The organism is Phytopseudomonas dryadis (assembly GCF_004327355.1).
Lineage (GTDB): Bacteria > Pseudomonadota > Gammaproteobacteria > Pseudomonadales > Pseudomonadaceae > Aquipseudomonas > Aquipseudomonas dryadis.
On the sequence record NZ_QJUM01000032.1, the window covers coordinates 1 to 55,495 of the forward strand.

Here is a 55,495-nt window from a genome sequence, read left to right on the forward strand (position 1 = left end):
CGCTGTTGCCCGCCGGGTCGGTGATGGTCGCGCTCACCTCCACGTTGCTCTGGCCCGGGGCGACCGGCACCTGCACGGTGACGCCATTGTCCAGGTCGGCCTGGGTCACCGGCCGGTTGAGCAGTTCCTGGCCATCGCCGTCCCGCACCACCAGGGTGTCGCCTACCCGTACCTGGTCATCCAGGCTGATCAGCGCCGGTACGCTGCCGTCCGCGCCGATCTCCGCGGCGTTATACACCCCATCCTCGCCTGCGCCCTGCAGCTCGACGGCGACCCCGGGGACCTGGTCATCCACCGGCTTGTCGTCATGGGCGGAGCCGCTGTTGCCCGCCGGGTCGGTGATGGTCGCGCTCACCTCCACGTTGCTCTGGCCCGGGGCGACCGGCACCTGCACGGTGACGCCATTGTCCAGGTCGGCCTGGGTCACCGGCCGGTTGAGCAGTTCGTTGCCATTGCCGTCGCGCACCACCAGGGTGTCGCCTACCCGTACCTGGTCATCCAGGCTGATCAGCGCCGGTACGCTGCCGTCCGCGCCGATCTCCGCGGCGTTGTACACGCCATCCTCGCCCGCGCCCTGCAGCTCGACGGCGACCCCGGGGACCTGGTCATCCACCGGCTTGCTGTCGTGATCCGAGCCGCCGACGCCGGCTGGCGTCGTCACGCTGGCGGCGATGTCGACCTGGGGCTGGCCGGCAACGACCGGCACTTCGATGCGTACGCCGTTATCCAGATCGTCCTGGGTCACCGGCCGGTTGAGCAGTTCATTGCCATTGCCGTCCGTCACCAGCAGGACGTCGCCCACCCGCACCTGGTCATCCAGGGTGATCAGCGCCGGTACGCTGCCGTCCGCGCCGATTTCCGCCTGGTTGTAGACACCATCGTCGCCCGCGTCCAGCAACTGCACGCGTACGCCGGGCGTGCGGATGGCCGGAGCGGGCTCATGGCGCTCGCCGCCACGGTGTTCGACGCGCCAGTCGCGCTCGAACGTCCGCTCGGGCAGGGTCATGCCGAGTGGGCGCAGCAGTTCCTGAATACGTGCCACGGTCACCGGGGTGATGCCGTCGGCCTCGATGATTTCGCCGATGCGCACCAGATGGACGAATTTGTGGCCTTCGAAGCTGGTCTCCGGGCGCTCGTTGTCTGCCTGCCGCGGTTCGGCCGGCGCCCCTGGCTCCAGCGGCTGCGGGCCTGGCGTCTCCTCGCGTTCGGGCCCGCGGGTCAGCGATGCGGCGTCATCGATGACGGCCTGCTGCTGGCCGATGAAACTCAACTGGCGGTTGTCGGCGAAATCCACGTCGACCTGCGCCCCGGGTGCGGTGATCAGCATTTCATCGCTGTTCAGACGGTCGCCGACCTTGAGTTCGCGACGCTCGCCGGTGGCGGTCAGGGCCCAGGCTTGACCCACGAGAGATACAACGGTTGCCGGAGTAGTCATAGGAACCTCGTTACAGGACTTTCATGCCAATCGGTTACGGGCATGGACAAAATTCGTTCTCAGCGCTCGCTCAAGGCATTGGCCTTGGCGCGCAGCACCGGTTTGAGCAGGTAGGCCAGAATGCTTTTCTTGCCGGTCATGATGTCGAGCTGGGCGGTCATGCCCGGGATCACCGAGAGGCGTTCGGCGAACTCGCTGTCGCGGGTGACCACCCGCACCAGGTAGAAGGTGTTGTCGCGCTCATCGGTGATGGTGTCGGCGCTGATGTGCTGCAGCGTCGCCTCGAGCCCGCCGTAGATGGAGAAGTCGTAGGCATGCAGCTTGATGGTGGCCGGCAGCCCGGGACGCAGGAAGGCGATGTCCTTGGGCGAGACCTTGGCCTCGACCAGCAGGCGGTCGTCGCTCGGCACGATTTCGATGACCGCATGCCCCGGCTGCACCACCCCGCCGATGGTGTTGAACAGCACCCGTTGCACGGTGCCGTTGACCGGTGAGCGGATCTCCGAGAACTTCACCCGGTCGGCCAGGCCGTTGATGTTCTTGTCCAGGCTGTTGAGTTGCGCCGTGGCCTCGCTGAGCTCGGCACGCCACTGGTTGCGCGCGGTGAGCTCCACCTCGCGGAGGCGGGCCTCGGCCTCCTGGATGCTGGCCTCGATCTGGCGACTGCGGGCCGCGGCCTGGCGCCGCTCGCCATCGGCGGCGGCCTGATCGCGCTGCAGCCGCAGGATGTCCATTTCCGAGACGGCACCCGAGGCCAGCAGGGGGGTGGTCACGCTCAACTCGCGGCTCGACATCCGGTAGGACTGCTCGGCGGCGTGCAGCCGCGCCCGCACCTCGCTGAGCTCCTGCTGGCGCTGGGTGCGCTGCTCGCGGGCGATGGACAGGCGCTGATCCAGTTCCTTCAGGCTTTCGTGGTAGTAACTCCGCTCCTGGTCCAGCACCTGCGCCTGTTCCGTACTGAGCTCATCACGGGGGGCCGGCTGATAGGGTTTGTCATCGATCAGCGCCAGCAGGCGCTCGACCTTGGCGCGCAGGGCGAAGATGCGCACGCTGCCCTCCTGGAAGCTGGCGACGAAGCGGGTCGGATCGATGCGCACCAACAGGTCGTCCTTGCGCACCGTCGCCCCTTCCTCGACGAACAGCGCCTCGACCACCCCGCCATCCACTGCCTGCACCACCTGCAGTTGCCGCGACGGAATCACCTTGCCTTCGCCGCGGGTCACCTCGTCCACCGTGGCGAAGGCCGACCACAGCAGCAGCAGGGCGACGCTCAGGGCGATGCCGTAGAGCAGCCCGCGCGCGCGCAATACCCGCTGGCCGTCGAGGGCCTGTTCGGCATCGCCCTGCCAGTTGCGCGAGCCGTTGCCGAAGGCGGCGAAGAAGGGCCGGAACAGACGATCGACGCCACGCCGGCCGTGCGCGCCAATGGCGCTCAAGGCGTGCAGCCGTTCGAACGCCTGCTGCTCCAGTTGCTTTTGTTCGGCGGCCTGCGCCAGGTTGCCGTCATTCATTGCGCCACCCGCTGCAGGCTGCCTTTTTCCAATGCCTGCAACACGCTGTGCTTGGCGCCATCGGCAATGATCCGACCGCCGTCGATGACGACCAGCCGATCGACCAGGTGCAGCAGACTGGTGCGGTGCGTCACCAGCAGCAGGGTCTTGCCCTGGCTGAACTGGCCCAGGGCCTTGCTGACGTGGTTTTCCAGGGCGCTGTCCATGGCGCTGGTGGGCTCGTCGAACAGCAACATGCTGCTGTCGGCCATCACTGCGCGGGCCACGGCGATGGTCTGCCGCTGCCCACCGGACAGGCGGCTGCCGGCCTCGCCCACGGGCATGGCCAGGCCGTCGGCATGGCTGCCGATCAGGTTCTTCAGGCCGGAGACGTGAATCGCCTGCAACAGGCGATCGTTGCCCGGCCGCTCGCAGCCCAGGGTGATGTTGTCGTACACCGTGCCGCTGAGCAGCTGGATGTCCTGGGGGATGTAGCCGATGTTGCGGCGCAGCTCGGCCGGGTCGAGCTGCTCGATGTGCACGCCGTCGATCAGCAGACTGCCGGCGCTGGGCCGGTACAGGCCCAGGATGAGCTTTTCCAGGCTGCTCTTGCCCGAGCCGACGCAGCCGAGAATGCCCACCCGCTCACCGGCGCGGATGTGCAGCGACAGATTGCTCAGGGCATCGCGCTGCTCGCCGGGATAGCGGAAGCTGACATTGCGCAGCTCGATTTCGCCGCGCAGCTTGCCACGGCTGATCAGTTGCTTGCCGACCTGCCGCTCCTGCTCGTTACCCATGATCTGCTCGACCGCCGCCAGCGCCGTGGCCGCCTGGTAGTACTGGGTGAGCAGCGAGGCGGTCTGCGATACCGGGGCCATGGCCCGGGACGACAGCATGTAGGCGGCGATCAGCGCGCCCTGGCTCATCTGCGCGTCGATCACCAGGTAAACGCCGACCACCAGCAGGCTCACCGACACCACTTGCTGGATCCACGAGGCCCCGGCGCCGACCGATACGCCGAGCATGCGCAGCTTGCCGGAGCAGCCGCTGAGGAACCGGGTGGACTGCTCCCAGCCGCTCTGCATGCGGCTGCTGGCGTTGAAACTCTTCAGCGTCTGTGCCGTGCTCAGGCTTTCGATCAGGCCCGAGCTGCGCTGCGCGCTGGCCTTGCTCATCACCTCGGAGAGCTGCTGCATCTTCGCCTGCACGGACAGCGCATAGAGGATGATCAGGGCGGCGCCGAGCAGCACCGGAATGGCCATCACCCAGGAGATCAGCACGATGATCACCACGAACAGCAGGAAGAACGGCAGGTCGATCAGGGCGGTGACCGTCATCGAGCCGATGAACGAACGCACCGACTCGAACGACTGCACGCTGGAGGCGAACGAGCCGATCGACGCCGGGCCGTGCTCCAGGCGCATGCCGAGGATGCGCTCCATGATGCGTCCGGACAGCTGGATGTCGGCGCGGCTCGCCGCCAGTTCGACGAACCAGCTGCGCAACAGGCGCAGGGCCAGGTCGGCGCAGACCACGATCAGCGCGCCCAGCGCCAGCACCCAGAGGGTCTCCGTGGCGTGGTTGGGCACCACCCGGTCGTAGACGTTCATCACGAACAGCGGCATGGCCAGGGCGAACAGGTTGATGAAGAAGGCCGCGACGAGAATGTCCCGGTACAGCGGCCGGTTGGCCCTGATCACGCTCCAGAACCAGTGCCCGTGGCCCTGCTCGACATCCACCACGGTGGCCTGTTCCTGCAGGCGGAAAGCGGGACGGCAATACAGGGCGATGCCGGCATAGCGCTGGCGAAAGTCATCCAGCGGCAGTTCCTGGGGCTGCATGTCCAGTTCGGGCAACAACACCCGCACCGTCTTGCCGGCCAGGTCGATGCGCGCCAGCAGGCAGGCGCGATTGCCCTCCAGCAGCACCACGCAGGGCAACAGCAGGCCATTGAGGCGCTCCAGCGGCTGCTGGCTCAGGCGCGTGGTCATCCATACCCGTTCCGCGGCCCGGGCGAACACCGATGGCGTCAGGCGCCCGTCGACCAGCGGCAGGCCATCGACCAGGGCATCGCGGCTGGTGGTGGTGCCATTGGCGCTGGCCAGCCAGAGCAGGCAGGCACTCAGGGGATCGTCGGGCAAAGCGTCCATGGGACTTCCTGCTGGTGGAGTGTGGGAAGGCTAGCGGGCGCGGTTGACGTGCAGTTCGACGCGGCGGTTTTCCGCACGGCCCTGCACGGTGTTGTTGCTGGCCACCGGGCGCTCGGCACCGGCGCCCGAGACACTGATCAGCGCGGCGTCCACGCCGTTGGCGACGAGGAAATCACGCACCGCCACGGCGCGCGCCAGGGACAGCTCGCGGTTGAGCCCGGCGGAACCGCTGTTGTCGGTGTGGCCCACGATGCTCAGGGCGCGCAGCTGGCCCTGCTGCAGCAGGCGCTCGACGAAGCGCCGCAGGCTGGCCTGCGAATCCGTCTTGATCAGCGCACTGCCGCTGTCGAACAGCGCGTCGCCGCTGAGGTCGAGGATCTCCTCGGCCCTGGTCGGCTGCAGGTACTGCTGGATGTCCAGGGCGCCACCGGGAACGCTGGAGCAATACTGGCTGGAAGCCGTGGCAACCGGCGACGCGTTGATGTCGTCCAGGGTCGGGATCGCCTCGCGGGCGACCGCCAGCGTCTGCAACAGGCGGCCCATGCTGTGCAGGGTGCGCAGACGCGCGATCTGCAGGTCATACTCACCATCGACGTAGGCGCGCTCGGCCTGGAAGGCCTCGTTCTCCGAGTCGAGCACGTCGAGCAGCGAGCGGCGGCCAATGTCGAACTGCTCGCGGTAGGCCACCACCACGTTGGCCGCGCCCTCGCGGTGGGCGGCCAGGGAGGTGCGTTTCTGCTCCAGGTTGAGCACGTCGCCATGGGCGATGGTGGCGGTCTGGCGCAGATCCACGCAGGCCTTGTCGCGCAGGCTCTCGGCCTGGCCGATGCGGCGCTGGGCGGCGCGCTCGGCGGCCCGGTCGCTGCCGCCACGGAACAGGTTGTAGCGGGCGCGCAACTCGATGAGGCTCTCATTGCCGTACGGGTCCGGATCGGTACGGTTGTCGAAGCTGTTGTTGTTCTTGTACAGGCCCTGGCGAGCGCCGAACTCGAAGGTCGGATAACGGTTGGCCTTGGCTTCGCCGAAAGCGGCCTCGGCGGCCTGGGTGTTCTCGAAGGCGGCGTAGAGCGCCGGGTTGTTGGCGTAACCGGCCTTGAGTACCTCCTCGAGGCCGCCGGGCACGCGCGCGCTTGGCAGGTCGACAACGGCCAGGCTGGCGGCCGGGGTCCGCCCGACCAGGCGCTGGAAGCGCGCGGTGACGCTCTGCAGGTTGGCGATCTCGGTCATCAGGTTGGAACGCGCCAGGGACAGGCGGCCATTGATCTGTTGCAGGTCGGCGCGGTTGCTGACGCCGCTCTGCGCGCGCTCGCCGACACGCTCCTGCACCCGCTGGTGGTTGGCCACGTTGTTCTGCGCCAGGGTCACCAGTTCGCGGTGGCGCAATACCCCCAGGTAGGCCTCGCTGGCCTCCAGCGCCTTGCTCTCGGCCTCGTCCAGCAATTCGTAATAACGCACCCGGCTGGTGTGCTCGGCGCGCGACAGGGCGTGGCGTACGCGGAAGCCGTCGAAGAGCATCTGGGTCAGGGAAATCTCCGCGTAATTGCGCGAATAATCGCTGCGGTTGTCGAACTGCCGGTTGGCCTGGCCGGCCGAGGCGCTCAGGTCGACCGAGGGCAGATAGCCGCCGAACACTTCGCGACGGTCTTCGGTCGCCGCCTGGAAGGCGTCCAGGCGCGATTGCAGCTCGGGGTTGAACTCGAGGGTCTCCTGCACCACGGCGAGCAGGTTGTCCTGTCGCTCGTCAGCGGTTACCGCCACGGGCGCAAGCCCGATGCAGATGGCGAGGGCAAGTTTGGCGAACGGGGATTCTATGTGCATGACGTCCTCTAAGCAGTCTGAGTGCTCGATGATGTGTTCCCGGCACTGGGCTGGGGCGTTGGGTATGGGCGATGTCGCCGTACCATGACGAGAGCAGGCCGGCCCGGGGCGCCGTACGGCCACCGGAGGTGGGCATCGGGCGCCCGCGAAAAAACGGCTAGAAGGGTGAGTGGCGGCAGGCCAGGACAACTGGCAGCGGCAAGTGACCGAGCGGAGCGCGGCAGCCTTTCCCTGGCCCATGGGCCCTCTCCCTCACGATGCCTGCCACACCGCAGGAACCCTCCTGAACGGCAGGCAATGTAGGGAGCGCCGCGCGGCAGAAGAAGAGCTTCGGCCGGGAATCTGTGTCTCGCTCAGGCAACGAAATGGCGCCCCGGCAAAGGTCGGCCATCGCCGGACCGGGCTGAAACGCAGAAGGAAGCAGGTTCCGGCGCAACGAGCACCTTTGCCGCAGCGGACGGCAAAAGCCTGTCGCGCACGTGCTGGACGCCGCGCGATCGGGTGGAGGACGGGAACTTTTCCCAAGCGATTGATGCCGCCGGGGCGAACAACCTCAGCGTGGCTACGGCCGCGAACGCGACGCCCAGCGGCCGGGGCGGAAGCGGCGTGGCCCGATCAGTAACGCCCGCGCCAGGTCACGCCGAGGGTGCGCGCGTCGCCCGGCAGCACGGCGTAGTCGCCAGAGCCCAGGGTGGCGTAGACGGCACTGGCATAACGCTGATCGAACAGGTTGCGGGCCCACAGCTCGACGACCCAGCGCTGATCCGCACGGCCCATGCCGAGGCGCAGATCGCTCACCCCGTAAGCCGACTGGTAACTGCCGGCGCCCCTTTCCAGCGCGCCGTAGTAGCCGCTGCGCCAGCTGTGATCCAGCGCCGCGAACAGCTCCAGGCCGTGCTCCAGCGGGCGCCGGTAATCCAGCCCCGCCGTGGTGCTCCAGCGTGGCGCGTTGAACAAGCGCTTGCCCGCCAGGTCGCACGACCACTGCCCGCTTTCCGGGGCACAGGGGGCGTTGTCGAACGAGCGATAGCGGGCATCGCTCCAGGCGATGCCCAGGCGCAGCTGCACCCGCTCACTGGCCCGCAGGCGCCCGTCGAGCTCCACGCCACGCAAGCGCACCCGACCGACGTTGATCAGGTTATCGCGCAGGGGTGGGGAGAGGTCGTTGGCCGGCGCGCTGTTGCTCAGCGCCTGGTAGTCCTCGACGTCGGTCTGATAGAGCGCCACGTCGAGCGCCAGCCGCTCCTGCCACCAGAGACCCTTGAGGCCGACCTCGAGCGAAGTCGCCCGCTCGCTGCCGAACACCGGGGCGACATGCGCGCGGGTCACGTCGAGGTTGATGCCGCCGGCCTTGTAGCCCCACGACCAGCTGGCATAGCCGACCACGCCCTCGCTCAACGCATAGCTGAACGCCAGCTGGCCGGACAGATTGTGCTCTTCGAGCCGGTTGCGGCGGGCATAGTCCCCGCCAAGGGTGATATCGCGCAGCAGCGCGCCCCCGAGCTGCGACACCGGATCCGGCCCCAGCGGCGCCAGGCCTGACACCGCACGGGTAATGCTGGCGCGCTTGCGCTCGCGGGTGTAGCGCAGGCCCGGGGTGATGGCCAGGCGCTCGCTGGGGCGCCAGGTGAACTGGCCGAACAACGCCTGACTGTCGCTATGCTGCTCGCCCTCGAAGCGCTGGCGCGCGCCCTGCAACAACGATGGCGGAATCATCGCCGGGGTGATGCCGAGCTGGGCGGTCTCCGGGCGATCGCCAAGAAAGTACGCCGCCGCATCATCGCCAAAAGCCACGTTGACCTGGCGCTGCAGGCGCTGGCGCAGGTAGTACAGGCCCAGCACGTAATCGAACCGCTCGCCGAACGCCTGCGCCAGGCGCAGCTCCTGGCTGAACTGGTGATGATCGAGCCGGGCCGCGGAACGGGCCACGGACAATGCCGTGCCGTCGGCGTCCTGCTCGCCATCGTAGACCCAGTCGCGATAACCGCTGATGCTGGTCAGGGTCATGCCATTGTCCAGTTCGCCATCGAGTTGCAGGGTCAGCGCGCGCTGCAGCGTTTCCAGGTCGTTGGGCTCGTTGTGCTGCACACGCCGGGCATAGGGGGCGACCGGCAACAGCGAGTAACCGAGGTAAGCCGCGCGCTGACGGGTCGCCGTGCTGAACTGGCTGGCGGTGAGCACGGCGCTTTCGTCCTGCCCGGCGTACTCAGCGATCAGCCGGGCGCTGAAACGCTCGCCGGGCGTCCACAGCAACTGGCCACGCACCCCCTGGCGATCCTCCTCGCCGAGGCTTTCGCCGTTGTAGCGATTGTCGATGGCGCCGTCACGCACCAGGTCATAAGCACTCAGGCGTGCCGCCAGCACGCCCTCGACCAGCGGCCCGGAGACGCTGGCGCGATACTGGCGCAGACCGTCCTGGCCCAGGCTTACCTCAGCGCGCCCTTCGCTGACGAAGCTCGGTGCCCGGCTCAGCAGATTGATGGCGCCGGCGGTGGAGTTCTTGCCATACAGCGTCCCCTGCGGCCCACGCAGCACCTCGACCCGCTCGATATCGCCGAAATCGAGCAGCGACATGCCCTGGCGTCCCAGGTACACGCCATCGGCGAACAGCGCCACGCTACCGTCGAGCCCGTCATTCGCCGAACTCGATCCCAGGCCCCGGATACCGTAAGCGGCATAGCGCGGATTGGGCGCCGTCAACATCAGGCCGGGGATGCGCTGCGCCAGCGTCTCGGCCCGATACAGGCCGGCGCTGCCGAGTTGCTCGTCATCCAGCACATCGATGGCGATCGGCACCTGCTGCGCCGGCTCTTCACGATGGCGGGCGCTGACGTTGATCGCGTCGAGCAGCCAGACGGAATCGTCGGGCAATGGCGTCGCCAACGCCGGCCCGGCCAGGGACAACAGCCAGATCGAACCTGCGCGGCAGACGCTCCGGCGTACGATGATGAACAGCACGGCTGACCTCGTTGTTCTTATACGCATCGAACGCTCCCGGGTAGATCGGAGGCTCGCTGTCGTCGACTTTTCCCGCCTTTCATCCGTGCCGGCCAAAACGCCGTCCGCCCCAGCAAAGGCCGAGGACGCACAGGCTCCGTAAGATAACGCAATCACCCTGTCGGAACATGGGCACCATGAGCTCGGGTCTGTTGAGGTTTCAGCGCAAGCCGCAGGGCTCCGGCGCGGTCGTGCGGAAACCTCAACAGACCCTGGAAGCCGGTTTGGCGCCCGCCGCTTCATCGCCGCCGCCCGGCGCATTCGCGTGCAGCAAGGCGCCGATACGATCCAGCAGTTGGCCGGTATCGGCCGGCTTGAGTATCTCGCCATCGAATGCCAGATCGGCCGGCAGGTGTGCCGGATGCAGCGCCGGCGTTGCCGAATAGAGCAGCACGGGCAGCCCCGGCCGCTCGCTGCGCAGGCGCTGCAACAGGGTCCAGCCATCCATGACCGGCATCATCTGATCGGTCATCACCAGATCGACCGCCTGCTGTTCGAGCAACTCGAGCGCCTGTTGACCGTCCGCGGCCAGCAGCACCTCGAAACCATAGCCACTCAACAGGTCGTACAGCCACTCACGGTTCAAGGCGACGTCGTCGACCAGCAGGATGCAGTGGCTCTCCTGCGGCGCGACCCCGGCATGACTGTCGCGCAGCCCAATGTCCAGCTCGTGCTCGCTGGCCGGTGTGAGGCGCAGGCGGAAACCGATACGGCTGCCGCCCTGCTCCAGGCTGTCGATCTCCAGCTCGCTGCCCATGCGCCCCAGCAGTTGCGTCACGATCGACAGGCCCAGGCCGCTACCCTGGACCTGGCCGACGTTGCTGCCGCGGCGGAAGGGTTGCAACAGGTTGTCCCGCTCGCTCGGGGCGAAGCCGATACCGTTGTCGCTGACCCGGAAACACAGCTCCACGCATTCGCCGACCGCCCCGGGCACGCTGCTGACCTCCAGGGTGATGCGCCCATGGCGGGTGAACTTGGCGGCATTGCCCAGCAGATTGAGCAATACCTGGCGCAGGCGGCGGAAATCCGCCTGCACGATAGCCGGTAGATCCGCGGCGAACAGGCATTCGAAATGGTTGTCCTGGCGCGTGGCGAGAAAACGTCCCTCCTCCTCCACCTCGCGCAGGAAGCCATAGAGGTAGCCCGGCGCCAGGGTGAGCTCCAGTTGTTGCAACTCACCCCGGGAAAACTCCAACAGTTCGTCGATCAATTCCAGTTGCTGGCGCGCGCTGCGCTCGATCTTGTGCGGGTAGTCGGGTTGCGGCTGGCTGCGCAGCAGGCGCGCATAGTCGATGATGCTGACCAGCGGCGAACGCAGATCGTGACTGATCCGCGCCATCAGCGAACTGCGCGCGCGCAGCGATTCGCGCAGCTGCGCGGTGCGCGTCGCCACCGTGCTTTCCAGGCGCTCGTGCTCGGCCCGACGCTGCTCGTCGAGCTCGCTCAGGGCGCGCTGCTCCCGGCGCCGGACGAGCACGACCTCGGTGACCAGGGTGCAGACCAGCAGCAGCACGCCGGGCAGGGTCGACGCCAGGCTGAGGAAACTGTCCCGCGACTGCCAGGGCACGAGCCGATCCAGCGACAGCAGATGGCGCACGGCGAACTGCACCAGGAACAGCGCCGGCACCACCCAGGCCATCCAGCGCAACTTCACGCCATGCAACCAGGCCGCCAGCAGCGTGGCCGGCAGCACCAGGTAGAGGGTCAGGCGCAAGGTCCACTCGACATACAAGCGTCCGCCGGGGGCGTGACCCAGCCAGTCCCAGACTTGCCCGCCGATGTAACTGAGCAGGATCAGACCGAACAGAAACCCCCAGCCCCTGGGCAGATGACGAACGCCGAGCAGCAGCCTGACATAACCGAGGAAACAGGCGAACGAGAGGATGCTGAGCCACGTGCTGATCGTCTGCGTCCAGGGCACCGCCGCGGGCCAGAGGATCAGGTAACCGTTGACCACGCAGGTGAACAGGATATAGGTCAGTACCGCCGCGGCATGGGCGATGAGCAATGGCGTCGCCATGATCCGACCGAGAATCAGGCTGAAGGGCACCACCAGCAGCACGATGCCGAGGGTGATGCCGTCGGCCAGGTAGAGGGACTGGCACCGTTCCAGCAGCAGCTCGTCCGACCACAGCCGCGGTTCGAGGATGATCAGCGAGTCGCTGGCCACCCGTACCAGCACCTCGACCCGCTCGCCCTCGGCCAGCGTCATGGGAAAACGTGGCTGGCGGTCCACCACCGTCCATTGCTCCAGCGGGTAGGCACTGCCGCCGCGCAGCGTCTGCCAGGCGTCGCCACGGCGGATATGCACCTGGATGTCCTGCAGGCGCGGCTCGCCCACCGTGAGCCAGCGCAGGCATTCGTGCTCGCCGGGATTGTCCAGTTCGAAGCGCAACCAGTAGGCGGAGCGGCTGTATTCGAGGGTCAGGCGCTGTGCGCTCGCGGCGTCGAAGGCCGACGCCGGCAACGCCAGCACCTGGTCGGCGGTCAAGCTCGCCGTAGGGTCCTCGAAGAGGCGCACGGGAGGGTCCAGCTCGACATCGCAGGTCGCGGCCGAGGCGAGATTGACGAGCGACAGCCCCAGCAACAGCACGGCGAGCAGCACCGAGCGACTCATGGCCTCGGCCCCGCGCCCGCGACGCCCCTTCATCGATCCCCAGGCGCAAACGGCATCACGTCTGCGCCCGTTCTTGCTGGCGGAACTGGCTGGGCGTCATGCCCATGCGCTCGCGAAAAGCCGTGGTGAAATTGCAGGCGCTGCGAAAGCCGACCAGTTCGGCGATGTCCTGAATGCTCATGCCGCTATCGGCCAGCAATTCCAGCCCCCGCTTCAGACGTACTTCGCGGATATAGGCGAATACCGTCATCCCCAGGTGCTCGCGGAAGATGCCCGACAGACGCTTGTCGTGGGTGCCGACCTTACGGGCGATCTCGGCCAGCGAGGGCATATCGTCGAGGCGCTGGGCGATCAGACGCATGGCGGCGCGCAGCAGCACCTCAGCGTCGGTGGCGGGCTCCACCTCGGCAGAGGGAACGGCGCCGAGCGACGTGTCGCGCCAGGCCAGCTGCAGGTGAATGCGGATACGCGCCAGCACTTCCTGGGGCTCGCAACTCTTGAGTACGTAATCGACACAGCCCAGCGTCAGGCCTTCGAGCCGCTCGTCGACCGCACCGGCGGACGTCAGGAAGATCACCGGCACCCGGCACGTAGCCGGCGCCTCACGCAACAGCCGACACAGGGTGAAGCCATCCATGCCGGGCATGCGCACATCGAGCAGGATCAGGTCGGGTTTCAGGGCCAGGGCACGCTGATAGCCCTGATGGGCATCACTGGCCAGGGACAGGCGCCAGGACTGTTGACGCAGTAATCCGATCAGGCCTCGAAGCTCTTCCGGAGAGTCGTCGATGACCAGAATATGCGGTGCAGTAATAAAGTCGCTCTGCATGACTACGCCCCCGCCCCGATGTTGCTCGGCATCCGTTCGATCATTTATCCGCCCATCCTCCCTGCTGGCAAAAGCCGTATCCGCTGCAGCAAAAGCCACACTGTCAGGCGGGCAATAAGATAGCGCAAAGCCATGCAGGTAAATACGATGCAACGTTCCACCCACGACAACACTGCGTCCCACAAACCCCAACTCAAGGCCGCCACCCAGGCCAGCATCCTCGGCGAGCTCTACTGGCTGATCTGCGTGGTCGAAGCCGGCAGTTTCTCGGCCGCGGCCGAACGCACCGGCATCGCCAAATCCAGCCTCAGCCGACGCATCATCCAGCTGGAGAAACGCCTGCAGGTCCAACTGCTCAACCGCAGCACCCGCTCGTTCAGCATGACCACCCTGGGCGAGCGCATCTATCGTCACGCCCTGGATATGCTCAGCGCCGCCGAAGCGGCCGAAGCCACGGCCCAGGAAGCCAGCGGCACGCCGAGCGGGCTGCTCCAGCTGTGTGCGCCCGCCATCTTCAGCGGCTGGCTGCTCGAGCGGCTCGGTCACTTTCAGGCCAGCCATCCGAAAGTCAGCTTCGCCCTGATCAACAGGGACGGGCAGACCGAGTTGAGCGCCCAGCGCCTGGACCTGTCGCTGAGCCTGGACGACGCGCCGAGCAACAGCAGCGATATCGTCGCCCGTCCCCTCGCTCGCCTGCAAAGCGTGATCGTCGGTAACCCCGCGCTGCTCAAGCGCCTCGGCCATCCGCAACACCTGGGCAGTGTCGACGACCAGCACCTGCTGGCCTTCGGTGCGCCCCAGGCGCTACGCCCCTGGCTGCTGGCCGACGGCCAACGACCGCTGCACAACTCGGCGTTCAGCTCGCCGAGCCTGCAAACGCTGCTCAACGCCGCCCGTGCCGGCATCGGCCTGGCCTGCCTGCCCTTGCACGCCTGTCACGCCGACCTGCAGCGTGGCAGCCTGCTGGCGTCCTGCCCGCAGGAACGCCCGGCCTCAAGCACACTGTATGCCCTGACCCCCGCCCACCGCGGCATCACCCCCGCCGTACGCGGTCTGATCCAGCACATCCGCCACGACCTGAGCCATGCACGGCATCCGGGAATGCAACCAGTAGCCGACTGAGGGAGTCCAAGGGCTTATCGCCACGACACTGCCAGCCCATGGGCTTGCCCAGCGGCTTGTGTCATGATGCCCAAAACCGCAGGTTAGTCGCATTCCCCCTTATGAATAGACCCATCGCCTTGCTGACCGCCCTTGCCTTCGTGGGTGGTTGCCAGTCATTTGCCCCATCCACTCCGGATGGCGGCGTGCCCGTAGAAGAGCCCGGCAGCGAAACCCGGGCGGCCACACCGCAGGAATACGGCTCGTTCAGCCAGGAAACCCTGCTGGCCCTGCTCACCGCGGAACTGGCGGGACAGCGCAACCGCTTCGACCTGGCCCTGAGCAACTATGTGCAGCAGGCCAATTCGACCCAGGATGCCGGCGTCGCCGAGCGCGGCTTCCGCATCGCCGAATACCTGGGCGCCGAGCAGGAAGCATTGGCGACCGCGCTGGTATGGGCCAGGAACGCGCCGACCAACGTCGACGCCCAGCGCGCCGCGGCGGTGCAACTGGCGCGGGCCGGCCGCTACGACGAATCCATGGTGTACATGGAGCGCGTGCTGCAACGCCAGGGCAACACCCACTTCGACTTCCTCGCCCTGTCGGCGGCGGAAACCGATCCGGACACCCGCGCCGGGCTGCTGCAGAGCTTCGACCGTTTGCTGAAGAAATACCCCGCGGACGGCCAGTTGTTGTTCGGCAAGGCCCTGTTGCTGCAACAGGACGGCCGCGCCGAGGAAGCCCTGCAACTGCTCGAGTCCAGCACGGCCAAGCAGGACGAGGAGGCGCCGCTGCTGCTGCGCGCCCGCCTGCTGCAGAGCATGAACCGGGGCGAGGAAGCCCTGCCCCTGCTCAAGAAAGGCATCGAACGCAGCCCCGGCGACAAACGCCTGCGCCTGACCTACGCCCGCCAGTTGGTGGAACTGGGGCGGATGGACGACGCCAGGGGCGAGTTCTCCTCCCTGCTGCAACAATTCCCCGAGGACGATGACCTGCGCTTCTCCCTCGCCCTGGTGTGCATGGAGGCCGAGGCCTGGCGCGAGGCCGCCGTCTACCTGCAGGAACTGATCGAGCGTGGCGCCCACGTCGACCCGGCGCACTACAACCTGGGCCGCGCCTACGAGGCCATGGGCGATACCGACGGCGCCCTGGACGAGTACGCCATGGTCGGCCCCGGCAACGACTACCTGCCCGCCCAGGTTCGCCAGACCGAACTGCTGGTCGCCAACAAGCGCGCCGCCGAAGCCTCCGAACGTCTGGCACAGGCCCGTGACGCACAGCCGGATTACGCCATCCAGCTGTACCTGATCGAATCGGAATCGCTGGCCAACCAGCGGCAGGGGGAACGCGCCTGGCAATTGATCCAGCAGGCGCTGGAACAGTACCCGGACGACCTCAACCTGCTCTACACCCGTGCCATGCTGGCCGAACCGCGCGGCGACCTGAAACAACTGGAGCGCGACCTGCGCTTCATCCTCGTGCGCGACCCGGAAAACGCCATGGCGCTCAACGCCCTCGGCTACACCCTGGCCGACCGCACCGAGCGTCATCAGGAAGGCCTGGAGCTGATCCAGCGCGCCAACGAACTCAACCCCAACGACCCGGCGATACTCGACAGCCTGGGCTGGGCGAACTTCCGCCTGGGCAAGCTGGACGAAGCCGAACGCCTGCTGCGCCAGGCCTTCGAGCGCTTCCCCGACCACGAAGTCGCCGCCCACCTGGGTGAAGTGCTGTGGGCTCAGGGCAAGCAACGCGAAGCCAGAAAGATCTGGCGCGATGCCCTCAAGGAGCAGCCCGACAGTGAAATCCTGCGCAGCACCCTGCTGCGCCTGACTGGATCAGAGACCCCGTGATGCGCCTGCATACCCTATTCGTATTCGCCTTGCTCGCCCTGCTCGCCGGTTGCGCCGGCATGACCTCCCGTGAAGCGCTCGACGGCCAGGGCGACCCGGCCCGCTGGCAGGCGCACAAGCAACACATCAGCGCCCTCGACGCCTGGCAGATCAACGGCAAGGTCGGCATCCGCGCCCCGCGCGATTCCGGCAGCGGCACCCTGTTCTGGCTGCAACGCCAGGACTACTCCGACATCCGCCTGTCCGGCCCGCTGGGTCGCGGCGCGGCGCGCCTGACCGGGCGCCCGGGCGAGGTGCTGCTGGAAGTGGCCAACCAGGGCCGTTACCAGGCCGAGTCGCCGGAAGAACTGCTGCAACAACAGCTGGGCCTCAACCTGCCGGTGTCCCACCTGCTCTGGTGGATACGCGGCCTGCCCGCACCGGACAGCAGGAGCCGCCTGACCCTCGACGGCGACAGCCGCCTGGCCCAGTTGGCCCAGGATGGCTGGCAGGTGGAATACCTGAGCTACGCCGAACAGAACGGTTACTGGCTGCCCGAACGCCTGAAACTGCAGGGCCACGACCTGCAGGTGACCCTGGTGATCAAGGACTGGCAACCGCGCCAGCTCGGCCAGTAGCCCGTTCGTGGCCTGCGGTCGAGCGTAGCGATACCCAGGGCACCTTCCCGAGTGCCGCTACGCTTGATCCAGACGGCAAACAGGGCTCGCACCAACGCTCTCCCATAAAGGGGTGGATGGATGAAACGTCATCCATCCGTGGCCCAGCAACCTGCTTCCAGCCCGTAGCCTGCGGTTGAGCGCAGCGATACCCAGGGCACCTTCCCGGGTGCCGCTACGCTCGACCCAGGCTACGGGCTACGTTAGCCTGCAGTAACCTCTCATCCCCTCTCGCCAGCCATTGCTCCCATGACCACCCACGCCATCCCTGCCCATGCCGAGCTGATCCTCCCGGCCCCGGCCAAGCTCAACCTGATGCTGCATATCCTCGGCCGCCGCGCCGACGGCTATCACGAGCTGCAGACCCTGTTCCAGTTCCTCGACCATGGCGACCAGCTCGGCTTCGCCCTGCGGGCAGACGGCGTCATCCGCCTGCATAGCGAGATCGACGGCGTGCCCCACGACAGCAACCTGATCGTGCGCGCCGCGCGCCAGCTGCAGCAGCGCAGCGGCACACGCCTGGGCGCCGATATCTGGCTGGACAAACGCCTGCCCCTGGGCGGCGGCATCGGTGGTGGCAGCTCGGACGCCGCCACCACCCTGCTCGGCCTGGCCCACCTCTGGCGGCTGGACTGGGACGCAGACCGCCTGGCCGCCCTGGGGCTGGGCCTGGGTGCCGATGTGCCGGTATTCGTACGCGGCCACGCGGCCTTCGCCGAGGGCGTCGGGGAAAAACTCACGCCCCTCGAGCTGCCCGAACCCTGGTTTCTCGTCGCCGTGCCGCAAGTCCTTGTCAGCACTGCGGAAGTTTTCTCCGACCCCGAGTTGACACGGGATACGCCGCCCATTAAAGTTCGCAGCCTTCTTGCAGGGGGTGGTCGTAATGACTGCCAGCCGGTCGTCGAGAAGCGTTACCCGGATGTTCGTAACGCCCTGATCTTGCTGAACAAATTTATTCCCGCAAGATTGACCGGCACTGGAGCTTGCGTGTTTGGGAGCTTCCCAAACAGGGACGATGCTGATAAAGTCGCCCGCCAACTTCCAGCCACACTGCCGAGTTTTGTTGCGCGAGGTGCCAACGTTTCGATGTTGCATCGCACGCTCCAAGCACTGGCCAAGAAGTGAATGCGTAGCATCGGTTATACGTTACAGGGGCGTCGCCAAGCGGTAAGGCACCAGGTTTTGATCCTGGCATGCGTTGGTTCGAATCCAGCCGCCCCTGCCATAACCACCCAAGGGTGGCCGTAGCACCGACAAGCAGCATTGGGTCACACAGGATACAGGGGCGTCGCCAAGCGGTAAGGCACCAGGTTTTGATCCTGGCATGCGTTGGTTCGAATCCAGCCGCCCCTGCCATTTTTATACTCATCCAGGTATACCCTCAGCCGGCAGGTACTGCGCGTGTCCAAGATGATGGTCTTTACGGGGAACGCTAACCCCGATCTGGCGCGACGTATCGTTCGTCAGTTGCACATCCCCCTCGGCGATGCTTCTGTCGGAAAGTTCTCCGACGGTGAAATCAGCATCGAAATCAACGAAAACGTCCGCGGTAAGGACGTCTTCCTGATCCAGCCGACGTGCGCGCCAACCAATGACAACCTGATGGAACTGGTGGTGATGGCCGACGCCTTCCGCCGCTCCTCGGCGACTCGCATCACCGCTGTCATCCCCTACTTCGGCTATGCCCGCCAGGATCGCCGTCCGCGTTCCGCCCGCGTGGCGATCAGTGCCAAGGTCGTGGCCGACATGCTCACCGTGGTAGGCATCGACCGTGTGCTCACCGTCGACCTGCACGCGGATCAGATCCAGGGTTTCTTCGATATCCCCGTGGATAACATCTACGGCTCGCCGGTTCTGGTCGACGACATCGAAGACCAGCGCTTCGATAACCTGATGATCGTCTCCCCGGACATCGGCGGTGTGGTGCGTGCCCGCGCCGTGGCCAAGTCCCTGGGCGTGGATCTGGCGATCATCGACAAGCGCCGCGAGAAAGCCAACCACTCCGAGGTGATGCACATCATCGGTGACGTGGAAGGCCGTACCTGCATCCTGGTCGACGACATGGTCGACACCGCCGGCACCCTGTGCCACGCGGCGAAGGCATTGAAGGAACACGGCGCGGCCAAGGTATTCGCCTATGCCACGCACCCGGTGCTGTCGGGTCGCGCCATCGAGAACATCGAGAACTCGGTACTGGACGAACTGGTGGTTACCAACACCATCCCGCTGTCCGCTGCCGCGCAATCCTGTTCACGCATTCGCCAACTGGACATCGCGCCGGTTGTCGCTGAAGCGGTACGCCGCATCAGCAATGAAGAATCGATCAGCGCGATGTTCCGCTAACCCGGAACAGCGTTGACGAAACATGCCTGGCCATTTGGCCAGGCCTTTCACTGAACCGCCCCGTCGCTGGTCGCAAGCGTAACGGGCGGTTTGGTTATTTTGGAGAAGTGAAATGACTGTTGAATTTGCTCTGAATGCCGAAGTGCGTTCCGACCTGGGGAAAGGTGCGAGCCGCCGCCTGCGTCGTAACGCCAGCCTGGTTCCCGCCGTGATCTACGGCGGCGAGAAAGCCCCGCAATCCATCAGCCTGGTCGCCAAAGACCTGGCCAAGCTGCTGGACAACGAAGCCGCGTTCAGCCACGTGCTGACCCTGACCGTCGACGGCCAGAAAGAAAGCGTCCTGATCAAGGCCCTGCAGCGCCATCCGGCCAAAGGCTTCGTTCTGCACGCCGACTTCCAGCGCGTCATCGCCGGCCAGAAGCTGAGCGCTCACGTACCGCTGCACTTCGTCAACGAAGCCAGCGCCGCAGGCGTCAAGCAAGGCGGCGGCGAAGTGCTGCACAGCCTGAACGAAGTCGAAGTCTCCTGCCTGCCAAAAGACCTGCCGGAGTTCATCGAAGTCGACATGGCCAAGGTCGAGGTCGACCAGACCGTTCACCTGTCCGACATCAAACTGCCGAAAGGCGTCGAGCTGGTTTCCCTGGCCCACGGCAGCGATCTGCCGGTTGCCAGCATCCACCTGCCGCGCGTTCGTGTAGAAGAAGACAGCGAAGGCGAAAGCACCGCCGAGTAATATTGGCGGGCTGTGCCGGTTTCACGAAAGGGCTCCTGTATGACTGCCGTACAACTGATCGTTGGCCTGGGTAATCCCGGCCCCGAATACGACCAGACCCGGCACAATGCAGGGGCCCTTTTCGTTGAGCGCCTGGCGGACAGCCAGCGTGTGAATCTCAGCGTTGATCGCAAGTATTTCGGCCTGGTGGGCAAATTCGCCCACCAGGGTCGCGAGGTTCGTCTGCTGATCCCCACCACCTTCATGAACCGCAGCGGCCAGTCCGTGGCGGCATTGGCGAATTTCTTCAAGATCAAACCCGAAGAAATCCTGGTGGCACACGACGAACTCGACATGCCGCCGGGCGTCGCCAAACTCAAACAGGGTGGCGGGCACGGCGGACACAACGGGCTGCGCGACATCATCGCCCAGCTCGGCAACCAGAATAACTTCCACCGCCTGCGGCTCGGCATCGGCCACCCGGGACACAGCAGCATGGTCTCCAACTTCGTGCTCAGTCGCGCCCCGCGCAGCGAGCAGGAACTGCTGGACACCAGCATCGGCTTCGCCCTCGAGGTACTGCCGGAGATACTCGCCGGCGACTGGACCGTGGCGATGCGCAAGCTGCACAGCCAGAAAGCCACCTCCTAATTCTTTTCACCGCCTTCGGCGCGAGGGACACACCATGGGATTCAACTGCGGCATCGTCGGCCTGCCCAACGTCGGCAAGTCCACCCTGTTCAACGCCCTCACCAAATCCGGTATCGCGGCGGAAAACTTCCCCTTCTGCACCATCGAGCCGAACAGCGGCATCGTGCCCATGCCCGACCCGCGCCTCGATGCCCTGGCGGCCATCGTCAAACCCGAGCGGGTGCTGCCCACCACCATGGAGTTCGTCGACATCGCCGGCCTGGTGGCAGGCGCCTCCAAGGGCGAGGGCCTGGGCAACAAGTTCCTCGCCAACATCCGCGAGACCGACGCCATCGCCCACGTGGTGCGCTGCTTCGAAGACGACAACGTCATCCACGTGGCCAACAGCGTCGACCCCAAGCGTGACATCGAGATCATCGACCTCGAGCTGATCATGGCCGACCTCGACAGCTGCGAGAAACAACTGCAGCGCGTTGCCCGCACCGCCAAGGGTGGCGACAAGGAAGCCGTGGCGCAGAAAGCGCTGCTGGAAAAACTCATCCCCCACTTCACCGAAGGCAAGCCGGCGCGCAGCCTGCTGAAGAGCCTCGGCGATGACGAGAAGCGCCTGGCCAAGACCTTCCACCTGCTGACCACCAAGCCGGTGATGTACATCGCCAACGTCGCCGAAGACGGCTTCGACAACAACCCGCTGCTCGACGTGGTCAAGGCCATCGCCGAGGAAGAAGGCGCCATCGTCGTGCCGGTGTGCAACAAGATCGAGGCCGAAATCGCCGAGCTGGACGATCTGGAAGAAATGCAGATGTTCCTCGAGACCATGGGCATGGACGAGCCGGGCCTCAACCGCGTGATCCGCGCCGGCTACTCGCTGCTCAACCTGCAGACCTACTTCACCGCCGGCGTCAAGGAAGTGCGCGCCTGGACCATCAAGGTCGGCGCCACCGCCCCGCAGTCCGCCGCGGCCATCCACACCGACTTCGAGAAAGGCTTCATCCGCGCCGAAGTCATCGCCTACGACGACTTCATCCAGTACAAGGGCGAAGCCGGCGCCAAGGAAGCCGGCAAATGGCGCCTGGAAGGCAAGGACTACATCGTCAAGGACGGCGACGTGATGCACTTCCGCTTCAACGTCTGACCTGCCCCAGCCCCACCCACGAGGCCCCTCGAGCGCAACCGCTCGAGGGGCTTCGCATTTCCCGGCCACGCCAGCCCCAGCGATAACCGAAACACCTGCGCAGCATTGCCCTCTATACAGGTGAAGCCATTGCCTCGAGAGGGCCCGTCATGGACACATTCTCGCGCCGCCTGATCCTGCACTACCTCGCCAGCCTCGGTGAAGCCTCGAGCGCCATCGGAGCAGCGTCCGCGCCAATGGCCGTCACGAAGGTGGAAAAATTGCTGCTTCTGCGCAACGACTGGGTGCCGAACAACGACAACCATCCGGTGCTCGTCTATCGCCAGGCCTTGAAGGACAAGGGGCTGCCAACGCCATCCGGCACGCAGCGCCTGTTCGGTGCCAATGCCTGGCCCGCGCAATGGGTTGACGGCATCTACGACTATCACCACTACCACAGCAATGCCCACGAAGTGCTCGGCGTCATCCAGGGCCAAGCCCGGGTCATGCTGGGCGGCCCGGGCGGCCGGGAACTCAGCCTGCACAGCGGCGATGTGCTGGTGCTGCCGGCCGGCACCGGTCATTGCAACCTGGCCAGCAGCGACGACTTCCTCGTCGTGGGCGGATACCCGCAGGGCCAGCAGCCGGATCTCTGCCGGGCGGCACCGACAGCGGAACAGCAGCGCGCCATCGAACAGACGCCCTACCCACCCCGCGATCCCGTCTTCGGCTAGGCTGGCCGCGTCGGCAAGGCTCCGCCTCGATACGGCGGGCTCAAGATGGCGCACCCGCCAAAAACCGCTAAACGGTTGAAAGTGCGTAAATTATTATGCCCTCGGGGGTTGACACAACAGAGGCGGATGCGGAAAATGCGCGCCACTCGGCTACGTAGCTCAGCTGGTTAGAGCATAGCATTCATAATGCTGGGGTCCGGGGTTCAAGTCCCTGCGTAGCCACCAAATAGCTGTTTATAGCTGTCTCGAACAGTCTATCAAACACCCTGAAAAGCCCGCCCTGTGCGGGCTTTCTTGTCTCCAGCGATCCATTCCAATCCATACCCATACTTCCCCGCCGTGTATGCCTGTGTGTATGCTTCAATAAAAATTGAACCAAGGGCATACAAGCCAATGAAGCGTTCCGAGATCAAGCGTCGTCCCCTGGCGGACACGACCCTTGCCAGCCTGGAATCCGAACCTGCGACCTACCGCGAACTGGATGGCGCCGGCCTGTATTTCCGGGTCAAGCCCAACGGTAACAAATCGTGGGAGTTACGCTACAAGAAACCGGATGGCAAGTGGTCGTGGCTCGGCCTCGGCGGTTATCCCGAAGTAAGCGGAGCGCTGGCCAGGCAAAAGGCTGCCGAATTGCGCCTCGATGCCGCCGAGGGCAAGAACCCGATCACCAGCAAACGGATCCGCAAGGCCGCCGAGATCAGGGCGGCCAATGACACCTTCGAAGCGCTCGCACGGGAGTGGCACACCTCGCGCTTCGGCGGCTGGGATGCCGGGACAGCCAGGCGGATCATGGGCGCACTCGAGCGCCATGTGTTTCCGACCTTCGGCCAGCGCCAGTACACCGACATCCTCTCGATGGAGTGGATGGAACTGCTGCGTGGCATGGAGAATCAAGGCATCCTCGAACAGATGAGCCGGGTACGCGCCTACTGCAAGGACGTGTACGACCTGGCCAGGGTGACCGGCCGCGCGGTGAATAATCCGCTCGAGGGTGTGCATAAGTTCCTGTCAGCCAGCAAGGCCGAGAACTATGCCCATGTGTCCGCCGATGAGTTGCCCAGACTGCTCCGGGCTATCCGCTCCTACCCTCACGCCAGGGATGTGCGAATTGGCCTGAGTCTGCTCACCCTGCTGGCCATACGTCCCAGCGAGTTGCGCGAGGCACGATGGTCGGAGTTTGATTTCCACAAGAAGCTCTGGACGGTCCCGACCGAACGCAAGGGCCGTAAGAAGGGTCGCGAACACCTGGTGCCACTCAGTCGCCAGGCTATCGCTCTGCTGGAAGAGCTGCACCCCCTCACCGGCGCCTATCCGCTGTTGTTCCCAGGGCGAAACGACCGCACCAAGCCACGCAGCGACACGGTATTTCTCATGGCCCTGCGCCGCCTCGGCTATGAGGGCCGACAGACTGGTCACGGCTTTCGCCATATCGCCAGCACCATCTTGAACGAGCAGGGTTTCCCGGCCGACCATATCGAGGCGCAGTTGAGCCACAAGGCGCCCGGGGTGCGGGGCATATACAACAAGGCCCAATACCTCGAGCAACGCGCAACGATGATGCAGTGGTATGCCGATCACCTAGACTCGCTGATATGCAATGACTACGGCAGCCCGAGCCCAACGATGAGCAAGGCGGTGGGAATAAGTACAAACGAGCTCTGATCATATAGCGATCATTTACCCGCTGACACCTTCCGCACATACGCCTGGCACGCCCCTAGTGCGATGATGGCGCGGTCGCCTCGGTCGATGATGCCGAGAATTCGTTGAGCAGATCCTGGGTCAATGTCGGCTCGAACTGCTCCATCCACCAGACATCCGGCGCCGGGGGCGGCAGGCATTCCGCCGTGGCCACCTGTACCGGTGGCGACAGGGGTGGCGAGTAGGACTGACAGCCGCAGATCAGCAGTAGCCAGGCGATCAGGCGATCCAGGCGCCCATCGTTGGCCATCTCGTCCAGCGTGTCGGCCAAGCCCTGAAGCCGGCCACGGATAAACTCGAATGCCCCACTATCAGCCACCCGACCGGCGAAGTCGCCAAACTGGTCACCAATGGTTTTCAACAGACCGGAGAAGGTATTCAGCCGCGCCGCAGCGGCAGCACCGCCATAGGCCTCGGTCATCATGTCGATGATGACCGCCTGCGCCTCGGCGGTTTTCCCCGTGGCCACCAACTGGCGGAGCAGGCGTTTCTGGCCATCCTCGAGCTTGAAGCCCTGCCGGCCCAATGCCGCCATGGCCTCGGCCGGGGACTGCAGCGCTCGGCCAACGATCTCGGCCGACTGCTCGACGCTGATACCCAGACGCTGCGCCTGGTCGATGGTGATCTGCAGCGCCTGCGGGAACTGCTCGCCCACAATGTCGGTGTATGACAGCAGGCGAGTCTGCGCAGCCAGGATCTGCTCATTGGTGAGCATGGAGCTTGCGCGAAACTTGCGCGCCATATCCTGCAACTGCTCAGCCGTATAACCGGCGGCATTGCCCGTAGATGCCAATGCCGCCTCAAGCTGGCCCAGCGCCTGCTCGCTGTCGGTGCCGTCGGCGATCACGGCACGAATCCCGTCACGCACCAGGTTCAAGCCACGGCGAACCAAGCCGAAGATCGCGTTCAGCGAAACGAACGCCGCGGCATACCCCAGTACCTGCCGGCCACCACTGGCCATGGCCTCGCGCACCGACGCCACGCGGGTAGCATGTTCCGCCGCCGTTCGACTGGCCCGGGCCTGCTCGCGCTCGACTTCCCGCAACTGCTGCCTGTTGTTGGCCAACGCTGTCTTGGCGCGATCCACCTCGGCCGCCAGGCGCTTCTCTTCGTCGGCAAGCCGGGTCGTATCGATGCCTGCCGCCTTGGCAGCCTTCTCCTGCTCGCCCAGGTCGCTGGCCAGGCTGGTGACCTGGCGGCGCAGCCGGGACGCTTCGCGCTCGGCATCCTTGAGCGATTGCTGCAGCCCCTTGGCATCCGGGTTGGCGTTCAGCGCCTCGCGCAGTTCCTTGATGCGTGCGTCGGTCTGGCCGAGCACGCGCTGGGATTGTTCGAGGGCGCGCTGGGTGGCCTGCAGGTCGCGTACCAGCCCGCGCTCGCCCTTGGCGGTGTCCAGTTGCTGGTTGAGCGCCGCGGCCTCGTTGCGCAGCGCCTCCAGTGCCTCAGCAGACTTCTGTGCCTCAGGCGATAGTTCGTCCTTGCCGCGCAGGATGAACTGGATCAGGCGATCCTTGATACCGGCCATGCTTTTCTCCAAGTGTAAAAAAACCCGCCGGGGCGGGTTTCATTAATTGGGTGATCCTAGTTCCAAGCTGTCACACAGCCGTTCTGATCCACGTACATCAGAACGCCAGCACCGAAACCCAGCGCACGGCTGGGTTTCGGCTTGCACCGCACCTGGCGCTAAACCATCCCTGGTCCAGCAGCATCAAGCCGCCTTACTGACGATGTTCATCTCGCAGAACTTGGAGATGTCGTTGCTCAGCACCGTCGGGTCAGCCAGCAGCTCGGCCGGGCCCTCCAGTTTCAGGTACTCCTGGCCGAACACGGGCAGCTCGGAGAGCATGCCGAACTTCACGCGGCGCAGGTGCAGGCTGTACGGCTCGCCACTCTGTGCGTCGTTCAGGCCGGCGATGAAAATCTCCAACTCCACCGGGCTGCCGTTGAGCAATTGCAGGGCGCTGGCCGCCAGTTTGGTGTAGGTGAGCAGCACCCCGGCAGAGGTGATGCCGGAGGTCTCGGTACGCAGGATGCCGTGGGGCGTCAGCAGGTAGTCGGTGCCGGCTAGGCGGATCAGCGTGGCATGCAACAGCGGCACCCCCCGGTTCTGACCAATGCGCTTGCGGTTGGCGACGTGAATGATTCGCTCAGCCTCGACGCGCTTCGTCTGCTGGAAGATCCCGTGGCCAAGGTCGCCGGGGTGCGCCTTCAGCAGGTGGAAGGCCCGGATGCGTCGCCAGGCGTCGCGCTCAATGCCCTGGATGATTCCCTTGCTGGTGTCGTTCAGCTCGAAGGGCAGATAGTCCGGCTCCAGCAGTTCCAGGGCGAACGGCACAGCTGTCAGGTGCCTGTAGTTCACCACCGGCCCCATGATCTTCTGGGCCAGCGACTCGCCATCGCGCAGCCAGGTGCGGCACACCAGGCGCTCCATCTGCGGCCGGGTCAGCTCGCCGGCAGTCTCCGGGCGCAGCGACCACTCAGCCCACGCGCCCTTGATCTGGGCGCAGAAATCCAAATGCACCGCACCGGACAGATCCAGCACCAGCGGTTCAACGCCGATGCCAGTACCGCCCACCACGCGCTCCTCCAGGCGGTCGAACAGGCCGGTACCCGGCGCCACCAGTGCCTGGCGCGCTTCGCAATCGGTTCGCCGTTCATGGTCTCGCCTCGAGGGCAGATCTCAAGCGCGCTACTTCCTCGGTCAGGCGGACGATCTGCTTATCCTGTAGCTCGAGTTGCACGTTCATGGCCTTCATCGCTCCGGTCAGTTCGCCGACCTGGCGGTACATGTCGTTGCGTTCCTTGCTGACTACCTCATGCGCCAGCCGCAGCTTGTCGTTCTCGGCCAGCATGCGCTCGAGCATGTCTTTCTCGGCGCGGTCATTAGCGATCGATGCGCCGCTACTGGAGAACGCCTTGCGCAGCCATGTGAACGCCCACGCCAGGCCTATCCCGCCGGCGGTGAACCAGCCGAATGGGTTGCCATCTGGTGTCGGATCCATTGGTGTGCTCGGAAGTGGAACGGGCCGCTATCGGGCAACCCTGTGAATAGGTGCAGGCGCGGCTTAACCCGGTAGGCCTGCAGTGTTGGTGGCGTCTCTCGACGCTACCGGCTGCGCTCGGCGCAGAATCATTTTTCCGTCACATCACCACAAATCTGTTGTATTGATACAAATTTGTTGTATGCTGAACTTATCCAGACAGAAGAGATGAGGTGATGAAGTTCAGCGAGTTCAGACGATGGTTGAAGGCCCAAGGGGTGACCTTCGAAGCCGGCAAGGGAAGCCACTTCAAAGTCACCGCACCGAACGGCAAGCAAACGGTCTTTGCAGACCATGGTTCAAAGGAAATGCCTGAACCGACCCGCAAAGGAATCATCAAGCAACTGGGGCTCTAAGAGCCCCTTGGGCGTCTGGTACCGAAACGTCTACTCATCGAATCAAGCCACCCGCAAAAGGGGGAACCCATGTACAACTACGCTATCCGCCTCGAAGGCGAAGACGGACAAGGCTACGCAGTCTTCTGCCGCGACCTGCCCGAGCTGAACAGCTATGGCGACGACGAAGCGCACGCCCTGGCCGAGGCCGTTGATGCTATCGAAACAACCCTGTCGCTGTACGTCGACCAGCGCCGCGCTATTCCTGCCGCCACAGCTGCAGAGCCTGGCGAGCACGTCGTGCACCTGCCTGCCGTGACCGTGGCCAAGATCGCGCTCTGGAACGAACTGATGGCCCGCAGTATGCGCAAGGCCGATCTGTGCCGCCTCCTGGGTGTTGCGCAGACCCAGGGCGACCGGTTGGTCGACTTCCTGCACACAACGAAAATGGACGCACTGGAAGCTGCCCTGGCGAAGCTTGGCAAGCGGGTGGTGCTGGCCATCGAAGTCGCCGCCTAAAACGAAAAACCCGGCGCAAAGGCCGGGTTTCGAGGTCATGTGTCACTTGCTGCTGTCTGGACACCCTGCCATGGAAACAGGGTTTTATCCGCCCGGAAAGAACTTTTTACGCGGCTTCTCGGCGGGCCTCCATTACCGCGTCGACCCAGGCCACGCCCATTTTGATGATCTCCCTCGCCTTGCGCTCACTCATGCCATTGGCGCGACCGATCCGATCGGCTGTCCACTTGGCGCCGTAGTACCACCAGATGAAATCGCCCAACTGCTGATCCCGACTGGTGAGCCTGGACACTGCGCCATCGATCACCAGGGCGCTGTCATCAGTCAGCGAATACTCCTTGATGCCACCCTGACTGGCGTTGTTATCGCAGATCAGCGCCTGCAGCGGTGAGACGTACCGAGGCACGCCCATTCCGTCCATCCGCCAGTAACCCCACTGCTCGAGCAGCCATTCGGTGTCGCCGAGGGCTTTGTCCGCATAGGTTCGCTTCTTCAATTTTCACCCTCCCCACGTAGAAATACCGGAAACGGCGGGAACGCCCGCCGCCTCTGGCCTAGAGTCATTTGTAAGAAGTGCAGGAACAGCCGTTTTCATGCAGCTCTTTTCGGATCGGGATCACCCAGGCCAAACAGATCGCGCAACAGCCTGTCGGCGGACTTGCTCTTGGCATTGCCCTCCAGCAGCCAACGCTGGCCATAGTCGTGGAAGCCGATCTGCAGCTTGCTGGCATGCCAACTGGCAACCATGTCCAGCAAGGCCGCTAGCGCAGCAGGGCCGCCCAGGTTCACCTTGGCCAGCTCCTCCCCTGCGATCTTCAGGAAGCGACACTCCAGTTCGCTCATGCCCTTGCGTGGTATGGCCGGTGTCACACTTCTCATGCTTTCTTCCCCTTCCCGTACTGGCGCCCAGCGAAGGAACGCCCGTTATCTTCTGGCTCATCATCGAACTGATACCCGGCGCGCAGCTCGACAAACCGGTGGTACGCGCCCTGATGCTGCACCCGACATACACCGGTCTGGCCGTGGCGGTTCTTGTCGACGATCAGTTCCGTGACGCCGGCCTGCCCCGCCTCTGAATCAGGATCGCGATGCACCAGCACGACAGCATCGGCATCGGCCTCGATCTGCCCTGAGTCGCGCAGGTCAGACTTGGTGGGCCGCTTGTTCGCCCGACTGTTGGGGCCGCGGTTCAACTGCGCCAGCACCAGCACTGGCACGCCCAACTCCTTGGCCAGGCGCTTCAGCCCCTTACTGATCTCGCTGACCTGCTCGTACCGGCTGCCCGAACCTTCGCCCGGCACCAGACCGATGTAATCGAGCGTCACAGCGCCCAGGCCGTGGGCACGCTGTACCGTCCTGCAGATCTGCCGAACATCGCGCAGGCGCAGCGTGGCATCGTCACAGAGGATCAGCGGCGCATCCTTCAGCTTGTTCACCGCCGCGGTCATGGCCGGCCAGTCCTGATCGGTCATCGAGTGGCCCTCCGCCAGGTGCTTCAGGTGCACGCTTCCAACCGAGGCGATCGAGCGGGTCGCCAGTTCCTCGTCGGTCATTTCGTAACTGAACACCAGCGAGGGCACCTGGTGGTGCAGCGCCACCCGCTCGGCAATGCCCAGGCCCAGGGTCGTTTTGCCGCTGCCCGGCGCCCCGGCGATCACCACCATGTGCCCGGGACAGATTCCCGGAATGAACGCATCCAGCGACGGCAGGCCCGTGTCGTAGCCCAGGATCGATTCGCGGTTGAACCGCGTGTCCACCGTGTCGATCACCTCCGGCAGCACCTCGCCGATGAAGCGGTACCGGCGACGGCTATCGGTGCCCTCGGCTTCCAGCGCCAGCCAGGCCTGCTGGCCCTTGGCGAAAACATCATCCAGCGCCTCGCCTCCGTTCAATGCCTCGATCATCGACTGCGCCGCCAGCACCACCCGGCGGGCCACCGAGCGACGCTTGACCTCCCGGGCATAGGTAGCCGCGTTCGCCACGCTGGGCGTGTTATCCAGCAGAGTGGTAACCACCTGCAGCGTGCTCTGCCCATCAGCCAATCGCGGCCGGGCCTCGTGCAGCGTCACCACGTCAACCGGAACCGCCTTGCGCCAACAAGCCAAAACGATCTCGAACACCTCGGCGCAGGCCGGGTGGTGGAAGTCGTTACGCTCCAGGTTCGCGCTCAGTTCCTCGATCAGGTCGGGCTGCTTGATCATCGAACCCAGCACCGCGTATTCGCTTTCGTGGCTGAACAAGCGCGATTCGGGCTCGTTGGCAATCACGTCGTAGGGTTGGTATTCGCTTGGGTGCATGGCGGTCATACCTCACCCCGCGCCGACGCCCAGTGGAAGCCAACCACACGGCCGCCACCCTGGCGCAACCGATCCACCGCCCGGTCACCGATGAACTGCGGCAGTTCCAGCGGCTTGCGGTTGCTGACCAACACAGTCGGGCGAAGGTGCTGGTACCGGCGGTCGATCACGTCGCTAAGGACGCCGGGGGAGAAGTCGCTACCGGACTGCACGCCCACCTCGTCGATCACCAGCAGGTCTGGGCCGCCCAGCTCGTCGAGCACGTCTCTCTCGCTGTAGGCGGCCCCCCTGCCAAAGCTGCCCTTCATCGTCCGGCAAATCTCGGCGGCGCTCGTCACCACCGCCCACGCCTCGAACTCGCGCACGACGTGCTGAGCGATGGCGCAAGCCAGGTGCGTCTTGCCGGTACCGACGTTGCCCAGCAGCAGAAGGCCTCGGCCGGTGCGCACGCTTTCCTCGAAGCCCTCGGCGTACTCGCGGCAGGCGGCCAACGCCCCTTCCTGGGCCTGTGTGGTCGCGGCGAACGTGTCGAAGCTGCAGCCGCGAAAGCGCGGCGTGATACCGGTGCCGATCAGGCGACGATTCAGGGCAGCAGCCTGGAACTCGGCCATACCATCTCGGTGTTCCTGGCTGTCCTGCGGGGAGTTGTGCACGGCCTCCCAGAGGCACGTCGGGCAGCCAGTGAGCCGCCAGGTGCCGTCGAACTGCTCGACCTCGGTGGGTGCGTAGGGCGCGTGCCAGTCTGCAGCACAGCGCTTCATCGGTTGCCCCGTATCCCGAGTGCGGGGCGAGGGGCTGAACAGAAAATCAGAAGTTTTTGCCATCGGGGTCATTCTCGTAATCGGCGGCGGTGTGTTGCGGAAGTCCGGAAAGCAGCGATCCAGGCCGGCCGGGTGGTGGGGCGCCGCTGGGCGCCAACTCGTCCTCCCAGCGCTTGCCGTTGAGCCACGACGCCGGCAGCGGCACGAACTGGCCGTTGTCCTTGAGCCAGTCAGGTCGCTGGCAGTGCTTGGGCAGAGCAGCCATGGCCGCCTGGCGCTGGTCAGGGCTCAGCTTGCGCCAGGCCTTCTCGGCGTCGGCACGCTTCTCCCGGCGGGGGTACAGCCGGTAGAACTGCTCGAAGCCCTCCATGGGGTCAGGCTTGGGCTTGGCAGACTTGGCCCCGGTCGGAACTGGTTCAGGTGCAGCACCAGCAGGTTCGTCTGCCGGCTGAGCAGGGGTCGCCGCGTCAGCGGGGACATGCTCTTGATCTTGATCTTCTCCTTTCCCTTTCCTCTCCCCTTCCTCTCCGGGGTCGAGGGCTCGGCGACCGCTCGGCGACTGCTCATCGACAACCTGCCCCGTAGGCCACGTAGTTTCGTTATGCGGCTGCTGGGCGCCAGGAAATGGCGGGTACTTCACCGTCGGTTTTTCAATCCTTTGGTGGCGCCAACCGTTCACATGCAGATATCGCCTCCCCTCATGCGTATAGAGGGACAGCAGACCGTTTTCCGACAACTCGTCGAGTAGTCGTCGAACGGTCGCAGAGTCGATATCGTCGCCAGGAAAAATCAACGCCTTCAGGCTCCTCTCGGCGTCAGGGTGATTGCCGGCGTCATCGCAGAAGTTCCAGATACCAATGAACAACAGCCGGGCCAGCGGCGAGCACTCCATTACCCGCTCGCTCGTCCAGAACTCCGGCTTGATGGAGCGAATCCGAGCCATCAGCTACCGCCCCCCACCTCATCGGCCAGGCGCAGCAGTTCCTGGGCCACCAGACGGGCTTGCTCGGGCGAAAGAAGGACGACGTTGTCCTCAACCCCGTAGCCGGCCAGCGGATCAGGCTGCACGACCACGATGTGCCCCTCCGCCCCGACGTACACCTCAGTTTCGTAGGTTGCCTGGAGCTTCATATGTCGAGCTCCCGGGTAACCCGCTGCACGAAGGCGTCGTAGTTCTCTGCCATCTCGAAGCCCTGGGTTTCCAGCTCGTAGCGATTGCGCTTGGCGGACTCGTAGAGCAACCAGCGCTCACGATCAGGCAGATGAGTGAAGCCGGCATAGCTGGGCCAGGGGCCGGCGATGGTGCGGCCCGGAGCGGGCTGGGCCTGCCCAGGGTGCAGAGGGGATTGCTCAATGCTCATCGCCGTCTCCTTGCTCCTGCAGAATGCTCAGCAGAAAGCGCTCATGAATCTTCTGGCGTACCTCTATGGGATCCATGCCGATCAGGCGGTGAGCCAGAACACGCATGGCAAGAACGGCCGACACCAATTCAAAGTCGGCCTCGCGGGTGCTGTCCGAGTCTTTCTCCTCGTCCAGATACACTTCCAGAGCAAAGTCAGCGCCTTCCCATGCCTTGTAGGCCAATTGGTCATTGCTGAACTGCTCCATGTACACCCGGTCGATCACAGTGGCTTTAACCGGTGTCGGGAACGAGACGACCTTGCTCATGCGCTCATCTCCCCTACCGGCTCGCCACGCATCTGGAATCGCTCCTAAAGCTCCCGTGCCTCTGCCGGCTTGACGCGCTTACGAAGGCGGGGCTGAGAAACAGTGGAGTCCTGGCGGATCAGTTTGGCTGCAGCATTCATTTCACACCTCCAACATTCATGGTTTCGAGGGCGCGGGCGCGCCGCATATGAGCGTTGTAGCGAACCAGGCGGCTCGCAAGGTTGGAGTGGGAATGCAGGGCACCAACGGCCAGACTGCGGTGAGCGGCTGCACGGAGATTGGCGATCAGTTTCATGCCGCCTCCCCGCGCAGAGCGCTGCGGCTGCGAACCCAGGCCTGCGCCTCAGCCAGCACCCAACCGACCGGTGCACCACGCTGCTTGCTGTCGCTCAGCGGCACCTGGCGCGGGAAGGTCGGGTCGGCCTTCATGTACTTGTAGATCGTCGCCCGTTTCAGGCCGGTGATTTTCTCCAATTCCGGCATGCGGATGATCACCGTGCCGGGATCGAGCTGGGCAGCCTCCGCGTGGCTTTGCACAGTTTCCGTGGTACCTTTCTTCATGACGTTGTTTCCCTCTCTGGTTTCGACGTTACCGAAGCCCTGGCGACTCTCACCTCGCCGGGGCTTCATTCTTTTGAGCTTTCACCATCGCTTGCTTCAGGTGGTAAGCAGCCTCCTGGCTCATCGAACGACAGCCCTTTTCTGCTTCGATCACCAGCCATTCACGAATGTCATCAGGCAAATTGACCGGAAGAATCCGCTTGCGTTGAGCTTTCATTTTGACTTCCATTGAGTTGAGTTGCTATTTGAGTTTACGTGAGTCTCCCCCGCTGTCAACGTGATTTTTGATGAGTTGTTGCCATTAACACTTTCGGTGTGTAGTTTTCTTTACGACTTAACGTAAACCGAGCCTTGCAAATGACTGACTCCTTTGGAGAAAAGCTCTCTCGCCGTCGCAACGAACTGGGCCTTACCCTGCGCGAATTGGGCGACATAATCGGCATCTCTGGCTCACAAATATCAAGATACGAAGCAGGCCAGGCCAAACCGCGCCGGAAGGTGTTAGTTCGTCTCGCTGAGGCCTTGGGCATGGACCCAGCCGACTTGGTGGAAAAATATCTGGTAGAACCGTTCTCGCAGGATGCTATAGCTCGTTTCAATCAAGCAGCGTATGAAAAGCAAGAGCTTCGGGAGCTTGAAGAGTCGGATCTGGAGGATTACGACCCGAGACAAACGAAACTGGTCATAAGGGTTGAGGGTTCGAACGGCCACAGCATGGGTTATCAAGTCGAACCATGCATGCCGCTTGAGGGGGGCTTCACATCTCCTGACCACCTCCAACAAGTGATCCTTGACAGGCTCGCCCCTGAATTGGAGAAGTTGCTGCCCGAGCTGAGAAAAATTCAACTGACTGAAATCACTCTGCGCTTTCAGGAGCCCCTGTCCAAGAAAGCAAAGATTAAGCGCATCATGCAAAACCGGCGTCTCATGGGACAGTGAGCCCTGCCAACCGGAATCAAATGCCGGAATCACCCAACTGCTTTCTTGGGGGAAAGCATTTGAATCATGAGATGTCTTGACTGACATACCGTACCCGCCTACTGGTTTGGACGGGTGTAGGTTGCCAATAAGCTGAGCAGCGAAAAACCTAACGGCGTAACGCATAACCCCTTATACGTTACACTCAAGAGGTTTTCCGACGCCGCCCTCCCTTCCTTGCATAATCAGGAGCAACGGGCTTAATCCATTCCCTAAGCCGCTCGCTAGTCTCAGGCAATGCTGCCTGATACCCTTCATCAACCAGCAACCTATAGACCTTATCCGCCATCTCAGATATACGAATTGCTTGACTTGAGTCACTCCCCCACAAATCGATAGCGAGTGCCTGGGCTCTTTCTGAGGCTGCAGACTTAAGGTTATTTATCTCCGAAAGACCTCTCATTCTCCTATTTTTTATGAACTCGTCGCGCTCATGCTTGCTTTTAAGAGAGTTAGAAAAAATGGTTAGCATTGCGTATTGCAAATGCTGAGAAGCATATGTCAAATGCGATGCAGCATCGACAGCTGCCGCTCTATATCGGTGAGCAGCCATGACCGCCTCATCGCGCTTAGATTTAGATAGAGGAGCAGTAGTTTTCTCGAACTGAACACTTAACATGTCACCAATATAGGGACTTCGAGCGAGCTCTTTTTTATTCCTAGGAAACATAGGGAGGCTTAGAAGTTTAAGAGCAGAAGCTATTTCTTCGATCGCATATACAGCCCAAAGATGCTCAACCTCAAACCTCTTTCCCGTGGACAAATTACAGTCTTCAGGCGGGAACATTCTCAAAAGCTCAACATCAGGCATTGCCTTTGCGGCATACTTATAATCAGATATTGAGCGCCCTGGCAAAACCGCGCGAATGTGAGAGACGTACTTTTTTCTTGCCCGAGTTATTTGCAACTTAATTATTTTTCGCACCTCTGAAATCTCAGACGTATTAAACTCTTCCAATAACGCCACGGCATCCCTATAAATAATGTCAGCACGCATCTCATAAGAGCAATAAAAATAAGGTGCAAAAGGATCATCGTGGTTAGGGGGATACCCCTCGGGAACAGGATCAAAACGCCTCAAACCTTGAAGATGATCCTCGAAAACCAAATCTTTCGGATCAATCGATTCAAATAATCCTCGTGTGCTTGTACCCAATGCAGGTCTCCCAGCCCCATCCTGAATAGACCGACCCCCCAGGCGGATGGGGAATCCGCTTTTCGCCCCATCGGGCTAGGGTGGCCGAAACGCTGAGCCCGGATACTGGCTATCCGAACAGTGATGGCATTCAGTCTATATCCGTTTATGCTTCCGCAACAGATGGGGGACATGGAGTCATTACCCCCAAGCGCCTCTGCAATATCCGCAGAAAAGGAATCCCAAGGGAGGGAGTCATGGAGTTTGAGGAACGGTTGGCCAGCCTGGCCGCTAAGATTCGCCAGCAGAAAGCAGCCATCCAGACCGAAGAAGCAACGAAGACGGCATTCGTCATGCCGTTCATCCAGTCGGTACTTGGGTATGACGTGTTCAACCCCTTGGAGGTTGTCCCTGAGTTCACCGCGGATGTCGGTACCAAGAAAGGCGAGAAGGTCGACTACGCCATCCTGAAAGATGGAGAGGTGCAGATACTGATCGAAAGCAAGAAGATCGGCGAGCCTCTGAACATCAATCACGCCAGCCAGCTATTCCGTTACTTTCATGTCACCTCAGCCAGGATCTCGATCCTGACAAATGGCCGGGTCTACAAGTTCTTCACCGATCTTGATGCGCCCAACAAGATGGACGAGAAGCCGTTCCTCGAGCTGGACCTTCTGGACATTGATGATCATGCGATTCCCGAACTGCAGAAGCTCACGAAATCCGCCTTTGATGTTGACTCGATCATCAGCGCTGCTGGCGAGCTGAAGTACGTTGGCCAGATCAAGCGCGCCCTGGCCGCTCAATTCAGCAACCCGGACGACGACTTCGTCAGGCTTTTTGCCTCCCGCGTCTATGACGGCATCCTGACTCAGAAGGTGCGCGAACAGTTCGCGCAACTGACCCGCAAGGCCACCTCTCAGTTTCTCAGCGACCAGGTCAATGATCGCCTCAAGTCGGCAATATCAGGCGGAAGCCAGACGGTAATCGCTGCGCAGCCGGTACAAGCAACTGGCGAAGCCTCCCCTACCGCTGTCGAAGAGGTGGAAAAGGACAAGGTCGTCACCACCGCCGAAGAGATCGAGGGCTACAACATCGTCAAAGCCATCGTGCGCACGGAGGTGGATGCCAAGCGTATCGCGGCCCGCGACACCCAGAGCTACTTCGGTGTTCTTCTCGACGACAACAACCGAAAGCCTATCGCCAGGCTGCACTTCAATCGCGCCCAGAAGTACATCGGGATCTTCGACGCCGACAAGAACGAAACACGCCAGCCCATCGAGACACTCGACGACATCTTCACCCATGCCGAAGCGCTCAAGGCGACTGTGCGGTCCTACGAGGATTCCTGATCGCCGCATCCCCTGCCAGGTCATCTGGAGGGGTGGGGATTTGTAGGAAGGAGTTTCAAAGTGTCAGCAATCTGGAAGCTAAATCACCGCAGCCTGCTTATCGCCGCGGTTCTCGCTCTGCCTGCATGCTCAGCGTTCGGCCCGTTCAGCGAGTATGAAAAAGAACTGATCAACAGGCCTATTCCGGCAGATAAAAGCCAGCGTGAGATCGAGTGCGGCATCCTCCAGGCTCACTACAACTGGTCGCTAGCCATAATCGATCAGCGAGACAAAAACGGATGGGAGGATAAATCCTCGAAAGACGTGATTGTCTCGGACGCCTGGGCCGACCGTCTACGCGCTAAGCGGCTCGGATGCAGCGGCTGGTAAAGGGAAGGGTAGGATTTGTGGTGTTTGATGGTGATCGGCGCAGGGCTATGGCACTGCTGATCTAGAATGCCCGAGAGGCATGATCCATTACAACAAGACGCGATTTAGGAATAAGTGGAGTCAACGGATGGCTGAAAAGCTCAGGAAGTACGCAATCGATTTTTTCACGGGCCAGCTCGGGCCGGCAAATCACAATGAACCACTGAGTACCTTTCTTCGGCACTTGGAGCGAGTCGGCTGCCAACACATAGAAGGCCTGACCTACGACATTGAGATCAGGAACCTCCGGGAAGCAGATCCGGGAGTATTCCAAGGCGTATTTGCGAAGATTCGAAAAGATGAATTGCCGCATGCCGGTCGCGCCGGGCATCCCGATAGAGAGCTGGGGCTTGCTGACGACGAAGGCCTGGTAGACAAGAACCACTTCGTCTATTTCCAGGAGAATGAACTACTGGTCATGCAGGCAAATCGACATGCAGGGACTGCCGTTGCGCTTGGTAAGTATCTGACCGATCTGAATGGACAGCATGCGGTTTCCTTCAATCCCGTCATACAACCGGATGCAACGCGTCGCCTAATGCGCGATGACCTCACGCCGATAAGCCTTGAAGCAAGCTTTGCTCGTCCAACAAATCCAGATATGTATCCGGACGACGACTGGTCGCCTCAACTTCTGGACACCCTATCCCAAATCGGGGGAGGTAACGTGAAGCTGAGTATCTCACGAGACAAGAAGCGCGTTGCCGAAGGAGCTGACCGGCTTTCAGACAGGGCTCGACGAGCTGCCCAAGCATTCATGCAGATGCCGACCGTGAGGAAAATCAAAATCGACATGGAAGACGAAAACGGCATCGTCTACCCTATTGACCTCATAGCTGATCGTCTCAAGGTCAAGATAGAGATTTTAGTGAACGGGCGCTATCCGAATGAAGCAGCCATGTACAGGGCTCTTCGAGGAGCAAAAGATGACCAGCGCGACAATCTCCAGCAGATTTTCGGGGTTCCCGGTGCGGCTCTTAATTAGAGCTGCACTCTTTTCTACGGTCTGCCTCGCCGTAAGCATGGCGCCAGGAATTCCGGGACGAATTACCGATACTATCTCGGTTCTTTCGTCAGTAAGTGCAACGCTGCTCGGTTTTATCATCGCCGCGGCGACGCTTCTGATTTCCTTGATTGACCGACCATTCATAAGGAATTTGAATAAGACGGGCCATATGAGTCAGCTGTGGCGACAATTGGTCGGCTCCGGAACAGGCATGCTTCTGGCGCTAATCGCTTGTCTGGTGGCGATGACTCTCAATGAAAAGCATGCCGTTTACTCGATCGCGGTCAGCTTCAGCTTCCTTGCAGTAGCTGCATTCGACCTGATCGACTGCACCACGAAACTCATGAAGGTCATGGCCCGCATATAGCGCGGCCAGATGCTCATAAGCAAGAGCCCACCCTCGCGAGGCTTTTCACATCCCCTCCCAATTCCGCGAACCCCATCACAGAACCGTCCTGCCCCTCTGCCCCATGGTCAAGGCTCCACACAGGAACCTCACATGATCATCACCATCTTTTCTGATCGACCTACGCTCAACCACTGAGCAGGCTTTCACACCAACCCCGAAAGCCCGCGCTCATCGGCTGCTTCAGTCATCAAGCATGCGTGGCCCGCTCGAACACTTCGTCAGCCCATTGATTCAGGCTTTTCCCCGCCGACCGGGCTGCGATAGTCGCAGCAGCATGCACTTCTGGGCGGATGCGCAGCATCACTTTCCCGGATGCCGGCTTCTCGGGATTGATCCCTTGCTCGGCACAGTCAGCCAGGTAGTCATCGACAGCAGCAGCCAACTCGCTGCGCAGCTCAGCTACCGAGTCGGCATGAAAGCTGATGATGTCGCGCACACCCAGCACTCGGCCGACGAAGATGTCGTCACGCTCATCAAACTCGACTCGAGCGGTATAGCCCTTATAGGTCATGCTGTTCATAGCTCTGCTCCCGCCCGCCGAAGGAACTCACGGGCCTCTTCTACTTGATACTTCTTGGCTTCCTTTCCTGGATGCGGCCGATGGCAACGCCACTGAATATCTCGCAGCACAAGCTTGACCCGCGAGCCCTCACGCTCCAGCACTTGACCGCCCAGGTGGATGACCAAGGCCTCGATGTCAGCAAACACCAGCGCGGCGCTGGTTGGCGTGCGGTAGATCGCCTCCAAGGTTTTTCGATGCCTGTTTTTCATGCTGTTAATGCTATCAGAAAAAGATAGCAGGAGTATCCAGGACCTTGAGGCTTGCACAACCAAACAACCCTGCTTCCGATGCTGCGCAGTCGAGTGAGCTATCCCTTTCGACCTTCTCCCTGATAGCCTATTCGGCTCTGTTCAGCAGGGCGAGCGCATCAAGCCAATGCGCTCCACTCCCTGGACACACCCATGAGCAGAAGCAAACGCAAGACCCCGATCTGTGGCATCACCACAGCCAAGAGCGAAACTTTCGATAAAGCATGCTGGCATCGGGCATTCCGTCGTGCCGAGAACCTGCGCCTGGCTACTGACCCGGAGTCGGAAGCCCATCACATCCGTGAATTCTCAGACCCCTGGTCGATGCAGAAAGACGGCAAATGTTACTGGGGCGACGAGCACCGGGATGCCAAATGGCTGCGCAAGTAAGCCTCGCCCCAATTCTGCGAACACGCCCCAAGAACGCCCGGGCATCCTCACGTAAACTGCTATTTCCGTAGCAGTTTCCAAGACAGCGATGAGTTTCGACCCTCGATCGCAACTACCGGGATCCCGGCGGTTTCCCGAGCGCTGGTTCTCAGCTTCCTTAACACTGACCAGCCCCAGCAGCCGGCACCGTGTATGCCCACGTGTATGCCTAACGAATCAACCAAAGACAAACATAATTAATAACAGCCACTTACCAATCAAGTTCAAATGATGCGTACTCAACAGTTCCACCAACAGAAACAGGCCGGCGATCACGCTGAGCAGCACGCCCAGCCAGAAGAACGAGGCACCGCGCTGTACGGGGGTGTCGATCACGGCGTGCTTGGGATAGGCGGGGTTGTAGCGCACGGCGACGACATCCCCTTTGCGGTAATGACGCCAGCTGCTCATGCTGCTTTCGTGCACGTGCAGGTTGCCTTGCTCGTCGCGCCACTCGAAGCGTGGGTAGCGGCTTGGCGTGGCGGCCCCCCATTGACTGCCGATGATGCGTCCCTGTGCCCGCGTCCAGTGGCGGCTGGCCCGCCGCCTCGCCAGGCCAAGCCCCATCAGGACGGCTCCGATACAGCCGAATGCAAGGGCGAAAAACAGGGACGCAGGCATGTCTGTCTCGAATAGGGAATGTAGAAAGTAGGTGCGTCCAGAACGGCGAAGGTTCACGAAAAATAGCGCACGGCATCCGCCCCCTGATTCGGCCGTGCACGCCGCTGAAGCGCCCAGCGGCGCCACCAGGCCAGGGGCATGAAGATTTAGGTTGAGTATCTTGCAGGGTTGCCTGTCTCAATGGATAGACCGAACCAGGAGGCAGTCATGAAACCCATTACCACCCTAGGTACTTTGCTCGGCACCCTGTTGCTCACGGGCATGGCCCATGCCGCGGACCCGCAGGAGCAGGAACCGGCCCGCGAGGCTTATCAGAACCAGGTGCTGCAGCAACTGCCGGATCAGGAAGATCCCCAAGCCAAGGACCCGATGCATATCGGTGAACTCAAGGAGGGGACGCCCGCACCGCACAAATACTGGCGTGAGGACTACGCCCTCAAGGACCTGAAAGCGCACAACCTGCCGGAGCCGGAAGACAAGGAGCACGAGCACTGGGTGAAGATCGGCACCGACTACGTGCTGCTCAACAACAATACCGGCACCATCCAGAAGATCATCAAGGCCAAATGATGCCTTGATCGCCAGGCTTTCCCCAGGCGCCGAATCGCGCGATTCGGCGTCTGGGGCTGGGCGTAAAAAATCTCGGAAAAAATCTTAAAAACACCAGGTTCACCGCTATCATTGTCACTGGCGCCTGCTACGGCGCGCCCTCTGACTTGGCGCTTTCTCCTCTAAGGATGGACGATGAAAGTTTCTGGAAATACTCCCGTGTTCGATCCTTCCCCTAGCGGCAGTGAATGGCTGCGCAGTGCCGCCGCGCTGTTCGTCGGCGCCATCCTCGCCTACGGCACCCTGCTGCTGGCGGCGTTGCTGCGCCCGGAGCAGCCTGCCGCGACTCCAGCGGTACGGGTCACTCCGACAGAATCTACCGTGATCGAAGCGCCACAGGCGAATGATGATGATCCCTGGTGGCGCGGCGATGAGCAGTTCTGGCGCGAACAGGCCAGGCTCAACAGTGCCGCCGTGGCGCCACAGTACCGCGAGCTTCAGGTCACCTGGGCACGACAGATGGCGGCGACTGCAGAGTTGCGTGCGCAACAGGCCAACCAGGCTGCTTCCAAGCCCCTGGCCCTGCCCGCCAAGGAGCGGGATGCCACGCCGCACCGTATGCCAGCCGGGGAACAGCGCTAAGCCGAAGCCAGCAGTAGCGGAAGCGTCGGTATATTCCACCCACAAATGGCCGGCTGCGGAACGCTTGACGTGTCCGTCGCTCAAACAGCTGCCAGCGCACTGGAAAGGCGTCACCGGGCAGCGATTGATCTGCTCTTCTGGCTTCGCATGCCGCCATGCTGTGGCGAGCGCGGCTCACCTGCCATTCGTCAACAGGGGCAAATGCCGGCTCGAAACATGCTTGAGCATATCGAGCACGCACGCATGGGCGGTGCCCCTGCGCTGAACCGATGGAGCACTTGATGGACTTTATTCACCTGGTTATCGATTTCATCCTGCATATCGATCAGCATCTGGCGGCCCTGATCGCCGCCTACGGCACCTGGATCTACGCCATCCTGTTCCTCATCGTGTTCTGTGAAACAGGCCTGGTGGTCACCCCGTTCCTGCCGGGCGACTCGCTGCTGTTCGTCGCTGGCGCCATCGCCGTACACGGCAGCATGGACGTGCACCTGCTGGTGGCGCTGCTGATCTCCGCCGCGATCCTCGGCGATGCACTGAACTACACCATCGGCCGTTTCATGGGCAAGAAACTGTTCAGCAACCCCGATTCGAGGATCTTCCGCCGCCGCTACCTGGACATCACCGAGGGCTTCTACGTCCGCCATGGCGGCAAGACCATCATCCTCGCCCGTTTCGTCCCCATCGTGCGCACCTTCGCCCCTTTCGTCGCCGGCATGGGCAAGATGGCCTACACCCGCTTCGCCGCCTATAACGTGGTGGGCGCCATTCTCTGGGTCACGCTGTTCACCTACGGCGGCTACTTTTTCGGCAACCTGCCTGCGGTACAGAGCAATCTGCACTATCTGATCCTGGGCATCATCGTCGTCTCGATCATGCCCGGTATGGTGCAGCTGATCCGGCACAAGCTCAGTACCGCGGCCCGCTCGCGCGCGCAGTGATTCGCCAGTACGCCCGCTGACACTCATGAAAAAGCCCCGATAAACGGGGCTTTTTCATGATGCTTGGAGCCGGATCAGGATCTGGGGGCACTGGCCGTCTGCGCCCGCTCATGCCAACCGCCGCCGAGGGCCTTGTACAGGTTAACCTCGCTGGTGAGCTGGGAGAGACGATCGCCGATCAGTTGCTGCTGGGCGCTGAACAGCTGGCGCTGGGCATCGAGCAGGGTCAGGTAGCTGTCCACACCAGTACGGAAACGACGCTCGGCCAGGCTGAAATAGCTTTCCGAGGTCTGCACCAGTTCACGCTGGGCCTGCAGTTGCTCTTCGTAGGTGGCGCGGGCGGCGAGGCCGTCGGCGACTTCCTGGAAGGCGGTCTGGATGGCTTTCTCGTACTCGGCGACCTGGATGTTCTTCTGCACTTCGGCATAGTCGAGGTTGGCGCGCAGACGCCCGGCCGTGAAGATCGGCAGGTTGATCTGCGGCTGGAACAGCCAGGTGCCCGAACCGCCGTCGAACAGACCGGACAGCTGACTGCTGGCCGTGCCGGCATTGGCGGTCAGGCTGATGCTCGGGAAGAACGCCGCCCGCGCCGCACCGATGCTGGCATTGGCACTGAGCAGTTCATGCTCGGCCTGGAGCAGATCGGGACGCCGCTGCAGCAGTTCGGAAGGCAGGCCTGCCGGCACTTCGGCCAGCAGGTCGTCATCCAGTACCTCGCCACGCGGCAGGTCCGCCGGCACGCCGCCACCCAACAGCACGGACAGGGCGTTGCGATCCAGCGCCACCAAGCGGGTGTACTGCGCCAGGCTGACCTGGGCGGTCTGCACCGCCGTACGCGCCTGGCTCAGGGCCAAGGCATCGGTCACGCCGACATCGAAGCTGCGCTGGGTCAGTTCCAGGCTGCGCTGGTAGGTGCCCAGGGTGTCACGCGTCAGTTGCAGCAGCGCCTCGTCGGCCTGCAGCGTCAGGTAGGCGTTGGCCACGCTGGCGATCAGGCTGATCTGCGCGCTGCGCCGGGCCTCTTCGGTCGCGAAGTACTGCTGCAGGGTCTGCTCGTTGAGGCTGCGCAGACGACCGAAGAAATCCACTTCCCAGGCATTCACCCCGAGCGTGGCGCTGTACTGGCTGCTGATCATCGAGTCGCCGGTCTGCGACAGATCGCCCGGCAGGCGCTGGCGCGAACCGGCACCGTCGGCCGAAACGCCGGGGAACAGCTCGGAACGCTGGATGCGGTACTGCGCCCGGTAAGCCTCGACGTTCAGTGCGGCCACGCGCAGGTCACGGTTGTTGCTCAGTGCGGTGGCGACCAGACGCTGCAGCGCCGGGTCACGCAGGAACTCGCGCCAGCCGAGATCGGCGGCCGGCACCGCGGTCTGCGCGGCACCGCCCTCGTACGCCTGGCCCGTGGGCCAGGCCGCGTCCACCGGCGCCTCGGGGCGCTGGTAGTCGGGGATCAGGGAGCAGCCGCTGAGCACGACGGCCGCGACTGCCAGGGACAACAGGGACTGCCTCACTGGACGGCCTCCTTCTCAGTGGTTTCTTTGCTGCGCTTGTCCTTGAACATCGAGCTCACCAGCACATAGAACAGCGGCACCCAGAAGATCGCCAGGATAGCGGCCGAAAGCATGCCGCCGATCACGCCGGTACCGATGGCGTGCTTGCTGCCGGCACCCGCACCGCTGGAGATGGCCAACGGCACGACACCGAGGATGAACGCCAGCGAGGTCATGATGATCGGGCGCAGACGCATGCGGCAGGCTTCCACCGCCGCATCCACGTAGCTATTGCCCTGCTCGTGCAACGACTTGGCGAACTCGACGATGAGGATCGCGTTACGTGCCGACAGGCCGATGGTGGTGATCAGGCCGACCTGGAAGAACACGTCGTTGGACAAGCCACGGCCCAGGGTGAACAACAAGGCGCCGATCACCCCCAGCGGTACCACCAGCATCACCGCGAACGGGATCGACCAGCTCTCGTACAGCGCCGCCAGGCAGAGGAATACCACCAGCAGCGAAAGCGCATACAGAGCCGGGGCCTGAGAGCCAGAGAGGCGTTCCTCGTAGGACTGCCCCGTCCAGTCGAAACCGACCCCCTCCGGTAGTTGCGAGGCAACTTCCTCGACCGCGGCCATGGCCTCGCCGGAGCTGTAACCCGGCGCCGGCTCACCGAGAATCTCGATGGCGCTGACGCCGTTGTACCGGGCCAGCTTGGGCGAACCATAGGTCCACTCGCCAGTGGCGAAGGCGCTGAACGGCACCATCTGTCCCTGGTCGTTGCGCACGTGCCACCTGTCCAGGTCTTCGGGATTCATCCGCGAGGCGGCATCACCCTGCAGATAGACCCGCTTGACCCGTCCGCGGTCGATGAAGTCGTTGACATAGGCGCCCCCCCAACCGATCTGCAGGGTGCTGTTGACGTCGGCCAGAGACACCCCGAGGGTACGCACCTTCTCGTCATCGATCAGCAACTGGTACTGCGGCTCGTCCAGCAGGCCGTTGGCGCGGACGCTGCTGAGCACCGGGTTCTCACGGGCCAGCTGGAGGAATTTGTCGCGAGCCTCGTTGAGGGTGGCCTGGCCAACGCCGGCACGGTCCTGCAGGAACAGGTTGAAACCGGTGGCGTTACCCATCTCCATGACCGCCGGCGGGGCGAAGGCAAAGACCATCGCGTCGCGGAACTCGCCACCGAAGAACTTGCCCTGGGCGCGTTGCGCCAGCTCGAACACACTGGTGCCCGCCTCGGTACGCTCGGCCCACGGCTTGAGCATGATGAAGGCCATGCCCGAGCTCTGACCACGGCCGGCGAAGTTGAAGCCGGTTACGGTGAACACCGAGTTGACCACGTCCTTTTCTTCTTCGAGCAGGTACTTGCGCATGTCATCGACCACGGCCGCGGTGCGCTCGGCGCTGGAACCCGATGGCGTTTGCACCTGGGCGAAGAGTACGCCCTGATCCTCTTCGGGCAGGAATGCCGAGGGAATCTGGGTGAACAGCCAGATCATGGCCGCGACGATCGCCGCGTAGATGATCAGGAACGGCGCCTTGCGCTTGAGCATGGCTTTGACGCCACGCTCGTAGCCATTGACGCTGCGCTCGAAGGTACGGTTGAACCAGCCGAAGAAACCGCCCTTCTCGTGGTGCTCGCCCTTGGCGATGGGCTTGAGCAGGGTGGCGCACAGCGCCGGGGTGAAGATCAGCGCCAGGATGACCGAGAGCACCATGGCCGAGACGATGGTGATGGAAAACTGCCGGTAGATCACCCCCACCGAGCCGCCGAAGAAGGCCATCGGCAGCAGAACCGCCGAGAGCACCACGCCGATGCCCACCAGCGCGCCCTGGATCTGGCCCATGGACTTGCGCGTCGCTTCGAGTGGCGACAGACCTTCCTCGCGCATCACCCGCTCGACGTTTTCCACCACCACGATGGCATCGTCCACCAGCAGGCCGATGGCCAGGATCATGGCGAACATGGTCAGGGTATTGATGCTGAAACCGCAGGCCGCGAGGATGCCGAAGGTACCCAGCAGCACCACCGGTACCGCCAGGGTCGGGATCAGCGTGGCGCGCAGGTTCTGCAGGAACAGGTACATCACCAGGAACACCAGCACGAAGGCTTCGATCAGGGTACTGACCACGCCGCTGATCGACGCAGAGACCACAGGCGTGGAGTCGTACGGCATGACCACTTCCATGCCGGCCGGGAAGAACGGCCTCAGTTCCTCGATGGTGGCGCGGATCGCCTTGGCGGTATCCAGGGCGTTGGCCCCGGTGGCCAACCTGATCGCCATGCCGGACGCGGCGTTGCCATTGAACTTGGCGCTGACGCTGTAGTTCTCGCCGCCCAGCTCGACCCTGGCGACGTCGCCCAGGCGAACCTGGGAACCGTCACGGTTGACCTTGAGCAGGATCTCGCGGAACTGTTCCGGCGTCTGCAGGCGGGTCTTGCCGATGATGGTGGCGTTGAGCTGCTGGCCGGGGGCGGCGGGCAGACCACCGAACTGACCGGAAGAAACCTGTACGTTCTGCGCCTCGACGGCGCTGCGCACATCCGTGGGCGTCAGCTGGAAGTTGTTGAGCTTGGCCGGGTCCAGCCAGATGCGCATGGCGTACTGGGCGCCGAACACCTGGAAGTCACCGACACCCGGGGTACGGGAAATCGGGTCCTGCATGTTGGCGATGATGTAGTTGGACAGGTCCTGGTTGCTCATGCTGCCATCGGTGGAGACCACGCCGATCACCAGCAGGAAGTTCCTCACCGACTTGGTCACCCGCAGGCCCTGCTGCTGCACTTCCTGGGGCAGCATCGGGGTAGCCAGCTGCAACTTGTTCTGCACCTGCACCTGGGCGATGTTGGGATCGGTGCCCTGGTTGAAGGTAACGATGATCTCCATGCTGCCGTCGGAGTTGCTCGACGAACTGATGTAGCGCAGCCCGTCGATACCGTTGAGCTGCTGTTCGATCACCTGGACCACGGTGTCCTGCACGGTCTGCGCGGAAGCACCCGGGTAGTTGACCTGGATCGACACGGCGGGAGGGGCGATGCTCGGATACTGGTTGACCGGCAACGAGAGAATGGACAGACCGCCCGCGAGCATGATCACCAACGCGATCACCCAGGCAAAGATCGGCCTGTCGATGAAGAAATTCGCCATCGTGTTGTCGCTCCTTAGCGGCTGGCAGCCTGGTCGGAACCCGACGCCTGCGGTTCAGCGACATTTTTCGCCGCGGTGGTCTTCACTTCGACGCCCGGCTGAACGAACTGCAGGCCCTCGGTGATCAGCTTGTCGCCCGGGTTCAGGCCTTCGATGATCAGCCAGCGGTTGCCAGCGGTGCGTTCGGCCTTGAGCTGGCGCAACTCGACCTTGTTCTCGGCGTTGACCACCAGCGCGGTCGGCTCGCCCTTGGCATTGCGCGTCACCCCTTGCTGCGGTGCCAGGATGGCCTTCTGGTTGACGCCGGCGTTGAGTCGCGCATGGACGAACATGCCGGGCAGGAGGTTGTGATCCGGGTTGGGGAACACGGCGCGCAGGGTGACCGAGCCGGTGCCTTCGTCGACCGACACTTCGGAGAATTCCAGCTTGCCTTCGTGCTCGTAGTCGCTGCCGTCTTCCAGGCGCAACTGGACCTTGGCGGCGTTTTCACCGGCCTTCTGCAACTGGCCGCTCTCCAGCTCGCGGCGCAGGCGCAGCAGATCCTTGCTCGGCTGGGTCACATCGACATAGATCGGATCGAGCTGCTGGATGGTCGCCATGGCGTTGGCCTGGCCGTTGCTGACCAAGGCGCCCTCGGTGACGGCCGAACGACCGACACGGCCGCTGATGGGCGCCAGAACCTTGGTGTAGCGCAGGTTGATGCTGGCCTGCTCCAGAGCCGCTTCGGCCTGCAGGCGTGCAGCCTGGGCCTCGTCGTAGGCCTGACGGCTCACCGCCTGATCGGCGACCAGATCCTTGTAGCGCTCGGCCAGGGACTTGGTCGATGCCAATGTGGCCTGGGCGCTCTTGTAGGCCGCCTGATAGACCGACGCATCGATCTGATAGAGCTGCTCGCCCGCCTTCACTTCCGAGCCCTCGGCGAACAGACGCTTCTGGATGATGCCATCGACCTGCGGACGCACCTCGGCGATCCGGTACGCGGCGGTGCGTCCCGGCAGTTCGCTGGTCAAGGTATAGGGCTCTGCCTGCAGGGTGACGATCCCCACGCTGGGCGTCTGCGCGGGCGGCGGCGCCTCGCCTTCACTGCAACCTGCAAGGGTGAGCGTGGCCAGAGCAACGGCGGAAACCATAGCTGCGAAGGCTGGCTTCTTCTGCATCTGAAAAGACCTCATATTCATATTGATTCTTGCCGGGCGGGCGATACCTGGGCAGAGAGCCGAGGTGGATAGTAGGGACAGGTAGGGAATATACTTACATTCGAGAATGTTTGTAAATGCATGTTTTGTGCAACACTGTGACCTGTTGTGACGCCTGTAGACCGGCTGCAAGCCATTCAATCACCACTGCGGAAGCGCCCCCGACCATGGCCAGACGTACCAAAGAGGAAGCCGAAGAAACCCGTGCGCACATCCTCGATGCTGCCGAACGGGTTTTCTACGCCAAAGGCGTTTCGAGCGCCTCGCTGGCCGATATCGCTGCCGATGCCGGCGTTTCCCGGGGCGCCATCTACTGGCACTTCCAGAACAAGGTCGAGCTGTTCCAGGCCATGCTCGAACGCCTCAGGCTGCCACTCGAGGAACTGGCGCAGGCCTGCGAGAACGAAAACGAGCCGAACCCGCTGGGCCACATGCGGCAGTTGCTGGTCCATCTTCTGCAACGGGTGGCCGAGGACCCTCAAAGCCGCCGGGTCAGCGAAATCCTCCAGCACAAGTGCGAATACACCGACGACCTGGGTGACCTGCGCCAACGGATGCAAGCATTCAGCCAAGAGTGCGACCAGCGGATTGCAAAAACGTTACGCAATGCCGTCAACCAGGGGCAACTGCCCGCCGATCTGGACTGTTCGCGGGCGGCCATCTGCATGCACGCCTATATAGACGGCGTACAGGCCCACTGGCTGCTGAGCCCAGACAGCTACGATCTCGGTAGCCAGGCCCATGCCATGGTGGATGCCCTGCTCGACATGTTGCGCAATAGCCCCGCGCTGCGCACAGCATAGTCCAGCAGGCGACATTATCCACCGCGAACGGCGGCCGGCACGTCAGGTGCAGGTGCAGGTGCAGGTGCAGGTGCAGGCACCACTTTCGCACGACGAGCGCGTGGCAACGCCCTGCCAATGGGCGCTGTGCTTTCATCGCGGATGTGAGCCTCTGAGGCTCGAAGGCGAACCGCGCCAGCCAGGCCGCCACTCGGGATGGCCATGTCCCCACGGCTCAGCGCCCTGGCGGTGCTCGGCGACCGCCAGGGCACCCGGAGCGCCCCCCTCGAGAGGTCACGCCCGGGGCCAGAGGCGATGCTCAGTCGATGAACAGGCTGACCAGCAGACACATCGCCAGTCCGGTCAGGCCAACGATGGTCTTCATCACCGTCCACGACTTGAGGGTATCGGACACGCTCATGCCGAAGTAACGATTGGCCATCCAGAACCCCGAGTCGTTGACGTGGGAGCACACCGTACCGCCACAGGCGATGGCGATGCACAGCAACGCGGTCATCTGCTCACTGACATCGAACATGCCGGCTACCGGTGCGGTCAGGCTGGCGCCGGTGATCATCGCCACCGTCCCGGAACCCTGGGAAATGCGCATGACCGCCGAGGTCAGGAAGGCGAACAACAGCAGCGGCATGTTCAGGCTCTGCATGTTCTCGGCGAGGATCCTGCCGATCCCCGATTCGATCAGCACCTTGCCGAACACGCCGCCGGCGCCGGTGATGAGGATGATGATGCCGGCCGGCTCGAGCGCCCTGGTGGCGATCTTCTGCAACTCGTCCTTGCTGTAGCCGCGGCGGTAGCCGAAGAACCAGAAGGTCAGCAGCGCGGTGATCAGCAGCGCCATGATCGGATTGCCGATGAACATCAGCGTGGCGCGCAGGCTGCTGCCCTCGGGCAGCAGCAGATCGGCCGTGGTGTTGCCGAGAATCAGCACCAGGGGCAGCACCAGGATCGCCACGACGCCGCCGAAGCCCGGGAGCTTGTTCGGGTCGTCATCGAACTTGCTCTCGCCCTGCACCATGAACTCGGGCACCGGTACGAAGATGCGGCTGGAAATGAACTTGCCGAACAGTGGCCCGGCCACCGCCATGGCCGGCAGGCCGCAGATGAAACCCCAGATGATCACCCAGCCCAGGTCCGCGCCCATGATGCTCGCCGTGGCGATCGGCCCCGGCGTCGGCGGAATGAAGGTATGCGTCACGCTCAGGCCGGCGCACAGCGGAATGCCGTAGAACAGCAGCGAGCGCCCGGTGCGTTTGGCGATGCCGTAGATCAACGGCACCAGGATGATGATCGCCACATCGATGAATACCGCGATCGACACCAGAAAGCCGGTCAGGCCCAGCGCCCAGGGCACCGTGCTGTCGCGACAACGCTCGATCAGGGTCAGCGCCAGGCGTTCGGAACCGCCCGATACCCGCAGCATCTCGCCGAACATCGAACCCAGGCCGATGATCAACGCCACGGTGCCCAGGGTGCCGCCCATGGCCTTGGCGATGAAGTCCAGCAGTTCCTCGGGCGGCATGCCGATGGCCAGTCCCACGCCCAGGCTGGTCAGCAGCAGGGCGAGAAAAGGCTGCATGCGCAGGCGCACGATCAACAGCAGCAAAACCGCGATGGCGCAAACGGCCACCGACACGATCCAGGCGGTACTTTCCATCTGTTACTCCAGTTGTTCTTGTAGGGAGTTTCTATGGGTAGGCGCTGCCCGGGTTGCCCGGGCAACTGACGAACAGGCGGGCCTCAACCGTCGCGGGGCACGCGCCCTTGCATGGTCGGTGGGCGCAGGAATTCGAAATCGCAGCCCTTGTCCGCCTGAGTGATCTGCTCGAAGAACAGCTTGCGATAACCGCGCTCGGCGCCCTGGGGCCTGGGCAGCACCAGCTCATCGCGACGGCGTTGCAGTTCCTCGGCCGGCACCTGCAGTTCGATGCTGCGCTCGGCCACGCTCAGGCGGATGCGATCGCCGTTGCGCACCAGGGCCAGGGGGCCACCGAGCGCCGCCTCGGGGGTGACGTGCAGGACGATGGTGCCCGCCGCGGTGCCGCTCATGCGGCCGTCGGAGATGCGCACCATGTCCTTGACCCCGGCGCGGGCAAGCTTCTTCGGAATCGGCAGGTAGCCGGCCTCCGGCATGCCGGGGGCGCCGACGGGGCCGATGTTCTTCAGCACCAGGATGTCGTCGGCGTTGACGTCCAGTTCGGGGTCGTCGATGCGCAGCGCCATGTCCTCGGAGTTCTCGAAGACCACCGCACGGCCTGCGTGCTCCATGAGCGTGGCATCGGCCGCCGACTGCTTGATGATCGCCCCTTCCGGGGCCAGGTTGCCGCGCAGAAAGGCGATGCCGCCCACCGGATAGATCGGGTCGGCGATGCTGCGCACCACGTTCTGCGGGAAGGCCGCGACATCGTCCAGTTCCTCGCCGAGGGTGCGCCCGGTAACGGTCAGGGCGTCCAGGTGCAGCAACGGGCGCAGCTCGCGCAGCACGGTCTGCATGCCGCCGGCCATGTGCAGGTCTTCCATGTAGTGCTGCCCGGACGGCTTGAGGTCGACCAGCACCGGCGTTTCCCGGCTCATGCGGTCGAAGGCCTCGAGGTCGATGTCCAGGCCCATGCGCCCGGCGATGGCCGTGAGGTGGACGATGCCATTGGTCGAGCCGCCGATGGCCAGCAGCACACGCAGGGCGTTCTCGAACGCCTTGGCGGTGAGGATCTTGTCGGGGGTCAGGCCGCTGCGGGCCATCGCCACGGCCTGCTTGCCGGTCAGTTCGGCGATGCGGATACGGTCGGAGGTCACCGCGGGTGGCGAGGCGCCGCCCGGCATGACGATACCCAGCGCCTCGCCGATGCAGGCCATGGTGCTGGCGGTGCCCATCACCGAGCAGGTGCCCACGCTGGCGACCAGCTTGGAATTGACCTCGTTGATCTCCTGCTCGTCGATTTCCTGGCCGCGGAACTGGCCCCAGTATCGGCGGCAGTCGGTACAGGCGCCCACGCGCACGCCGCGGTGGCCGCCGGTGAGCATCGAGCCGGTGATCAGTTGCACGGTGGGGATGTTGGCCGAGGCGGCGCCCATCAGTTGCGCGGGGACGGTCTTGTCGCACCCGCCGATCAGCACCACGGCATCCATCGGCTGGGCGCGGATCATCTCCTCGGTGTCCATCGACATGAGGTTGCGCAGGTACATGCTGGTGGGCGTGGAGAAGCTTTCGGCGATGGAGATGGTCGGGAAGTCGATGGCCAGGCCGCCCGCCATCATCACGCCGCGCTTGACCGCATCGATCAGTTGCGGCGCATTGCCGTGGCAGGGGTTGTAGCCACTGCCGGTGTTGGCGATGCCGACGATGGTGCGATCCAGCGCCTCGTCGGTATAGCCCGCGCCCTTGATGAAGGCCTTGCGCAGGAACAGGGAAAAACCGGTGTCGCCATAATTGGTCAGGCCCTTGCGGATCCCGGAAGGCACCACCACGGCTGGGGTGTCGGCTGCTTTATCAGTCATGGGCAGTCTCTTGTTGATTAGATTATTGATAATCTTGTCGATATATTTAGCCATGCCGATGATCCGATGGCAACAGGGTGCGAAGACGAGGATGATTGAGACCACAGCAAAAGCGCTCTATATTCGGGCGCCCATGCCAATCCCACAGACAAGCGAAGCCGTGAACAACAGTGAACGAACACGAGACGTGGAGCCGACGGTAAAGCGCGTCGTCGATACCCTCGAAGAAGAAATCGTGTTGGGTTTCCTGCATCCGCGCGAGCGCCTGGTCGAGGACGAACTGCTCAGCCGCTTTCAACTGAAACGGCATGTGGTGCGCCAGGTACTGGTCGAGCTGGAACGCATGGGCCTGGTGGAGCGCAAGCGCAATGTCGGCGCGCTGGTGAAGGCCTACAGCGTCGAGGAGGTCGAACACCTGTATGCGGTGCGCGAACTGCTGGAAAGCCATGGCGTCGCCATGATCCGCCTGCCCTTGCCGGCCGAGCGCCTGGAGCCGCTGATCGAGGTGCAGCGCCAGCACGACGCCGCCGTGGCCGCCGGCGATCTGCGCCGCACCTTTCGCCTCAACGTGACCTTCCACCGCGAGCTGTTCAGCCTCTCCGACAACCCGGTTCTGGTCGAGGCGATCCAGGCCCACGCGCAACGCGCCCACTCGATCCGCGCCTCGACCATGGTCATGCCACAACAGCTGGAGCGTGCCCGCCTGGAGCACTGGCAGATCATCGAAGCCCTGGGCAGCGGGGACAGGGAACGGCTGATGACGCTGTGCCGCGACCACCTGAAACCTTCGCGCGATGCCTATATCGAGGCCTATAGGCGGCGCAGCCAGGGCCTGCAGGACGGCGGCGCCACACGGCGCGCCTGAACGACCCGGCGATAGGCGGAGCAAAAGCCGGCCGCGCACGGTCTGAACAGCTGGATCCATTGCCGCCGGGAACGCCCATGTCCATCGCCACGCTGTTGCGCAGTCTAGTGCTTGTCTCGATCGTCTCCGGCCTGAGCGCCTGCAGCTCCTTCGCCCCGCGCGATCCGCTGAATATCGACCTGGTCGGCCTGGAACCGCTGCCGGGAGAGGGCCTGGAAGTCCGTTTCGCGGTGAAACTGCGGGTGCAGAACCCCAATGAAACGGCGCTCGACTTCAATGGCGTGGCCCTGCAGCTGGATATCAACGACCAGCCGCTGGCCCGTGGCGTCAGCGACCAGAGCGGCCAGGTGGCGCGGTTCGGCGAAACGCTGATCAGCGTGCCCATGACCATTTCCGCCTACTCGGCGCTGCGTCAGGCCTGGGGCGCCAGCACTTACCAGCCGGGGCAGAGCCTGCCCTATCAATTGCGCGGCAAACTCGCCGGCGGCGTGTTCGGCACCCGGCGCTTCAGCGATAGCGGCCAGTTGACCTGGCCACAGCCCATCCCCTGAGACCGCCGCCGGGTCTCCTCTCCCGACAGGCGACCTGCCCGGTCACGGCGAGGAGTGCGAGGCCTGCGCCTCGGCCTCGGGTTCGATGGTCTTCTCGCCAGGCTCCTTGCCCTCGCTCGACAGGTGTTCGATGACCGCATTGAGTTCGGCGCCGAACAACAGCACCGCCGCGGAAATGTACAGATAAAGCAGAAACACGATGATCGCGCCGATGCTGCCGTAGGTGGCGTTGTAGTTGGCGAAGTTCTGCGCGTAGTAACCGAAGCCCACGGACGCGGCGATCCACACCACCACCGCCAGCGCCGAGCCGGGGGTGATGAAGCGGAACCGCTGCTCCACGTCCGGCGCCACGTAATACACGGCCGCGACCACGATCATCAGCAGGAACACCGCCACCGGCCAGCGCAGCCAGGCCCACAAGGTCACCACGATCTGCTCGATGCCGATCTGCTGCGCCAGCCAGCTCATCACCTGCGGCCCCAGCACCATCAGCGCCGCCGCCATGAGCAGGGTCGCGGCGATGGCGACGGTGTACAGCAGCGACAGCGGGAAACGCTTCCAGGCCGGCCGCCCTTCCTTGACGCCATAGGCCTTGTTCATCGCATCCATCACCGAGCGCACCGCCGATGAGGCCGTCCACAGCGCCACCAGGATACCCACGGAGAACAACCCGGCCTTCTGCGTCTGCAACTGGTCGATGATCGGGTTGACCAGTTCGACCGTGGACTGCGGCAGCACCAGTTCGGCCTGCTGACGCAGCCAGTCGAAAAAGGGCTGCATGTCCAGCAGGCTGATCAGCGCGACCAGGAACAGCAGGAAGGGAAACAACGAGAAGAACATCTGAAAGGCCAGCGCCGAGGCATAGGTGGGCAACTCGTCATCGACGAAATCGGTCACCGTGGTCTTGATCACCTGGAACAGACTGACGCCTTGCGCAAAGAACATATCGCCTCCACTGGCAATGATCCGCCACCCTCAGGCGGCCTCCAAAAAGTCGATGCGGTACCGGCTCAGGCACCTGACAACCTGTTGGAGGTGGCAAACGCGCCATGAGTTCGGCTTTTCCGCTGCGCCGCCGCACAGCTCGCCCCCGTTGCCCGATAGAAACGGGCGCCTCACTGTCGGCCGGGGAGGCATTTTCCCGCACGCCCCGGCCACCTGCTGGCTGCTCCATCCGGTCCTGGAGGCCGCTCGAAGGCGAGGCCGAGGCGCTGCAGCGGGCCAGCCGGGCGCAATTGCATGCGGCGGCAGGCGACAAAACCTTATATAAT

Annotated in this window: 55 protein-coding genes and 3 tRNA genes; 27 read left to right on the top strand and 31 right to left on the bottom strand. The window is 63.4% G+C overall.

The window, feature by feature from the left end; genetic code table 11:
- The 7 genes from DNK34_RS21460 to DNK34_RS21490 form a co-directional block, all read right to left on the bottom strand.
- The coding region (locus tag DNK34_RS21460; RefSeq protein WP_244216330.1) for a hypothetical protein at positions 1 to 1,405 on the bottom strand (1,405 nt) is incomplete at its 3' end.
- An 89-nt stretch (positions 1,406 to 1,494) separates the two neighbouring features.
- Complete coding sequence (locus DNK34_RS21465; RefSeq protein WP_131176956.1) at positions 1,495 to 2,946, bottom strand: HlyD family type I secretion periplasmic adaptor subunit; 1,452 nt, start codon at positions 2,944 to 2,946, stop codon at positions 1,495 to 1,497.
- Positions 2,943 to 5,075, bottom strand: a complete 2,133-nt coding sequence (locus DNK34_RS21470) for a type I secretion system permease/ATPase (protein ID WP_131176955.1) — start codon at positions 5,073 to 5,075, stop codon at positions 2,943 to 2,945. Before DNK34_RS21470 ends, DNK34_RS21465 begins: the two co-directional genes overlap by 4 nt.
- Positions 5,076 to 5,105: 30 nt before the next feature.
- Complete coding sequence (locus DNK34_RS21475) at positions 5,106 to 6,893, bottom strand: TolC family outer membrane protein (protein ID WP_165496977.1); 1,788 nt, start codon at positions 6,891 to 6,893, stop codon at positions 5,106 to 5,108.
- Between the two features lie 615 nt (positions 6,894 to 7,508).
- Positions 7,509 to 9,851: a TonB-dependent receptor gene (locus DNK34_RS21480; RefSeq protein ID WP_242675366.1), complete on the bottom strand. Its 2,343-nt coding sequence runs from the start codon at positions 9,849 to 9,851 to the stop codon at positions 7,509 to 7,511.
- A 241-nt stretch (positions 9,852 to 10,092) separates the two neighbouring features.
- A complete protein-coding gene (locus DNK34_RS21485) occupies positions 10,093 to 12,507 on the bottom strand; it encodes a hybrid sensor histidine kinase/response regulator (RefSeq protein ID WP_131176952.1) in 2,415 nt (804 codons plus the stop codon).
- Between the two features lie 55 nt (positions 12,508 to 12,562).
- Positions 12,563 to 13,336, bottom strand: coding sequence for a response regulator transcription factor (locus DNK34_RS21490; RefSeq protein ID WP_131176951.1), 774 nt, complete (start codon positions 13,334 to 13,336; stop codon positions 12,563 to 12,565).
- A 147-nt stretch (positions 13,337 to 13,483) separates the two neighbouring features.
- Between DNK34_RS21490 and DNK34_RS21495 the strand changes: the two genes are divergently transcribed.
- The 13 genes from DNK34_RS21495 to DNK34_RS21555 all read left to right on the top strand — a co-directional run bounded on the left by DNK34_RS21495 (position 13,484) and on the right by DNK34_RS21555 (position 24,162).
- Positions 13,484 to 14,458 (top strand): LysR family transcriptional regulator, encoded by a 975-nt coding sequence (locus tag DNK34_RS21495; RefSeq protein ID WP_131176950.1) that lies wholly within the window; start codon positions 13,484 to 13,486, stop codon positions 14,456 to 14,458.
- Positions 14,459 to 14,559: 101 nt separating this feature from the next.
- The gene (locus DNK34_RS21500; protein ID WP_131176949.1) at positions 14,560 to 16,290 is read left to right on the top strand and encodes a tetratricopeptide repeat protein; all 1,731 of its coding nucleotides are present in this window, start codon (positions 14,560 to 14,562) and stop codon (positions 16,288 to 16,290) included.
- Positions 16,290 to 16,907 (top strand): lipoprotein insertase outer membrane protein LolB, encoded by a 618-nt coding sequence (gene lolB / locus DNK34_RS21505; RefSeq protein ID WP_131176948.1) that lies wholly within the window; start codon positions 16,290 to 16,292, stop codon positions 16,905 to 16,907. Before DNK34_RS21500 ends, lolB begins: the two co-directional genes overlap by 1 nt.
- A 288-nt stretch (positions 16,908 to 17,195) precedes the next feature.
- The gene (ispE, locus tag DNK34_RS21510) at positions 17,196 to 18,071 is read left to right on the top strand and encodes a 4-(cytidine 5'-diphospho)-2-C-methyl-D-erythritol kinase (RefSeq protein WP_131176947.1); all 876 of its coding nucleotides are present in this window, start codon (positions 17,196 to 17,198) and stop codon (positions 18,069 to 18,071) included.
- Between the two features lie 25 nt (positions 18,072 to 18,096).
- Positions 18,097 to 18,171: transfer RNA gene (locus DNK34_RS21515), tRNA-Gln, on the top strand.
- A 56-nt stretch (positions 18,172 to 18,227) separates the two neighbouring features.
- Positions 18,228 to 18,302: transfer RNA gene (locus tag DNK34_RS21520), tRNA-Gln, on the top strand.
- A 45-nt stretch (positions 18,303 to 18,347) separates the two neighbouring features.
- Entirely contained in the window at positions 18,348 to 19,289 is a 942-nt protein-coding gene (locus tag DNK34_RS21525; RefSeq protein ID WP_131176946.1) for a ribose-phosphate pyrophosphokinase, read from the top strand.
- A gap of 112 nt (positions 19,290 to 19,401) precedes the next feature.
- On the top strand, positions 19,402 to 20,022 hold the full coding sequence (locus DNK34_RS21530) for a 50S ribosomal protein L25/general stress protein Ctc (protein WP_131176945.1): 621 nt from the start codon (positions 19,402 to 19,404) through the stop codon (positions 20,020 to 20,022).
- A 39-nt stretch (positions 20,023 to 20,061) separates the two neighbouring features.
- A complete protein-coding gene (gene pth, locus DNK34_RS21535; protein ID WP_131176944.1) occupies positions 20,062 to 20,652 on the top strand; it encodes an aminoacyl-tRNA hydrolase in 591 nt (196 codons plus the stop codon).
- Positions 20,653 to 20,686: 34 nt separating this feature from the next.
- Entirely contained in the window at positions 20,687 to 21,787 is a 1,101-nt protein-coding gene (gene ychF, locus DNK34_RS21540; RefSeq protein ID WP_131176943.1) for a redox-regulated ATPase YchF, read from the top strand.
- Positions 21,788 to 21,936: 149 nt separating this feature from the next.
- Positions 21,937 to 22,500, top strand: a complete 564-nt coding sequence (locus tag DNK34_RS21545) for a cupin domain-containing protein (protein WP_131176942.1) — start codon at positions 21,937 to 21,939, stop codon at positions 22,498 to 22,500.
- Positions 22,501 to 22,648: 148 nt separating this feature from the next.
- Positions 22,649 to 22,725 (top strand) — tRNA-Met (locus tag DNK34_RS21550).
- 168 nt (positions 22,726 to 22,893) lie between these two features.
- Entirely contained in the window at positions 22,894 to 24,162 is a 1,269-nt protein-coding gene (locus DNK34_RS21555; RefSeq protein ID WP_131176941.1) for a tyrosine-type recombinase/integrase, read from the top strand.
- Positions 24,163 to 24,217: 55 nt separating this feature from the next.
- On the opposite strand, the gene DNK34_RS25940 is transcribed toward DNK34_RS21555, so the two are convergent.
- The 3 genes from DNK34_RS25940 to DNK34_RS21570 all read right to left on the bottom strand — a co-directional run bounded on the left by DNK34_RS25940 (position 24,218) and on the right by DNK34_RS21570 (position 27,203).
- Positions 24,218 to 25,726: a phage tail length tape measure family protein gene (locus tag DNK34_RS25940; protein WP_131176940.1), complete on the bottom strand. Its 1,509-nt coding sequence runs from the start codon at positions 25,724 to 25,726 to the stop codon at positions 24,218 to 24,220.
- Between the two features lie 183 nt (positions 25,727 to 25,909).
- Entirely contained in the window at positions 25,910 to 26,821 is a 912-nt protein-coding gene (locus tag DNK34_RS26005) for a phage portal protein (protein ID WP_425273942.1), read from the bottom strand.
- A gap of 34 nt (positions 26,822 to 26,855) precedes the next feature.
- On the bottom strand, positions 26,856 to 27,203 hold the full coding sequence (locus DNK34_RS21570) for a hypothetical protein (RefSeq protein WP_131176939.1): 348 nt from the start codon (positions 27,201 to 27,203) through the stop codon (positions 26,856 to 26,858).
- 215 nt (positions 27,204 to 27,418) lie between these two features.
- Between DNK34_RS21570 and DNK34_RS21575 the strand changes: the two genes are divergently transcribed.
- Positions 27,419 to 27,598 (top strand): type II toxin-antitoxin system HicA family toxin, encoded by a 180-nt coding sequence (locus DNK34_RS21575; RefSeq protein ID WP_131176938.1) that lies wholly within the window; start codon positions 27,419 to 27,421, stop codon positions 27,596 to 27,598.
- Between the two features lie 69 nt (positions 27,599 to 27,667).
- Positions 27,668 to 28,096, top strand: a complete 429-nt coding sequence (locus DNK34_RS21580; protein WP_131176937.1) for a type II toxin-antitoxin system HicB family antitoxin — start codon at positions 27,668 to 27,670, stop codon at positions 28,094 to 28,096.
- Between the two features lie 106 nt (positions 28,097 to 28,202).
- On the opposite strand, the gene DNK34_RS21585 is transcribed toward DNK34_RS21580, so the two are convergent.
- From DNK34_RS21585 to DNK34_RS25490, 11 genes are all read right to left on the bottom strand, one after another.
- Positions 28,203 to 28,592, bottom strand: a complete 390-nt coding sequence (locus DNK34_RS21585; RefSeq protein ID WP_131176936.1) for an antiterminator Q family protein — start codon at positions 28,590 to 28,592, stop codon at positions 28,203 to 28,205.
- Positions 28,593 to 28,687: 95 nt separating this feature from the next.
- Positions 28,688 to 28,975 carry a hypothetical protein gene (locus DNK34_RS21590; RefSeq protein ID WP_131176935.1) on the bottom strand — a complete coding sequence of 96 codons (288 nt, stop codon included), beginning with the start codon at positions 28,973 to 28,975 and terminating at the stop codon, positions 28,688 to 28,690.
- The gene (locus tag DNK34_RS21595) at positions 28,972 to 30,402 is read right to left on the bottom strand and encodes a replicative DNA helicase (protein ID WP_242675252.1); all 1,431 of its coding nucleotides are present in this window, start codon (positions 30,400 to 30,402) and stop codon (positions 28,972 to 28,974) included. Before DNK34_RS21595 ends, DNK34_RS21590 begins: the two co-directional genes overlap by 4 nt.
- On the bottom strand, positions 30,399 to 31,154 hold the full coding sequence (locus DNK34_RS21600) for an ATP-binding protein (RefSeq protein ID WP_242675365.1): 756 nt from the start codon (positions 31,152 to 31,154) through the stop codon (positions 30,399 to 30,401). Before DNK34_RS21600 ends, DNK34_RS21595 begins: the two co-directional genes overlap by 4 nt.
- A gap of 46 nt (positions 31,155 to 31,200) precedes the next feature.
- The gene (locus tag DNK34_RS25600; RefSeq protein ID WP_207401619.1) at positions 31,201 to 32,097 is read right to left on the bottom strand and encodes a hypothetical protein; all 897 of its coding nucleotides are present in this window, start codon (positions 32,095 to 32,097) and stop codon (positions 31,201 to 31,203) included.
- Positions 32,097 to 32,285 carry a hypothetical protein gene (locus DNK34_RS21610; RefSeq protein WP_131176933.1) on the bottom strand — a complete coding sequence of 63 codons (189 nt, stop codon included), beginning with the start codon at positions 32,283 to 32,285 and terminating at the stop codon, positions 32,097 to 32,099. The genes DNK34_RS25600 and DNK34_RS21610 overlap by 1 nt, the downstream gene beginning before the upstream one ends.
- A complete protein-coding gene (locus DNK34_RS21615; RefSeq protein WP_131176932.1) occupies positions 32,282 to 32,515 on the bottom strand; it encodes a hypothetical protein in 234 nt (77 codons plus the stop codon). The genes DNK34_RS21610 and DNK34_RS21615 overlap by 4 nt, the downstream gene beginning before the upstream one ends.
- A complete protein-coding gene (locus DNK34_RS21620; RefSeq protein WP_131176931.1) occupies positions 32,505 to 32,822 on the bottom strand; it encodes a hypothetical protein in 318 nt (105 codons plus the stop codon). The genes DNK34_RS21615 and DNK34_RS21620 overlap by 11 nt, the downstream gene beginning before the upstream one ends.
- A gap of 136 nt (positions 32,823 to 32,958) precedes the next feature.
- Entirely contained in the window at positions 32,959 to 33,117 is a 159-nt protein-coding gene (locus tag DNK34_RS25485; RefSeq protein ID WP_165497338.1) for a hypothetical protein, read from the bottom strand.
- Positions 33,114 to 33,383 (bottom strand): AlpA family phage regulatory protein, encoded by a 270-nt coding sequence (locus DNK34_RS21625; RefSeq protein WP_242675364.1) that lies wholly within the window; start codon positions 33,381 to 33,383, stop codon positions 33,114 to 33,116. Before DNK34_RS21625 ends, DNK34_RS25485 begins: the two co-directional genes overlap by 4 nt.
- Before the next feature lie 49 nt (positions 33,384 to 33,432).
- Positions 33,433 to 33,600 (bottom strand): hypothetical protein, encoded by a 168-nt coding sequence (locus DNK34_RS25490; RefSeq protein WP_165497337.1) that lies wholly within the window; start codon positions 33,598 to 33,600, stop codon positions 33,433 to 33,435.
- Between the two features lie 140 nt (positions 33,601 to 33,740).
- Between DNK34_RS25490 and DNK34_RS21630 the strand changes: the two genes are divergently transcribed.
- The gene (locus tag DNK34_RS21630; protein WP_131176930.1) at positions 33,741 to 34,322 is read left to right on the top strand and encodes a helix-turn-helix domain-containing protein; all 582 of its coding nucleotides are present in this window, start codon (positions 33,741 to 33,743) and stop codon (positions 34,320 to 34,322) included.
- Positions 34,323 to 34,506: 184 nt separating this feature from the next.
- On the opposite strand, the gene DNK34_RS21635 is transcribed toward DNK34_RS21630, so the two are convergent.
- The gene (locus DNK34_RS21635) at positions 34,507 to 35,517 is read right to left on the bottom strand and encodes a hypothetical protein (RefSeq protein ID WP_131176929.1); all 1,011 of its coding nucleotides are present in this window, start codon (positions 35,515 to 35,517) and stop codon (positions 34,507 to 34,509) included.
- Between the two features lie 236 nt (positions 35,518 to 35,753).
- On the opposite strand from DNK34_RS21635, the gene DNK34_RS21640 reads away from it, so the two are divergent.
- From DNK34_RS21640 to DNK34_RS21655, 4 genes are all read left to right on the top strand, one after another.
- A complete protein-coding gene (locus tag DNK34_RS21640; protein ID WP_131176928.1) occupies positions 35,754 to 36,848 on the top strand; it encodes a type I restriction endonuclease in 1,095 nt (364 codons plus the stop codon).
- Positions 36,849 to 36,908: 60 nt separating this feature from the next.
- A complete protein-coding gene (locus tag DNK34_RS21645; RefSeq protein ID WP_131176927.1) occupies positions 36,909 to 37,217 on the top strand; it encodes a hypothetical protein in 309 nt (102 codons plus the stop codon).
- 127 nt (positions 37,218 to 37,344) lie between these two features.
- Positions 37,345 to 38,241 carry a DUF6731 family protein gene (locus DNK34_RS21650; RefSeq protein ID WP_131176926.1) on the top strand — a complete coding sequence of 299 codons (897 nt, stop codon included), beginning with the start codon at positions 37,345 to 37,347 and terminating at the stop codon, positions 38,239 to 38,241.
- Entirely contained in the window at positions 38,183 to 38,629 is a 447-nt protein-coding gene (locus DNK34_RS21655; protein WP_131176925.1) for a hypothetical protein, read from the top strand. Before DNK34_RS21650 ends, DNK34_RS21655 begins: the two co-directional genes overlap by 59 nt.
- A 229-nt stretch (positions 38,630 to 38,858) precedes the next feature.
- On the opposite strand, the gene DNK34_RS21660 is transcribed toward DNK34_RS21655, so the two are convergent.
- Both DNK34_RS21660 and DNK34_RS21665 read right to left on the bottom strand, forming a co-directional pair.
- Positions 38,859 to 39,191 (bottom strand): type II toxin-antitoxin system HicB family antitoxin, encoded by a 333-nt coding sequence (locus DNK34_RS21660; protein ID WP_131176924.1) that lies wholly within the window; start codon positions 39,189 to 39,191, stop codon positions 38,859 to 38,861.
- On the bottom strand, positions 39,188 to 39,442 hold the full coding sequence (locus tag DNK34_RS21665) for a type II toxin-antitoxin system HicA family toxin (RefSeq protein WP_131176923.1): 255 nt from the start codon (positions 39,440 to 39,442) through the stop codon (positions 39,188 to 39,190). The genes DNK34_RS21660 and DNK34_RS21665 overlap by 4 nt, the downstream gene beginning before the upstream one ends.
- Positions 39,443 to 39,634: 192 nt before the next feature.
- Here DNK34_RS21665 and DNK34_RS21670 point away from each other — a divergent pair, with 192 nt between their 5' ends.
- A complete protein-coding gene (locus DNK34_RS21670) occupies positions 39,635 to 39,871 on the top strand; it encodes a hypothetical protein (protein WP_131176922.1) in 237 nt (78 codons plus the stop codon).
- Between the two features lie 216 nt (positions 39,872 to 40,087).
- Here DNK34_RS21670 and DNK34_RS21675 read toward each other — a convergent pair whose 3' ends face one another.
- The gene (locus DNK34_RS21675) at positions 40,088 to 40,531 is read right to left on the bottom strand and encodes a DUF3592 domain-containing protein (RefSeq protein WP_131176921.1); all 444 of its coding nucleotides are present in this window, start codon (positions 40,529 to 40,531) and stop codon (positions 40,088 to 40,090) included.
- A 207-nt stretch (positions 40,532 to 40,738) separates the two neighbouring features.
- Here DNK34_RS21675 and DNK34_RS21680 point away from each other — a divergent pair, with 207 nt between their 5' ends.
- The 3 genes from DNK34_RS21680 to DNK34_RS21690 all read left to right on the top strand — a co-directional run bounded on the left by DNK34_RS21680 (position 40,739) and on the right by DNK34_RS21690 (position 42,663).
- A complete protein-coding gene (locus tag DNK34_RS21680) occupies positions 40,739 to 41,101 on the top strand; it encodes an RcnB family protein (RefSeq protein ID WP_165496995.1) in 363 nt (120 codons plus the stop codon).
- Between the two features lie 174 nt (positions 41,102 to 41,275).
- Complete coding sequence (locus DNK34_RS21685) at positions 41,276 to 41,722, top strand: hypothetical protein (protein WP_131199345.1); 447 nt, start codon at positions 41,276 to 41,278, stop codon at positions 41,720 to 41,722.
- A gap of 281 nt (positions 41,723 to 42,003) precedes the next feature.
- Complete coding sequence (locus DNK34_RS21690) at positions 42,004 to 42,663, top strand: DedA family protein (RefSeq protein ID WP_131176918.1); 660 nt, start codon at positions 42,004 to 42,006, stop codon at positions 42,661 to 42,663.
- 74 nt (positions 42,664 to 42,737) lie between these two features.
- Here DNK34_RS21690 and DNK34_RS21695 read toward each other — a convergent pair whose 3' ends face one another.
- From DNK34_RS21695 to DNK34_RS21705, 3 genes are read right to left on the bottom strand one after another with little or no spacing between them, the layout of a single operon-like run.
- On the bottom strand, positions 42,738 to 44,177 hold the full coding sequence (locus DNK34_RS21695; RefSeq protein WP_131176917.1) for an AdeC/AdeK/OprM family multidrug efflux complex outer membrane factor: 1,440 nt from the start codon (positions 44,175 to 44,177) through the stop codon (positions 42,738 to 42,740).
- Entirely contained in the window at positions 44,174 to 47,317 is a 3,144-nt protein-coding gene (locus tag DNK34_RS21700) for an efflux RND transporter permease subunit (RefSeq protein WP_131176916.1), read from the bottom strand. The genes DNK34_RS21695 and DNK34_RS21700 overlap by 4 nt, the downstream gene beginning before the upstream one ends.
- A 14-nt stretch (positions 47,318 to 47,331) precedes the next feature.
- Complete coding sequence (locus DNK34_RS21705; RefSeq protein WP_165497336.1) at positions 47,332 to 48,474, bottom strand: efflux RND transporter periplasmic adaptor subunit; 1,143 nt, start codon at positions 48,472 to 48,474, stop codon at positions 47,332 to 47,334.
- A gap of 206 nt (positions 48,475 to 48,680) precedes the next feature.
- Between DNK34_RS21705 and DNK34_RS21710 the strand changes: the two genes are divergently transcribed.
- Positions 48,681 to 49,316, top strand: coding sequence for a TetR family transcriptional regulator (locus DNK34_RS21710; protein WP_131176915.1), 636 nt, complete (start codon positions 48,681 to 48,683; stop codon positions 49,314 to 49,316).
- A gap of 298 nt (positions 49,317 to 49,614) precedes the next feature.
- On the opposite strand, the gene DNK34_RS21715 is transcribed toward DNK34_RS21710, so the two are convergent.
- Positions 49,615 to 50,970 (bottom strand): GntP family permease, encoded by a 1,356-nt coding sequence (locus tag DNK34_RS21715; protein ID WP_131176914.1) that lies wholly within the window; start codon positions 50,968 to 50,970, stop codon positions 49,615 to 49,617.
- Between the two features lie 83 nt (positions 50,971 to 51,053).
- Entirely contained in the window at positions 51,054 to 52,808 is a 1,755-nt protein-coding gene (locus DNK34_RS21720; protein ID WP_131176913.1) for an IlvD/Edd family dehydratase, read from the bottom strand.
- A gap of 187 nt (positions 52,809 to 52,995) precedes the next feature.
- Here DNK34_RS21720 and DNK34_RS21725 point away from each other — a divergent pair, with 187 nt between their 5' ends.
- Positions 52,996 to 53,673 (top strand): GntR family transcriptional regulator, encoded by a 678-nt coding sequence (locus tag DNK34_RS21725; RefSeq protein ID WP_207390860.1) that lies wholly within the window; start codon positions 52,996 to 52,998, stop codon positions 53,671 to 53,673.
- 77 nt (positions 53,674 to 53,750) lie between these two features.
- Positions 53,751 to 54,224, top strand: a complete 474-nt coding sequence (locus DNK34_RS21730) for an LEA/WHy family protein (protein ID WP_131176911.1) — start codon at positions 53,751 to 53,753, stop codon at positions 54,222 to 54,224.
- A 42-nt stretch (positions 54,225 to 54,266) separates the two neighbouring features.
- Here DNK34_RS21730 and DNK34_RS21735 read toward each other — a convergent pair whose 3' ends face one another.
- Positions 54,267 to 55,169, bottom strand: a complete 903-nt coding sequence (locus tag DNK34_RS21735) for a YihY/virulence factor BrkB family protein (RefSeq protein ID WP_131176910.1) — start codon at positions 55,167 to 55,169, stop codon at positions 54,267 to 54,269.
- Positions 55,170 to 55,495 lie beyond the last annotated feature (326 nt).

What these genes read in the sequence shown, in the direction of transcription:
- DNK34_RS21465 (WP_131176956.1), bottom strand. Translation starts at nt 2,946, where the DNA reads ATGAATGACGGCAACCTGGCGCAGGCCGCCGAACAAAAGCAACTGGAG.
- DNK34_RS21470 (WP_131176955.1), bottom strand. Translation starts at nt 5,075, where the DNA reads ATGGACGCTTTGCCCGACGATCCCCTGAGTGCCTGCCTGCTCTGGCTG.
- DNK34_RS21475 (WP_165496977.1), bottom strand. Translation starts at nt 6,893, where the DNA reads ATGCACATAGAATCCCCGTTCGCCAAACTTGCCCTCGCCATCTGCATC.
- DNK34_RS21485 (WP_131176952.1), bottom strand. Translation starts at nt 12,507, where the DNA reads ATGAGTCGCTCGGTGCTGCTCGCCGTGCTGTTGCTGGGGCTGTCGCTC.
- DNK34_RS21490 (WP_131176951.1), bottom strand. Translation starts at nt 13,336, where the DNA reads ATGCAGAGCGACTTTATTACTGCACCGCATATTCTGGTCATCGACGAC.
- DNK34_RS21495 (WP_131176950.1), top strand. Translation starts at nt 13,484, where the DNA reads ATGCAACGTTCCACCCACGACAACACTGCGTCCCACAAACCCCAACTC.
- DNK34_RS21500 (WP_131176949.1), top strand. Translation starts at nt 14,560, where the DNA reads ATGAATAGACCCATCGCCTTGCTGACCGCCCTTGCCTTCGTGGGTGGT.
- lolB (WP_131176948.1), top strand. Translation starts at nt 16,290, where the DNA reads ATGCGCCTGCATACCCTATTCGTATTCGCCTTGCTCGCCCTGCTCGCC.
- ispE (WP_131176947.1), top strand. Translation starts at nt 17,196, where the DNA reads ATGACCACCCACGCCATCCCTGCCCATGCCGAGCTGATCCTCCCGGCC.
- DNK34_RS21530 (WP_131176945.1), top strand. Translation starts at nt 19,402, where the DNA reads ATGACTGTTGAATTTGCTCTGAATGCCGAAGTGCGTTCCGACCTGGGG.
- pth (WP_131176944.1), top strand. Translation starts at nt 20,062, where the DNA reads ATGACTGCCGTACAACTGATCGTTGGCCTGGGTAATCCCGGCCCCGAA.
- ychF (WP_131176943.1), top strand. Translation starts at nt 20,687, where the DNA reads ATGGGATTCAACTGCGGCATCGTCGGCCTGCCCAACGTCGGCAAGTCC.
- DNK34_RS21545 (WP_131176942.1), top strand. Translation starts at nt 21,937, where the DNA reads ATGGACACATTCTCGCGCCGCCTGATCCTGCACTACCTCGCCAGCCTC.
- DNK34_RS21555 (WP_131176941.1), top strand. Translation starts at nt 22,894, where the DNA reads ATGAAGCGTTCCGAGATCAAGCGTCGTCCCCTGGCGGACACGACCCTT.
- DNK34_RS25940 (WP_131176940.1), bottom strand. Translation starts at nt 25,726, where the DNA reads ATGGCCGGTATCAAGGATCGCCTGATCCAGTTCATCCTGCGCGGCAAG.
- DNK34_RS21570 (WP_131176939.1), bottom strand. Translation starts at nt 27,203, where the DNA reads ATGGATCCGACACCAGATGGCAACCCATTCGGCTGGTTCACCGCCGGC.
- DNK34_RS21575 (WP_131176938.1), top strand. Translation starts at nt 27,419, where the DNA reads ATGAAGTTCAGCGAGTTCAGACGATGGTTGAAGGCCCAAGGGGTGACC.
- DNK34_RS21580 (WP_131176937.1), top strand. Translation starts at nt 27,668, where the DNA reads ATGTACAACTACGCTATCCGCCTCGAAGGCGAAGACGGACAAGGCTAC.
- DNK34_RS21590 (WP_131176935.1), bottom strand. Translation starts at nt 28,975, where the DNA reads ATGAGAAGTGTGACACCGGCCATACCACGCAAGGGCATGAGCGAACTG.
- DNK34_RS21595 (WP_242675252.1), bottom strand. Translation starts at nt 30,402, where the DNA reads ATGACCGCCATGCACCCAAGCGAATACCAACCCTACGACGTGATTGCC.
- DNK34_RS21600 (WP_242675365.1), bottom strand. Translation starts at nt 31,154, where the DNA reads ATGAAGCGCTGTGCTGCAGACTGGCACGCGCCCTACGCACCCACCGAG.
- DNK34_RS25600 (WP_207401619.1), bottom strand. Translation starts at nt 32,097, where the DNA reads ATGGCTCGGATTCGCTCCATCAAGCCGGAGTTCTGGACGAGCGAGCGG.
- DNK34_RS21610 (WP_131176933.1), bottom strand. Translation starts at nt 32,285, where the DNA reads ATGAAGCTCCAGGCAACCTACGAAACTGAGGTGTACGTCGGGGCGGAG.
- DNK34_RS21615 (WP_131176932.1), bottom strand. Translation starts at nt 32,515, where the DNA reads ATGAGCATTGAGCAATCCCCTCTGCACCCTGGGCAGGCCCAGCCCGCT.
- DNK34_RS21620 (WP_131176931.1), bottom strand. Translation starts at nt 32,822, where the DNA reads ATGAGCAAGGTCGTCTCGTTCCCGACACCGGTTAAAGCCACTGTGATC.
- DNK34_RS25485 (WP_165497338.1), bottom strand. Translation starts at nt 33,117, where the DNA reads ATGAAACTGATCGCCAATCTCCGTGCAGCCGCTCACCGCAGTCTGGCC.
- DNK34_RS21625 (WP_242675364.1), bottom strand. Translation starts at nt 33,383, where the DNA reads ATGAAGAAAGGTACCACGGAAACTGTGCAAAGCCACGCGGAGGCTGCC.
- DNK34_RS25490 (WP_165497337.1), bottom strand. Translation starts at nt 33,600, where the DNA reads ATGAAAGCTCAACGCAAGCGGATTCTTCCGGTCAATTTGCCTGATGAC.
- DNK34_RS21630 (WP_131176930.1), top strand. Translation starts at nt 33,741, where the DNA reads ATGACTGACTCCTTTGGAGAAAAGCTCTCTCGCCGTCGCAACGAACTG.
- DNK34_RS21640 (WP_131176928.1), top strand. Translation starts at nt 35,754, where the DNA reads ATGGAGTTTGAGGAACGGTTGGCCAGCCTGGCCGCTAAGATTCGCCAG.
- DNK34_RS21650 (WP_131176926.1), top strand. Translation starts at nt 37,345, where the DNA reads ATGGCTGAAAAGCTCAGGAAGTACGCAATCGATTTTTTCACGGGCCAG.
- DNK34_RS21655 (WP_131176925.1), top strand. Translation starts at nt 38,183, where the DNA reads ATGACCAGCGCGACAATCTCCAGCAGATTTTCGGGGTTCCCGGTGCGG.
- DNK34_RS21660 (WP_131176924.1), bottom strand. Translation starts at nt 39,191, where the DNA reads ATGAACAGCATGACCTATAAGGGCTATACCGCTCGAGTCGAGTTTGAT.
- DNK34_RS21665 (WP_131176923.1), bottom strand. Translation starts at nt 39,442, where the DNA reads ATGAAAAACAGGCATCGAAAAACCTTGGAGGCGATCTACCGCACGCCA.
- DNK34_RS21670 (WP_131176922.1), top strand. Translation starts at nt 39,635, where the DNA reads ATGAGCAGAAGCAAACGCAAGACCCCGATCTGTGGCATCACCACAGCC.
- DNK34_RS21675 (WP_131176921.1), bottom strand. Translation starts at nt 40,531, where the DNA reads ATGCCTGCGTCCCTGTTTTTCGCCCTTGCATTCGGCTGTATCGGAGCC.
- DNK34_RS21680 (WP_165496995.1), top strand. Translation starts at nt 40,739, where the DNA reads ATGAAACCCATTACCACCCTAGGTACTTTGCTCGGCACCCTGTTGCTC.
- DNK34_RS21685 (WP_131199345.1), top strand. Translation starts at nt 41,276, where the DNA reads ATGAAAGTTTCTGGAAATACTCCCGTGTTCGATCCTTCCCCTAGCGGC.
- DNK34_RS21690 (WP_131176918.1), top strand. Translation starts at nt 42,004, where the DNA reads ATGGACTTTATTCACCTGGTTATCGATTTCATCCTGCATATCGATCAG.
- DNK34_RS21700 (WP_131176916.1), bottom strand. Translation starts at nt 47,317, where the DNA reads ATGGCGAATTTCTTCATCGACAGGCCGATCTTTGCCTGGGTGATCGCG.
- DNK34_RS21705 (WP_165497336.1), bottom strand. Translation starts at nt 48,474, where the DNA reads ATGCAGAAGAAGCCAGCCTTCGCAGCTATGGTTTCCGCCGTTGCTCTG.
- DNK34_RS21710 (WP_131176915.1), top strand. Translation starts at nt 48,681, where the DNA reads ATGGCCAGACGTACCAAAGAGGAAGCCGAAGAAACCCGTGCGCACATC.
- DNK34_RS21715 (WP_131176914.1), bottom strand. Translation starts at nt 50,970, where the DNA reads ATGGAAAGTACCGCCTGGATCGTGTCGGTGGCCGTTTGCGCCATCGCG.
- DNK34_RS21720 (WP_131176913.1), bottom strand. Translation starts at nt 52,808, where the DNA reads ATGACTGATAAAGCAGCCGACACCCCAGCCGTGGTGGTGCCTTCCGGG.
- DNK34_RS21730 (WP_131176911.1), top strand. Translation starts at nt 53,751, where the DNA reads ATGTCCATCGCCACGCTGTTGCGCAGTCTAGTGCTTGTCTCGATCGTC.
- DNK34_RS21735 (WP_131176910.1), bottom strand. Translation starts at nt 55,169, where the DNA reads ATGTTCTTTGCGCAAGGCGTCAGTCTGTTCCAGGTGATCAAGACCACG.